Here is a 54,157-nt window from a genome sequence, read left to right on the forward strand (position 1 = left end):
GAACCACTGATCGTTGTCACCGCAATAGCTTTCGTCCACCATACCCATATGGTTGGCTTGAATAACACCGAAGTTCTTGAAGGTAGAGCTACGGGGAATGATATGGGCTTCATAGCCCTTGGGAAGCTGCATAGCAATTCCCAAGGGGATCAGCTTGAAGTCGCCAGCCTTCAGCGCAACATCCTCAGCAGCCCGAAGATCAATCCAGTCGGACTTACCGTCGATATATTCCAGGGGTTGGATTTTATCGCTAAGGTAGCGAACCTTAATTGTCAAAGTTTCCTGCATTTTCGTTTGCCTCCCAACCAATTTGATAGTTTTTAGTACGGATGATACTGTTCTTTACACATGGGTGCAGTACACAGACTTCCAGTTCGTGAGGGATGTACTGATCCAAAATGACACAAGACCAACATTGCCCTCTGCAATTCTCTGAATAATGAGACCGAATCTCAAAAAAGAACAGCCCACTTTGGATTTGATACGTATTAAGCATTTTGCGACAGGTACAACTGTGCAATTCGGAAGTGATTTTTTGAACCCAAGTATCACGATCTTCGGTTAATATGAGAATCTTGATCACAACCATCACCACCTATCCCAGATACTTTTTGAAAAGCTCTGCAAGGGTCAGGTTGTTTTGCCGTGCCAGATCAATCGTGCAAGCGCAAACATTGCGCTCGGTAGAAGCTCCGATTTCATTGCAAAGATAGTTGATGATGTCGGGGTAACGATGGCTATGGAAGCATTCGTTCTTATACTCTTCTGTACCGGGGCAATCGCTGCAATCCTTGCACCACTCCTTACGCTGAATACCGTCCCATGCCATCAGCTCTTCACCATTGATAATATAGAGGCAGTCAACAGCGCCCAGATTAGAACCATCAGCGTGACGCCACCAGCCCCAATTATCCTTCCAGTCATCGTCGTCGATAGCACAGATATTATCAAAATCCTCTTTGGACAACAGCCAAACCTGATATGCTTCACGATGGTACATAGACTGAGGTTGATAGCGATAAGTACAAACAGCAGATGTCAGGCCAAGACTTTTTACGGCATTGGCAAATTCGCCGCCTGCTAAAATTTCAACAGTTTCCATATTTCCTCCTATTCGTAACGAATGAAGTGTACGGTGTTAAACTCTTTGCCGGGGAACTCTTTGAGCCGGATAGAGGAGCACCAGCCGCCGACGTGAATCTTTTCAACTTCGTAAACATGACCTTCAGTCAAAAGCTCATGAGCCTGTTTGGAGTCACTGCTTAACCCGGCGTCCAGATCCACGGCTTTAACCTTACATCCACGTTCGCAGTGCAAAACATCGGATTGATTCTCGGCACATTTGCTACATAACCACTCCAACCGGTAATCCAGCGTAATACCATCCAGGAGCTTCCCGCATTTGGGACAGTGAAATTCGAGTTTTTCATTCATAGTGCTCACCTTCGTATAGGACAATTTTCTTTTGTCGCAAGGTTTTCTGTACGTCGATGACCCGCTGATTTGCAGAACCACGCCATTTCAACATCCGGTCAGACAACTCCATTTTGAAGGGGCCGTCAATCACAACATCACATGATGTCAGCAAGGCCATTTGTGCAAATTGGTGATCATCCTCGTCTTTATCCGGGAAAAGAGGGTTATAACAGTCCTCCCAGATAAATCCAGTCCATAGCCACACGGTTTTACCGATTGAATGTGTGTAGAAACAAAGATCAATGAGATCATGAATCCCGCCATAGTCCTGACAAAGTGGATCTCCGCCAAGTAGAGAAAGCCCTGAGATAACAGGGTTGGCAAGCATTTTGTGGATCTCTGCGATAGTCTCCTTTGTGAATGGTCTACCACAGTTAAAATTCTGCTCCTCTGGATTAAAGCAGCCGGGGCAGTGATTCGTACATCCGCTTACGAAGAGGGAGGTGCGGACTCCCTCTCCGTTTGCGATGTCATAGTTGCGGATCTTTGCGTAGTTCATTCGTCGCCGCCCAGGTGAACATAGCGTTCTTTGATCTCTTGCGTTCTGCCCTGATTCCAGTCATTCAGGCCGATGTAGCCGCAGGTACGCCGCGCAATGTTCATCTTACTCTTGTCGGTATTTCCGCAGTTGGGGCACTTCCAGATCAGCTTTCCGCGATCATCGTCCACAATCTCGATTTCCTTATCCCAGCCGCACACCTGGCAATAGTCAGATTTCGTGTTCAGCTCCGCATACATGATGTTGTCGTAGATATACTTCAACACCGTCAGTACGGCGGGAATATTGTCAGAGAGGTTTGCTACTTCGATGTAGCTGATCGCTCCGCCCGGAGAGAGCTTCTGAAACTGAGATTCAAATCTCAGCTTATCAAAAGCGTTGATATGCTCTGTGACGTGGACATGATAGGAGTTGGTAATGTAGCCCTTATCGGTGATGCCCTCGATCACACCAAAGCGCTTTTGCAGACACTTAGCAAATTTATAGGTGGTGCTCTCAATAGGAGTACCGTAGAGAGAATAGTCGATATCCTCAGCGGCTTTCCATGCAGCGCACTTGTCGTTCATGTACTGCATGACCTTGAGGGCAAAAGGTTCGCCGTCAGGATCGGTGTGGCTCTTACCAGTCATCGCCATGACACATTCGTACAGGCCGGCATAGCCCAAAGAGATGGTGGAGTAGCCGCCGTGAAGTAGCTTGTCGATGGTTTCACCCTTTTTCAGGCGAGCCAAAGCGCCGTACTGCCAGTGGATAGGAGAAGCATCGGACAGGGTACCGCTCAAACGCTCATGGCGGATTTGCAGCGCCTTATGACACAGCTCCAGCCGCTCGTCGAAAATTTCCCAGAAAGTATCGTACAGATCCTGGACATCGTTATGGTCGCCGGTTGCCTCCCAAACTTTCAGAGCGCTCAGAGCAACATCGGGGAGGTTGATGGTGACGACTCCCTGGTTGAAACGCCCGTAATACTTGGGCTTGTCGGGCTGATAATTGCCGGCATTGGCAACATTGTCCCAACCGTTACCGGAGCGGTCGGGCGTCAAGAAGCTACGGCATCCCATACAGGTATAGCAATCGCCGCTACCTTCGCTTTCACCCTTGGAGAGCTTGTACTCGCGCATCTTCTTTTCGGAGATGTAGTCGGGTACCAGCCGTTTGGCAGAGCATTTGGCACACAGCTGGGTCAAATACCAGTAGGGAGAATCCTCGGTGATGTTATCCTCTTCCAGCACATAGATCAGCTTGGGGAATGCCGGGGTCGTCCAAACGCCCTTCTCATTTTTGACGCCTTGATACCGCTGCCGCACGACTTCTTCGATGATCATAGCGAGGTCTTTCTTGGTCTGAGGATCGCTGACCTCGTTCAGATACATAAAGACGGTAATGAACGGAGCCTGACCGTTGGTGGTCATGAGGGTAATCACTTGATACTGGATAGTCTGAACGCCCTTCTTTACTTCTTCACGGACACGCTCTTCGACCAGATCAGAGATCACTTTCTCAGGGTCTGCAAAGTTGTCCGGGGAAGAAATTTTCAGGAACTCAGCCTCTACCTGCTTGCGAATCTTTTGCCGGCTCACCTCAACAAAGGGGGCAAGGTGGGACAGGGAGATAGACTGACCGCCATACTGATTGCTGGCTACCTGAGCAATGATCTGGGTAGCGACGTTGCAGGCAGTTGAGAAGGAGTGAGGCTTTTCAATCAAGGTACCAGAAATAACTGTGCCGTTCTGGAGCATATCTTCCAGATTGATCAGGCAGCAGTTCATCATGTGCTGCACAAAGTAGTCGCTGTCATGGAAGTGGATAATGCCCTCTTCGTGCGCCTGCTTAATGTCATCCGGCATAAGCAGACGGTCAGTAATATCGCGGCTTACCTCACCGGCGATGTAGTCTCTCTGGGTAGAGAGGATCGTGGGATTTTTGTTACTATTCTCCTGGATGACCGTTTCATTGACGTTATCCGCAATAGAGAGGATTTTGCCGTCCAGAGAAGAAGCGTTCCGCAGAAGCTCATGTTCATAGCGGTACTTGATATACGCTTTGGCGACTACGAACTCGCCCTCTTTCATCAGCTCAGCTTCCACGTCGTCCTGGATTTCCTCAACAGAAATCGCACGGTTGCGCCGCTGATAGCGGTTATACAAACGGGTGGAGATTTTCTTGGACACTTCGTTCTTATCTCCTACCGCACTGAGCTTTTCAACCTCCGTGAATGCCTTGAGAATGGCGTTGGCAATTTTGCCTTTGTCAAAGTCGGCTTCACGGCCATCGCGTTTAATGACAACCATATAAATTCCTCCTTACAAAAGATAGCTGTGGATAACTTGGTCAATTTCTTCCCACGTGTTTACCCGGAGCGCACCATTGGCTACATGATCAAAGCTACGATTATGGGGACGGTCAAAAAGAATTTTGGTGTATTCGCCGCCAACCAAGTTGTGTGGGGCGTCGTCAATCAAAACATCACCACGCACCATTTGCTTGTTGCAGGCAAAAATGATGTGCTCCCAGTCCAGGAAGGGGAACAACTCTAAAAGCCGTTCCACCTTCGTTTTGCAGGTGTGATAGCTGGATGCAGTTACCATGTAGAGCTGGTGCCCCTCGTCATAGAGCTTTTGAAGAATCTCAACAGAACCGGGGATCGGAGTGATACGCCGCCAAAGCTCGTCATCATGGAGCACGCCGAAGACCTGCTTTTTCGTCAGCGTGGGAAAAGCAAGGGAGATGTCCCAACCGTGAACATCTTCCGGCGTTACGGAGGTGCCATAACGCTCGTTCAGCATTGCGATCCAGCAGTCGCTTAGGTTTTCTACGGTATCGTCGGCATCAAACAGAATTGTCAGTTTCTTCATGGGGTTCTCCTTTGAGAGCGTTGTTCACAAAGTTATTTACGGCCTCTTTGAGATCTTCCAAACTGCCGCTGTTGACGATCGTAGCGTCGTATTGGTAATCGTCCAATGCAGTCTCCGAAGCGTGCTTCTGCTGCTCTTCGGTCAACGGAGACACAAAGTTGGGGCGAACTACCCGCAACAAGATGGCGTCCATGCCGTAGGTCTCATAGATCTCATACTCGTTGGGGAAGCGGGTGTCAGGGATAAGCACGTAATCCCACTCGTCGCAGAAGATGTCGAGGATGCTGACAATAAAATCTACCCAGTAATCAGGAGAGACAGCGCGGATTTTGTCAGTACCGACACGCTGGAGAAGCGTACGCCCCTTTTCATCCTTCTTGCCGTCCCAGCCAAAGAAGGTCTTACATACGTACTTGACCAGATCACCGTAGTGAGCAATCAAAACACGGTTGCCTTGGGCTTTCAAAGCCTCTTCCAAAAGTTTGGCGGTGGTGTCTTTGCCGTGCTGGGCTTTGCCCGAAATGCAAACGATTTTCATTCCGCAGCTCTCCTTCCTTTTCTGCCGCAAGACTTCTTCTCCCGGCAGAACCCGAAGTATTCGCACTTCGGCATAAAGTAGTGATCGACCAGATATGCCCACTCGTCGGAATACTCTCTCAGAGCATTACCAACATCAGCAAACAGGCCGCGATACTCGTGATAAGCTCTGTTGCATTCCCGCTGATGTGACATATCAATCAGGTTGCGGAGATTGTGCTTACACACGATCTTGGTACCCATGCCCAGAGGAAGCCCAAGCGCAGAATCCTCTCTGGGGATACCAAGCCCTTCCAACATCTTCAAGCCAGTCTGGATACAGCTCATAATCCAGTCGTAGACTTTGGCGGCGGCGGAGTTGCCCGCAATGCTGGGAGGCGTTACATAATCGAAGCCGCTTTCATAGTCGATGTATCTGGTACTGGCCTGCAATCTGGTGGGAGCACCGCCGATGTGGGTGTACCACTCGCGGATCACTCTGGCAGAATAGCCGTCCAGGATCATATAGACATCCGGGAACTCAAACGTTCTACCGTGCTCGCTCTCCAAGCAATCCAAGCCGCGCTTGTAGTTTTTTTCGGGGTCGCTGATATCTGCACCCCAGCAGACACCAGCTTCCTCACCGATCATGGAAATGGGGTTCTTATAGGTGAACCGCTGAATTGTAACTGTTCCCATGTTGATCCTCCTTGTTTAATTTACTTTGTTGCTATTAAGTATAAGTGCGAAAGACATGATCGCCGATCGTCTTATAATAGCTACCATAGGTCAAACATCCGGTAGAAAAGTACACCACATCGGTGTTCAAATCCAAAGCCGGATAGCCGGCAAGAGCAGCTTCTACTGCTTCCATCTGCTCAGGCTCATAGTGACTTCCCACTGCAAACTGGTAGGGTGCAAGGAGAATATCACTGATACTGCCGGAATACGCTTCGTGCATATAGCGGTTAAGCGCTACCTGTACCACGGCAACCTGACCATCAAAGCTCTGGTTTCCTGCCTCGCTGTAGGCCATACACGCCAGCAGCTCTTTTTCGGTGTCCGTGGGTGACAGTTCTGCATATGGGTTAGGGTCTGCCTCGGGTTCTGCCGGTTCTTCCTCAATAGGAATAGGCGTAGGTGTGGGCGACACTTGAAGCGGTGCAGAGTAAACACAAAGTTCCGTTTCGATGGGGACTTGTGGTGTTTCCTCCTCTTTGTTCGGGACGAACGACATTGCACTCAGAGATCCGCAGACTACCAAGAAACACAGCGTCGCCCTGAGAACTTTCTTGAACCATTTCGATTTCGTCTCGTACATTGAAAATGCCTCCTAAATTACATAGTCGTAGTTGTACAAATACAGATACCCACGCCGCTCGCCCCATCCATTCATAGGAACATAAATGGTGTCGTAGCGTTGAAGCGGTTTGCGATCGTAGAGTTCTGAGTAGATTGTCCACCGATTTGTTTTTCCCGTGCCAATCGACCGCACCTGCAAGGCGTAAGCCCAAATCTCTTTGGTTTTCTTGCTCCGCAAGGGGTAGACATCCAGAATAACCAGTTTTCGCTGATCTTCTTTTTTATTGGTGGTCAGGTCGATATAGCCCAGGTTTTCCAACTGGATCTGCATTTTGCTTTTCAGGTCGAAATCCTGAATGTGCATATCCCTGACCATCACTTCCAAATGCCGAAGTAATCCGGGCAAATCGGTGAAAGTATAGCTTTTAGCTGGCTGGCCGCTTTTAGACTTATCAGTTGCATACTGGGCGATTATAGGTTCCAATACAGCCGTTACCTTGTCCTTGGAGATCTTCTTCATCGTTCCGTTCTTGAAGAAAGAGAAGAAGTCCACCATACGCAACAACTCTTTGGAATTGCCATACTCGGCAAAGTAGTCGATCTTCACCAAAATATCCCGCTGCCGTGTATCCAAGTGTGTTTTCTCGTCCAACTGCATAAGCAAGTCCATGAAAGACTCAGGCTTGCCGGCCTTTGCCAGCTCATAGAGTTCGTTGGCAATATCGGCATTCATGTACTTTACAGAAGAAATACCCTTGGCGATAACCTTCTCTTCGGTATTCAGCAAATATTTATCCTTGGAAAGGCCAAAACGCGGCGGGACAATTCTGATACCGTAAAGCGTTGCCAGCTCGTTTCCGTTCTTCACATCTTCCTCGCCGTTGGCATTGTTAAGGTAGGCTGTGATGAACTCATACGGATGGTAGTACCGCAGATAAGCGCACAGATAGCCAATCATGCAGTACCCGACTGAATGGTTGTAACCAAACATATAGCTGGAAGCGTCCTGGATGATCTGTAAGAACTCCTTTGCTTCCTGCTCTGCAACTTCACGGGGTTGCGGTGACTTTTCACAATATCCCTCAAGAATTTGCGGGAGAGCTTTTTTCAACCGCTCTTCGTCTTTTCGTCCGATAGCGCGGCGGGTGTTATCTGCATCTGACCCGGAAAAGCCGCAAATTTGCTGTAGGAACTTGATAACGTCCTCTTGGTAAATAAGATAGCCGTTGTTATCTGCCAAAAGTTCGTCAATAATGGGGGAGGGATTCTTGTGAGGCTTGTGCTGCATAAGGTCGTCACGGTACGACGCGCCCGAAGGACGAAGCGCCGCTGTAACAAGGCTCATGTCGAAAATGCTGTGCGGCTCGTATTGTCTGAGCATCTGGAACGCAAACTCTCCTTCAAACTGGAAGATACCAATGGGAGATCTCAGCATATCCTTCCAGACAGCCTCATCATTCCAGTTGATTTCGTGAGACTTCGGGTAGGGCTTACCCAGCAGCTCATAAGCGTCTTTGATAATCTCGATGTTTTTCAACCCGAGAATGTCATACTTGACCAAGCTGACCTCATGCACGCACTCCATGTCAATCTGCAGGATTTCCTTACCGTCAGAGATAAACGTACCGTAGTTATCTCGGAGGGTAATAGGACTTGCCACAATACCGGCAGGGTGCATAGACTGAGAGATCGCCACGTCAAGAAGCCCGTCGTAGTAGTAGAATACTTCGGGATACTTTTCCCGAGCTGCCGCCTCGTCTGCCTCAAACTCCTTTTTGATATTGGCGCTTGCCTTACCAGCCCAGGGGTTCTTAGCAAAAATCCTTTCGTTTTCCTCTTTGAGTTTTGTGTACTCTTTGGAAAACTGCTTGATCAGCTCGGCGCGGGGGATATCCTTCATGCGGCTGGGCAAAAGAAGATTGCCAGCCTCATCAAAGAAATACGGGCTAAATCCGTCTCGCGCATCTCCAAAAACGATCTTTACGTTCTTATCTTTGAGCTGTGCCATCACTCTACGGAACTCTTTCTCGTCCCGTTGATGTTCACGATTCCAACGCAGTGCCAAAGCACGGCAGATCTCGTCAATACAGCCTTTGGATTTGATAGTGCCGATCGCCAGAATAAACGCGGTCTTTTCTTGACCAAAACGGTTGATGATGTAGTCGTAAACCAGATCGCGCTGGGAAGGGGACACGTCGATATCAATATCGCCAATCTCCTTACGATCTTCGTTACAGAAGCGACTGAACACTGTATGCCATGTCTCAGGATTGAGGTCTGTTGTGTTGGTGACATAAGCTACACGAGATCCACCACAGGAGCCACGATTGAAGCCGATAGGGATACCATGAGATTTACACCACGTCACCAATTCGCTCATGAAAAGCATGAAGCCGGACATCTCAATTTTGTCAAAGACCCGACATTCCTCAGCAATGGCTGCTTTGAACGGTTCGACCTGCTCTGGAGTGATAGCGCCCTCTTTGATCTTTGCTTGTAGGTTATCGTCAAGAACTTGATGAAGCACCTCTCGATCGCGTTCGCCATAGAGAATGGGGTACTTGAAAGAGATATCCAACTCAAACGGCTCTACAGAGTCGGCCATACGGTTGGTATTCTCAATGGCCTCCAAATACATTGCTTCCGGCAAGGCGTCCTGCGTTGCGAACATTGCCACCAGCTCATCATAGGACTTATAGGTAAGGTCAAACGTATCTTCGTCGGCAAACTCGATGTGTTTACTCAACTGCAAGATCGTTCGGCACTCAGCCTTGTATTTGTTGAGGCTATGAGTATCGGTACCTGCAATGAGCGGGATGCCGTATTTCTGAGACATTTCCGCCAGGTGGCGATTGTAGGCCACCTGCTCCGGGTGGTCGTGCGCTTGGATTTCCAGATAGTCGTAGTGTTTCAGCAGCCGCTCATACATAGGATGGGTAATGCTCATGCGATTCAGCGGGGAAGCAAGACAGGCGCTGATCTTAATAACGTTACTGGAAATACCAAGAAACTCATCAAACGTGATACGGGGTTTGTAGTAAAAGTGGTCGTCCTGGCTTGATCGGCTGATCAGCTCGTTCATCTCCTGAAGACCAGCATAGTTCTTGGCAATCAAGATGGTGTGGTAGTTATCGCGTACCTTGTTCTGCTCTCCGGTGCGTGGATCGGTAAGCAATAGCTTTTCAGTCAAATAGACTTCGCAGCCATGCAGGTACTTCAAGCCGGCCTTATCACAGGCCATCTTTTTGGCGACCCACTGATAGATGTTGCCATGCTCCGTAAAAGCAATAGCAGTCTGCCCCAGCTCGACAGCCTTAGCGATATAGTCTTCAAACTTCGTCGCACTGTCTAACAGCGACAATTCAGTATGGACATGGTATGCTGTATAGTTACCGCTCAATAAGATCACCTCCTATTGTGCCACGGCCCGTCAAAGGTATCGTCAACGCAAAAGTTTTTCAGACAGTCTTCACATACAAGGTGAGAACACGCCCTACGAACTCGGCCTGTCTTATACATAGTGCCGTTGGCAACCTTCGTCTCTTCTTCTGTAAACCAAACAGGGATAAGGCTACCGCCACAGTCACATACTCCGAAATCCACCATAGTTAGCCCTCTCTGTCGTTCACCGCTCCAAACGCTTCGTCTTCAGAGGCACGCTCTTCAGCAAGCAGCTGAGGAGGAAGAGGCAAAGGCTCTTTGTACTCCTTCTTATCCCAAGAGAAACGACGGTCATACTCGTCCATATCGCCGAAGAAACGGCGGGAAGCGGGATCGTAATAGAGGCCAACGTCGATATTCTGCCGGCCAAACATACGGTCTTTGACGATAGTTACGATCACATCGTACTTGAGCAACTGGCGACGCTTCTCAGAATATTTCGCAGCATTCTCACGCTCTGCGTCCGTCACTCGCCGCAGGCCAATAGTCCGATGTGCCAGGTTCACGATATTACTGGTGCCGGCGATATCATAGATACCTACATTGGTTCCGGCGTCCATCTTTCGAGGGTGGCAAACAAGGATCACAGCTACTTGATACTTCTTAGCAAACTCAATGAGCTTTTTAATCGTATCTGTCTGAGAGCGCAGCTCCTCTTCGCTGGTTTCAGTGTCAATACACATGAAGTTGTCGAGGATCAGGCAACGGGCACCGTACTTCCGAACGGTATCCGTCATAGAGGCGATGAGCTTATCCAGTGTGTTGTCGTAGTCATCACGATAGATATGCCAACGCCCTTTATAGGTCTTGTTGATCTCGGCAAGCGTCGTCGTGGAAATCTTCTTGTAAGGATTGCCCCGACGAGAGATAGCATCTGTGATATTGCGGGGGCCGGCGAAAATGTAGTTAAACCAGGACTTTTCTACACCGTTGGGAAGTTCGCCGCTGAAAAGCCACGTGCCGATGTCATTATCGAGAGAGTTACACGCGAGCTGAGTAAGGAGACTGCTCTTACCAGATCCGGGCTGACCACTCACAATAGTAAGCGTTCCGAAAAAGAGCCGCATCAGCTCATCATCAATGGCTTTCAGTCCGGTAGTCACACCGTCAACATCCTCATACTCGGTCGGCTCGACATCAGAAAGGTCAGCTACGGAAGGAACAGGGGAGTCCTTAGCGTCCAAGATCAGCTCCAACACTTTGTCTTTGCCGCAAACGTAAAGGATCTCATTCAGATCTTTTGTTACCCGTCCAGTATTTCCAATGGGGATTGCCGGGATGTCTACGACCTTTGTTCGCCAGCTACCCAACCGGGGAACGCATTCTTTCTGCATTTTCACGCCGGCGTCATCGTTGTCGGCGCAAATGATAATGCTCTCAAACTGATCGAGCCATTCCAGGTTTTCGTCGATCCAGTGGAGGTTTGAACTGCCCAGAGGGACGGAAACAGCATTTTTGAATCCTGCCTCAATCGCGCTAAGGCAATCCGGCTCGCCCTCACAGATCAGAAGGGGAGAATTAACGTTGATACGGTTCATGTTGAACAGCAACGGAGCCGTATCAGAGTTTTGCTGGCACCAGCACTTTGCTTGACCATGCTGGACTTTATGCGACGGTTTGTATTTCACCATCGTCAACACATCGTTCGTGTCGTAGTAATTGAATACCGCGTTTCCCTCGGAGTCCTGCCGCACATCGAGAGCATCCAGCGTCTCACGACTGATCTTGCGCTGCTCAAAATATGCGTACACTTTGGATTTATCAGTGCAGGGAACCTCATGGGGATATCTATAATGCCGTTTGGTTTTTACGCCCAGCTCTCCGAAAGAGTAGGGCATTTCGGCAAGCTCGAAAAGTTTCTTACAGGCTTCGGCATAAGTCGCGCCTTTATACATGAAAACGTCCAGAATGTCATAGCTACGGCCACAACTACCGAAACAACGAAAGTTGAATGCTTTCTTGTTGTAAATGAAGGAAGCGTGATCCTCCTGATGGAAGGGGCAGCAACACTTCATGTTTTTCTCATCGAAATCGGTAATCCCCAGTTCTTCGACGATAATCTGAGCGTTACGATCTCCGAGCTTTTCTTTGGCCTGCAAAATTGCTTCTCTATCAATCTGCACGGGTAAAATCACCTCAGTTCTTCGGTAAGCCCGCCCACTTCATGTGGACGGGTCTTATCCGAATGAAATCCGTCTTTCATTTGCCGTTCAAGATGCGGATAGCACTCTCGGCCTCCTCAACACCGAGTCCCCGACGCATTACCGTCTGAACCCAGTGATCTTTGTTCGGCTCGATATCTGTCCGGTCGTCCAGAATTACGAAGTCTCCGACCTCGCTATGTTCTTTTAACCAGCAGTCAATTTCCATACCTCTGTGACAGGATGGCAGCTCCGGCGTAAAGCCATAAAGACGAACCCCGTATTTCAACAGCTCTGCTTCCAGCTCCAGATAGTCTCCGTTGTATCTCGGGTCATCTCGGTCGTATCTCCAATCACTGGAAAGAACGACCTTAGCTCCTGTCATGTTAATGATGTGCTTCAGGTTCTTCATTTGCCTGTTGTCAACAAACGTATAGCCGCTTTGGGTTTTGCGGGCTGTACGATCACTGTTGAGCACACCGTCAACGTCGAGGAAAATTACCTTGATCTTTCCCATCACTCATATTCCTCCGTAACATATTGGCTGGAATGCTCGCAATGCTCGCGCACAGAACACAGGTAGTCACAAAAGAAACGGTCAGGTTTGGCAGGAAAGCTCCTTGCCTTATAGATGTCGTCAATGGAACGCAGGAACCAGTCTATGTCCTCCTGAGCAGTTACGATGTTGAATGGATCTCTGTCCAAGATACCTTCACGGAACTTATTGAACCAAAGTTCATGCGGCCACTCACCGTAGACCTCTTTGACCCGTACTGCATACAAGTTCAGTTGGCGGAGATATTTGCGGCGTTCCTCTCTGGATTTCCATTTGCCCCGGCTTTTGTGATCGCAAACAATCAGCCCAGACCTATTACGAAGCACCAGATCTATAATACCTACCACTGGTCTGCCGCCCAGTGTAGAGGTATACCGATCTTCGACCGCAAGCACTTTTTCTTCGTCTCCCAGTTGTCCACCGAAATTATCGAAGTATTCCATACCGCGCTCATAGTAGCTACCTTCCAGTCGGGGAAATGGAAACCGTTCTGTAACTGCTCTTGCGTATTCCTTCTCATAGAGGCCGGATAAATCCCACAGCTCGACCTGCTGACGAAAATATCGCTCTAAAAGCGAGTGCGCCAGTGAACCCCATTGAGCAAAAGCGTTGTCCACGCGATCCATGCACTGGAGGTAAGTAAGGTCAAACATACGCGGGCACTGATCAAAACTGCTAACGCGGGAGTATGACCAGTCCATAGCGTCCAGGAGAAAAGAATTATCCATCAGAAGGGCAGCTCTCCATCTTCCTCACCGACATTTGCGAAGTCGCTGTTCTGAGAAGGAGCGGTAGCATATCCGGTGGTGGGAGCAGAGGCGTTGTCAGAAGTCTCGCTGTCCTTCTTGGAATCGCCGAAATAGACGTTCTCGGCAATGATGTCTACGGCAGAACGCTTGTTGCCGTCCTTATCGGTGTAGTTGCGCTTCTGCAGCCGACCGACAACAACGATCATGCGCCCCTTGCCAAAATACTTGCCAACGAAATCCGCCGTAGAGCGCCACGCAGTCACATCGAAGAAGTCCGTCTCGCGCTCATTGTTCTGCTTGTTCACGATGTCGCGGTCGCAGGCGATAGAAAAGCTGCACACGGAGATGTCACTGTTTACCTTCTTGATCTCAGGATCGCGGGTAAGACGACCCATGATGATTACCTTATTAAGCATTGTGCTTTACCTCCAGTTTCTTGATCTGCTCAACGACTTTCTGAGCCGTTGCGATATCCTTGATAGCGTTGGGGTTCTTCACACCGGCAACACTTTCGATAGCCTTGTAGATGGTGTCTTTGGACACACCGGCTTCCAGCTTTCCGGCAACAACGCTCAGGATCTCCTGTTTCACATCGTCCAGATCGTCTTCCTTCTTCTTGCGGGCGGCGCTGGACAGCTCCTCACCCGTCCAAAGAGACAGACCCAGGCCGTGCAGAGCAGCACACTTGACCAAGCAGCGCTTGATAGACTTCTCTGCATCGGCAGAGGTGATCGTGTCGATGGGAATAGACTTGTTACGGAAATCCATAACAGCCAGAGACTCCGTTTCAGTCTGGTCGTTGATGGTGATAGATACCTCTACCCAGGCGGTCTTTCCGTCCGTATGGTAAATGCAGCCGTCAGCGGCCTTGTTGATGGTAAACTTGGCACTGGGGAAGAGGGATTTCACGATCATCCATGCCTTAGACCAAGGTAGGTAGATGATCCTATCCTTCTTCTTGAGGTGCTCCGTGATGTCGTACTCGTTCAGAATTTGAAAAACGCTTTTTTCCATGTTAGCCTCCGTTGATTTACTTTGTTGCTAAACCCTCGACAAGATAGGTAGCCTCCATATCAGCCAAATGTGTCATGACTGCCAGCGGGTAAGTTTCAAAAGCATTGCCCATACCGTAATCCCCGCCTTTGACTGCACAATCAAAGCTGCCCATATGCCAGCGGATTGCAACAATTTCGTCACGTGTGAGCTTGATGAAGCTCTGCAGGATGATGACAGATTTCTCGCCATGACCAAGTGGGAGACGATCTTCCGTTTTGTAGAACGGCTCCTTATGCCATGCGCCCGTAACATCATCCTTGACGTTCCGAGAGCTGACGGTGTAGTAGTTTACCTTCGTCAGATCGTGGAACAACGCAGTGACCGCCACCGTCTCCGGTGAGATCTCCAGTTCAGGATAGCGAGCCACAAACCCAGAGAGCTTGTCATACACATTGAGGCTATGCTCCAGCAGCCCGCCAGTATAGTTGCCGTGGAAGCGCGTGCTTGCCGGCGCAGTATAGAAGTCAGAACGTTCCAACCACGCCATCAGGTCTTCCATACCCGGACGATTGATAGTAGCGCAAATTTCAACGAACCGTTTTTTCAGATCGTCCAAATTTGCGATTTCTACATTCACTACATCCATATTGACCACTCCTTTATTATGTTGGTGCCCCGAGGAGGGGACAACGCCCCTCCTCGTAAGGCGCAGGATTACTCTTCGATGATTTTGAAGAACACGTCGGTTCTACGGTTCAGGTAGGCATCGGCAGAACCGGGATCTGCAACCATCTTCGTGTTGCCATTGCCGACCGTAATCAGACGGTTCGGATCAATACCACAAGCGATGAAATACTTGGCAACAGCCTTTGCACGTTCAGCAGACAGCGCCTGTCCAGAGTCGGAGTAGTTGCGGGCATTGATATTGCCCTCCACCTGGATAATCGCGCCATCCAGAGTATTGGCGATAGAAACGAACTCATCCATGATGGCGTATGCCTCTTCGGGGTTCTTGAACTGAGCGGTATCAGCCACAAACTCAACGGTCATGGATTTGGTCAGCAGCGCCTCATAATTGACGATTTCCTGCTTCTGCTCCTCGGTCAGCTCAACGGGCTTGCTGGTAGAGGTAGAGGTAGAAGAATACTTGCTTGCCAGAGGGAGCAGATACTGGTTATCAAAGAGTGTCATAGCCACCTTGCGATTGACCGTCTCACCCAAAGACTCCCAGATATCACACATATCGAAGTAGACAGAAGGAGCAGTGGAGTCCAGCACTTCCTTATTCTCGGCGTAGCCCATCATTTCGGCATCGCCGCACTGAGCCTTAATCTCCTCGTCGGGAACGCCGGCGAACATAGGCATGACAGAACGGATGTAGTCAAACTCAGTGGTATACATTGCGTTGGCTTGGAAGATACCATCAATAAAGGCGGTCACAACGTCGGGGTGTGCCTGGGCAAAGTCGGAACGGAATACGATACCGTCCATAATCAGGCTCTTAGAGGCTGCGGTAGAGAACATGATGTGCGCATCGCCGTTTTCGGTCGCATAGGACAGGTAAGGCTGCCAAGTCGCTGCCACGTCCAGCTGGCCGGCGAAGAACGCCTCGCCCGTCTCAGACGCATCGTCAAAGAGGATCATATTATCAATGATAGACTGCTTGTCAGCATCGGACAGGTCACTCTTATTAACAAACCATGCCACAAGTGTCTGGGCTTCGCTGAATCTGGGAACGCCGATCTTCTTGCCCAGCAGATCATTTACGGTGTTAATACCGGACTTAGCAATAATGCCGTCGCCACCAGCGGAGTAGTTGGTGAATACCGGCATTACCACATCCAATCCGGCCTCCTGGAACTTACCAGATAGGAACGCGGCACGGTTGGTGGTATAACCTGCAGCATTCAGCTCTCCGGTAATCAAAGCGTTGCTGCTGGCAGTTGCGTCATTGATGATATTGATGTTAACCTTAATGCCCAACTGGTCGAAAATTGAACCGGGTTGCGTGGTCAAGCCCTGGTTAGCGTCGATAATAGGTTTCCAGCCCACCCACTCATCCAGAGATAGGTTAATCACGGGATCAGAGGTGTCCGTCTTGCCGGCGGAGGGCTTTGTCGTGGACTTCTGGGACGTGCTGCCAGACTGGGTGCCCGAACTGATGGGTTTGTCGTCTGCGATGTTGTTCTTGTAGTAGTTGTAGCCGAAGCCGCCGATACCAGCGAGGAGCGCCAGCACGATGACGAAGATCACCACACGGCCAGCGGTAGTGAGTTTCATTCTCTTCATGGTAAGTTACTTCCTTTCCTCTTTCACTTTGGATTTAGGAGCGTCGAAGGTGACGCCAGACCGTGAAGCCTGAATAGCCGGCTTCCCGTTATACTTTGTGGCGAGAGACTGCAGGTAAGCATCCGACTGAGCTTTCGCCGCATTTTTCTCAGCCATTGACATTTTGGTGGTGGTACGGCTTGCGTGAACGACAATCGCACCATCAACCTCTTTGCGAAGATCCTCCGCTCCGTCCCGGACACTGCCCAAGAGCTTATCAGTGGCAGAGTCCCGGCGCAGTTCGTCCAGATCGTCCAAGAGATCCTTCATGTTGCCACGGAGTTTCATTTCCTCGACAGTCATACGGCTCTGCTTTTTCAGCTCGCGGAGCTTCTTGTCGTACGCTTCATAAACGGTCTGAGCCTCTTTTACCATAGGTTCAATCTCTCGCAGGTATCCCTCTTTCTGGGAGATTTCAAACAGGATTTCCTCACGCCTGGTTGAAAAAATGGCAGCATCGGCCATATTGCCAGATCTGACCAGAGACTCACACTTTGATTCAACGTCCTTCAGTTCTCCATATAGCTTGTTGAGGTTCTTCTGGACGGAGGATTGCTCGCCCACAAACCGATTCAGGGTGTCACCAGCCTTGTTGTAACGCTCCTGCACTTCCTCAATGGCTTGCTGGAAAACAGCCTTTGCACCCTCGGGTGTCTTGGCGATATCCTCCACGAAGATGTTGAGGAACCCTCCAACGAGGACTTTCAGCTTACCCCGGACACCGGGGAAGATGATCAGGGCGAGCACAAATACAACCGCTACCGCTCCAATCACAATGCCCATTACTGTGCTCCTTCCTTACCGGCAACGCCGTTCGCAAACTCCAAGAGTTGACTGATAGCTTCTTTTTCCTTCTGGATGGCGGCGCTGGAATCAGAGGTTTTTTGCTTGGAGTCCTCAATTCTGGCTTCCGCCTGCTCGATCAGAGACTTCAGATGTTCGATATCCGCCTCGGTCTCAGCGATCAGCGCATCGTTTTCCGCCCTGATACTATCCTCGGCAGCGTCCAAGGCGCGACCACGCTTCAGACCGTCCTCAATGAGATCATCCACATTGATCCCGTTGACGCTGAGAATGCCGGCGATGGACGCCTGTTTCTTGGCCTTAGTCATATCCTGGGGCAGAATGTCGATATACGCTTTGATCTTGAAGATCGAGTTCTCATCGTCGATATCGCCCTGCTGATAGACGGATGCGATCACATCATCATAGGACACCTGAGTAGCGTCAATTACCGGCGTCTCAGGCGCGTACATAGGCTCGGATACGGGTTGCATAGGGATTTCAGGCATACCTTCGTATTCGGTACGAACCAGTCCCATGCGTTCAAATAAACCTGCCATGGTTTGTTACAGCTCCTCTCGTTTCAAATTTGATTATTTTATCGCACATTTTGAACGCCTCGTCCTGGCTGTGCGTTACCATAATGATTGTGTTGCCTGTCTCAGCATGGACATCCAAAATCAAACGCTGCATTTTGCTACGGGTTTTGTCGTCCAAAGCGGATAATGGTTCATCCATAAGTAGGTATTTCGGCTTGACATACAGTGTTCTCGCCAACGCAAGGCGCTGTTGCATACCACCTGATAGCTGAGACGGCCATTTATCTGCATACTGCTCTAACCCAACCGCTGCAAGTACCTTGATAGCGTCATCGCGGCTACGGAGTTTTTTGTCCCGTTGGGCAATCAGCACATTCTCCGTGCAGGAAAGCCATCCGAAGTTGGAATAGCGCTGGTGCATCATGTACACAGGGTTCTTGTCGGCGTTCCGATAGGTAGTGCCATCAATGACAACCTCACCATGAACAGGGTGAAGAAGGCCAGAGATGGTTTTGAGGAGGGTCGTCTTACCGGCACCAGACTTCGCCAAAATACCGTAAATCAAACCGTCGTCAAACTCCTGGTCGATGTGCTCCAGAATTGCTTCGCCGTTGTACCCAATAGCCAGATCATTCAACTTGATCATCGCAGTACCTCCACTGGAATATCTTTCGGATCAGCAAGTTCCCCAGCTTGTCAAAAACGAAGCTGAACAACATGATTACGATGATTGCCCCGAACACCACGGCGGTACGACCTCTGGCGGAGCTTACATTGATGATGAAGCCCAAGCCGTACTTAGCGTTGGTTGCCTCTACCACGGCGCAGTATGTCCAGCCAATGCCATACATCATAAGGAACGTACTGAATATTGAAGGGAGCGATGCGGGGAGCAGGATTTCTTTGATTGTCTCCCAACTGGTCATTCCGATTGTCTTGCCCGTATCCATCAGATCTTGCGGTACGTCGTTAAAGCAAAGCAGGATCGACGGCAGCAAGTAGACAAACGTTGCAATAAATAGGAACGAAATTTTCATCTGCTCCCCAATCCCAAACCATAGGATCAGGAGCGGAGAAAATGCGGTTACGGGAACATACCGCAGGAAGGAAACAACCGGCATGATAGTTTCCTTGATAGGTTTCACGCCATAAATCAGAAGGGAGAGGGGAATTGCTACCAGCATAGAAAGAGCAGACGCACCAGTAATCCGCAGGAAAGAGTAGGCAAGTCCTTTTTGCAACTGGCCTGTCTCTGCCAACCCGACGATTGCTTCCCAGACAGTAGCAGGGGCGGGGATAAACAGCGGTTGGGTGAAGCACGAGGCCACATACCAGACGGCAATGAAACAGGCCAATAAAACCGCTCCCCGTATGCAGTTTTTCGCACGCCGTTTGACTGAAGTTTTCATTTCACGACCTCTTCTCATGGATCATCTTCGCCCAGCGACTTCATCATGAAGCATTCATCACAATAGCAGTCGCCAGTTGTTTGGATTTTGACATAATCGCCGACTATCGGTTCTCCGCAGGCATCGCAAAGGATAGTACGGGCATAAGCTCCGCCACAGTAAGGGCAACCGCTGAAATCCTCATAGGGCGGAGAATCTAACCCATGGCGTTCTTCCCATCGCTTCGGATCGTCAAAGGTTTTGCCACAGTCCAGACAGGTGTATTCACCATACATCAGCGCTTCACCTTCCAGACTGCCGTATTGCATCCAGACTTGCCAAGACGTCTGCCGACGATCACAACCTTGCCCTCGGCTTTCATCTCTGTCAGACGAGGCCGTGTGAAGTTCGGACTGTTGGTGGGGATTTTGCCCTCAGAGACCAGCTTCTCGCCAATCTCGTCAGCAGTCATACCGCCAGGATCACCGCTGGTCAGAACATCCAGAATCATAGCCTTACGATTAGGACGCCTCGGCTCGATCTGGTCATATGCTTCACGGCGGTTTCTCAACGCAATGCTCATATGAATCACCTCTTTCTATCCGACAAATGCCGGTTTCTGTTGCAGTGATAGTTGGACAAATCCAACCACCTTCCTGGACTCGACCTCTTCGAGTTTTACTGGACGGGTAAGATAAATCCGCTACCCCCCCCCACAGCACACTCGATATAACCTTTTTGGGTGGCCTGCTTAATTCTGACTTTCTCCATGGTCAACCTCCGGGCTTCTCAGAGCATACCATCCAGTCTTGGCTCCGCCCCCTCCCGCTTCGGCTTTCAAAGCACGTGCAACGGTTTCGCCATCATATACACGATTGGCGTCTCCATTGTAATCATTGATATATCCGAGCTGCTTCAGTTCATCATTCTTATCAGAATAATTTACTTTGTCGCTAACATCGGTAATATCAAAAGTAGACAGTGCTTTTTCAAATGCGCCGATGCCGGAGAAGAAAGATCCAACTGCCATATCATCAAAGAGGTAGGGCATGGCTTCGTATAACTCTTTCATGATGGCACAAAGCACATCGACCACAATGGAATTTCCCGCTTGTTTATAAAGCTGAGAACCGCTATGGTCTTTGCCACCGTATAAATTCTGATTCATGGCTGCTTGAGCTTTGTAGAAATCTTCGTCAGAGAAGCCCATCAGTCGCCATGCCTCCAACTGGGTCAGTTTCCGAACTCGGATACAACTTTCGTGTTTCTCATTGGTTTCCATCACTCTCTTGTCCCCCCCCCCGTCAATGGTGCGAATAGTGCCGCAGACATTATCTTTGAAAAAACGCACACCTTCATCGCATCGACGCTCACATACGATTTTCACATTGGCTTCCTCGCTTTCATTTATCTCTATCAATACATTGTCTTTTTGAACACCCGTCAAAGTGTTGGTACACATATTAGGGCGAACTTCCAAACGCTGTATTATCTTACCCCCCCCGCATATCTTCCACGAATTGCAGCGGGGATAATATATCGCTTACTCATTATGCTCCATAACTCCTGTCATTTGCTGATTTCCAAAGCCCTTATAGTCACGGGCCAGCAAAGTCAAGGCCGTCTCACAGTATCCTTCAAACTGGGTGCCTTTCTTACTCAGCTTCACACCGGCAAGTGAGCAAGTCCCAGCAGTGGTGGTCTGTGGAACCTCTTCCGCTGGTGCGGACGGTGTTACTGATTTGTCTGAACGGGGGGGGGTTATCATGGCAGCTACCTTGTCATCAGGCAGGTAGTATCGCTCGTCAACCTTATCCTCCAGCATATCTACCAGCGCTTTTTTCAAAGGGATAGGAGACGGGAACTTAAACTTCCCATTATCTAAATCCTTACGAATGATGACACAGTAAACACGCTCACGATTCTGGGGGATTCCGTAGTGTTTTGCATTCAGAACCTGCCAGTAGACGTTGTAACCGTAGTCTTCCAGCTCTTTGACAAAGAGGTTAAAAGTGGCATAGAAGCGAGAACCGGTAATATTTTTAACGTTCTCGTAGATAGCGAAGCGAGGCTTCTTTTCTCTTAGGAAACGCAGCCATTCGACCAGTAAGGAAGAGCGGGTCTTCTCGATTTCAGTTGATCCGCACTTAGGGCAATGGTCGCGTTGATCATAGTGAGCTTCCAGGGGATTATATACGTGGCCGCAATGCTTACAAGTCCATGCAGCCCCCCCCTGTTTGCCTGCTATGCTGAAATCCTGACACGGACTTCCACCGAACATGACATTGAAATCCGGCACAACCTTCTCATCGGCTTTGGTAATATCTCCGATGTTAAGGGTGGGATCAACACCATGAACGGCGCAATAGCTTTCTGCGGCGTAACGATCGAACTCGCAGAAAAGGGCAGTTTGGTAATCCAAATTAGTTCCTCCTTTGTTGGTTTTCTTTGTTGCTAAACGGAAGGTTGAGGGATTTACAATCTCCCTCGAACTGCTTTTATTCTATCATACTGTCTCCATAAAGTCAATAATTTTCTTTGTTGCTATTATGGGGTTTTTTGAATTTCTTCAAAGATAATCTGCTTTGGTAACATTCCTTTGCATACATAGACACTACTGAAAGGCGGGTTTAGAGACGGCTTTTGGTCGGCGTAGTTCTTAAAGTAAGATACACGCCGATTGAGATACATGATTTCAAAATCATGCTCACGGAACATCTTAAAGCGTTTCTGACTCTCGAAAAGTCCGACGACCCCTACCAACATAGCAAAGGGTATATTCAACTGGAATAGCCGCTCAAACACTTCGCCTTTGAGGGAATACGGAGGATTACTGATGATGTAGTCACACTTCGGTGGGTCAATAGCGAAAAAATCCTGACCGTTTGCAATATGTGTTGCGATAACGGTATAGCCGCGTTGCCGAAAGAGCTTTACAAACAGACTATCCTCAGTGTCAAACGGACACCAAATTGTCACGGGGGGGGTGGAAGATACTTGTACAACGGGGCAATCGCATACTCCGGTGTATAGAACTCGTCGTTGCCACTGCCGGCAACCTTATCCATCTTCATAGCTGCACCTCTTGATTTACTTTGTTGCAAATTAAATCCAACGAATGCAAGGTTCGCCGGTATAGCCATGTTCCCATACGAACCAAGCGAAGCACATGGTACTTGACCAGGGCTTACCATTTTCGTCAACTTCCAATCCGTTTCTCAAAGGATTGACACGTTTTGAAAATACATAGACGGCTTTCGGAGGGTGGGTGGCAAAGAAATCCTTACGTTGCCGTCCTTCGAGAAACTGGATCTTGGCGAACAGGATCACCTTGCCAGTGGATACCTCCAGAGCTTTCTCAGCGAACTCTTTCGCCAAAGAGAACGGAGGGTTCGTGATGACGTTGTTGAATTTTTCGGGATAGTTCTCAGTGAGGAAATCCACCCCGCCAACAATACCACATCCGAACCTATCATCTCTCTGAACCAGATCAGTAGAGATAATTTGACTGTTGGGATAATGTTCCCGAAGCACCTTACTGATATGCCCTTCACCAGCCGCAGGCTCCAAAATGGAGCCGTGCAGCTCTTCTCGGCTAAGGATGGCTTCTGTCGCCTCGAACGGAGTAGCATAGTAGTCGTTCTCCACACGAGAGCGGGTAGGGGACATACCGGCCAAACTGGTGCCGCTCAAATAAGTACGCTCTTCCATTTTCTCACCGCCTATTAAAAAATTGTCGTTCCGTAGGCAGGCATAGGATTGAGCTTGTGAAGGTTGTGATCGTGCATAGAGGCAATCTTCTTGTCGATTTCCTCAATTCCACTGGTGCCATACATGATGTAAGCATCCAGGTGAGCATAGGTAAATCCAAGATTATCCTCATCAGTTTTTCCACACAGCCCATCGGAAGGGATCTTGCTTATCAGGTTGATAGGCAGAAGAAGCTCGTACCCAATCTGGATGACTTCATGCACCATCAGATTAGCGAGCGGGCTAAAATCGCCGGCGCTATCGCCAAACTTGGTAGAATATCCCACATAGTCTTCAGAGCGGTTGCAGGTATTAGCAACACGTCCGCCGTGAGGCAACGACTGAGAAATAGCATAGAGGGTCGCCATACGGATACGGGGAGGGAGGTTTATCCTCGTCTGATCGCTGACGTTCATATTGAGCGCTACTTGATCACTTACCGCAGACACTGCTTTGGAGATATCGGTATAGGCGTATCTGATACCCAGAAATTCGATCAGCTGCTTGCTATCGTCCAGATCGGGCTGTTCTCCATTCGGCATCATAACACCCACTACACGCTCTTTGCCCAGTGCCTCTACGCAAAGAGCGGCGACAACGCTGGAATCTTTACCACCAGAAATACCGATCACCGCATCGCAGCCAGGGCCGTTACTTTCAAAGTAGGAACGAATCCACTGGACAATCTCATCCTTAGTACGCTTTGGGTTAGCTAACATTGTGGCACCTCTTTTCTCAAAAGTTTCCCTCATGAAGATTCTTGCGAACCTCATCCAGGGTATAAATTCTCAGGAGCTTGCCATCCTTGAAAACTGGCTGAAGCCAGTTCCCAACCTGCGACTCCTCCCAAGTCAAACCGTCCTGGCAGAAGAAGTTGTGGTACGTATAGTCATATACAACCTTACAGCAGCCGCGCTGAGACTTCTTGAAATGTCCGCTATCTGTCTTGGGGTTCTTAAAAATCATGATGGGCTTTCCGTCAGCATCTTCTGCATAGGTCGCTTTGACTGCGATACCAAATGTATCACGGGTGTACGGCGCATAAGTCTTTTCGCCGCCGTCCATCGTCTCCAGACACTGCATAGAGAAAGAACCGACGCCCAGAGAAACATTGTTGATAGCGAAGCCATGCTCCATCAGGATCTTATACACTGCCTCGCACCGCTGCGGGGTAATGCTGTCGCCATACAATGCCTTGACGTGTGGATCAAGAACTTTGTAACCCTTGCTGTTCACGGTACCACCAAAAATTTCCCACAGTTTGAACACCGTCTCGGTTACAATCTCCACAGGGTTGCCGCTGTCGCCGCGAATAGCAAGACATCCACGGTGCTCCATCACATCCTCTTTAATTACAGGGAGAATATTATTGACCAGGTTCCAATAGTCATAGCTGTCACTGACCATAGAGAAGTTTTGGTACGGATAGATTTCTTTCAGTAGACGCCGCACGTGCGTAATCTCGTCGCCGTCAACCGCATAGTTGGAGCACATAACACTGTGCTCAGTAGAAAGAGCACCATAAGCTACTGCGTCATTCTCCACCCGGCAGGCGTAGTTGTGTTCCAGCCAAAGAATAGCCGGCACTGTAGCGGTATTAAGGAAGCTCAGGCAGAACGCAGCAGAACTCTTGGTGGCGCTCTCCACGCTTTCCTGACCACGCATGGAAAAGTCGCCCAGTAGCTTGGCCCGTACCACATCATCGTCACAGGTAAGGGCAGCGTACTTATTGACGATCTGCCGGTAACGATATCCAACTTCCGCTGAAATCTGAGTATGCCACATGGTACATGACAGCATTGTTTCGATAGAGTTGACCAACCACACAAAGTTGGGATTGGTATTCGAGATCTCAATTTGCGGAACATGAATATTGGTACGGGTTCCTTCCGGCACGGCCCGGATTTCCAGAGGCAGATACCCCAACTTATGAAGCGCCGTCAAACGCTCCACACCAACGCCGTCCGTGCCGATGGTGTTATTCAGCACCCGCTTGTATTCGGCAAGCACCTCATCCAATGAGCGATCAAAGAAGTGAGTATTGAATGCCTCGATCAAATACTCCTGGATAAATGCCTGAAGACCGAACATTGTGACCTTCTCGGTATCAGCCAGCCGTGTCATGCGCGGGGTGTAATAAGACACCATCTTGGTCAGTGCTGCGGGGTACTGCTCTGCATGGGCAGTCTTGTAGAAGTCCAAACAGAGCAAAGGACTGTATGAAATCATTGTTTTACCCTCTTTTCATAATCATCTGCAAATGGAGATCTTCTCGTGATCAATACGGAGGATGCTATCAGTGGCGAATACACGAGAGATAAGACCATCTGTCAACACAGTGCCTTTCAGGATCGTATTCTCACAGTGGGTAACATAGAGCATAACTTTCTGCGCGCCGGCCTCTTTCAGAGCTTTGGCAGTATGGGTGAATGTCCCACCGCGAGAGCAGATATCGTCCACGATCAGAATATTTCTGCCGTTGACTTTCTCAGGCTCTGTCAGCTCCAGCCGCTCAATCTTTCCGGTGCGCCAGTCACGATGTTTAATGCAAAAAACATACTCCATAGGAAGAAGCTCAGAGTATCGTTTGGCGGCACCTTCATCCGGGTAACACAGCAGAGGATTCAGACCCTGACTGACCATCCACTGGATTGCATAGTCGATGTAGTGCTTCACATCCATAGTCTCAGCCCGGTTAATCAGCGCCATAGCCACATTAGAGTGGGGGTCGAGAACTTTGACAGACTCGAACCCGAGCGAATTGATAAACTCGGCGAACCACTTGAGCGTGAATACCTCGTCGCGGTTCTTCACCCTGTCCATACGGGCGTTGGGGATATACGGCATCTCCAGATAGAGGAGCGGGTTGCCGGCGCTCTTGAGGTGCTTCACCAAATACCAGAGCTGCATACACTCGGCATCATTGTCGTACATCCACCGGATGAAGTAAGCGGATTTACCCATGGCGAAAAACGTGAAGTCCAGCTTGGGAGCAATACGGATCGAAGATGTACCGTCGGGGAAACTGGTGAAGTCGATCCTTCTATCGTCAACAAAAATCATTTCAGACCTCCCAGTTCTCCACATTGATCTGACACGCTTTCATAGCAGCCAGAGCATTGTTGTGGCTCGCCGGGGTAACGCCGGCGCAGCAGGCAGCGTCAACGGTGATTTTCGTCTCAGGCAGAAACGCTTTGACGAGCAGTGCGTTAGAGATAACGCAGATGTCGGTGCAGAGTCCAACGAAAACGATCTCTTCAATGCGCTGCTTCCTTCTGGCAGAAAGCTCTACCAGGTAATCGCCCAACTCCACAGAGCCAAACGTACCTTTCTGGAATACGGATACGCTTTTCCCCGCGTCGATAGCCGCATGGCTAACAGCCGTGGCAATGATATCGTCGAGCCGCCAGCCGTGAGTCCCCTCAATGCAGTGCTCGACAGGAAGCAGCTGACCTTCTTGGGTTTTCAGGTAGTCGGCAGAACGATGGGTGTCCTTGGTAATGCAAATCAGGTCTCCGTCAAAGCCGGAAATCTTTTTAGCGACATCTCCAACAGCGGCCTGCGCCTCCGGGGTTCCGAGCGCACCATTGATGAAATCGTTTTGCATATCCACTACTACAAGAACCTTCATCTTAAACAACTCCTTAAAATGAGCACTCACACGGTAGATCATCGTCGTCCTTGATGAGCTTTCGTGCAGCGGCCCAAAATGTTTGAGGTTTGGCTTTTTCAGTGGGCGGCAACGCCTTTTCTTTGAGCTTGGCAAATTCCGCCTCAAAATCTGAAAGATAGCCTTGTTTGAGAATACTGTACCCGATTGTGTCTTCGGCCAGCTTCGCCTTTTCCCATATTTCAGGATAGAGACAATAAACAACAAACCAATGTTGTTTGCCAGCTTTCAAACACCCGGTACAATTCGCATGATTGAAAATGCTGTAGGTCTTCGGACGCTCGATCCCAACCTCCTCGATGTCATGGATAGTACGCACCTCCCATGTCAAAGGGTACTCTGTTTGGTACCCCATCGCAGCCATAATGCCAACTCTGCGCCGAATACGGTGCTGTTCATTGGCGTCAAAGCCATAGACTAATGAGATATCGTCCCTTACTTCGGGAGGATTTGCGGGATAGTGCTCGGACAGCCATTTATGGAAAGGTTCGGTCTTCAGTCTGTTAGTGCAAAAGGCGGTGGACTGAGCGCCAGCCTTAAACGCCCTGATTTCCATACACACGTCGAACTGATCCTTAACATCCCATCCGGGCATATTGGCGTAAGTAATGGGAACGCCCAGATAATCCGAAACCTCTTTTTTGAAACGCTTGATATCAGCGTCTTCGGTTCGAGGACACAAATCATGATTGAGCAAGATCGTGTCCTCTGCTCCGAACTTTCTAACTACTTCTACGGCGGCAATCGCAGAGGAATGACCGCCAGAAAAACAAACGATGTGCTTCATACCGACCACAACCATCTCGGCTGAGGTCAACCGTCTAATCCTCCCTTGCTACCGGCCAGATGGCTTTCACGCTGTAACAGACGGCTTTACTCTACACTTATCAATCTTGTAGAAACCCGGCTTACCGGGATTGGTATTAGCTCCTTTCAGATTTGTTGTTGTTAGTTTGAGAACTCTTGAAATATTTGCCGATCGTAGCGAGGGTAGCGCAGGCCAGCGGAATGAAATCCGGGGTAAAGCGCGTTGTGTTGAACATCAGGTTCATGCCGTCCGCAATGGCGCTACCGACGCATACTTTCAAAATCCAGCCACCCATCCAGGCAAAGCCGAATGTGATAACGGGGCTGAATACGAGCAGGCCGATGATACCAACCAGCGCAGTCAGCCAACCAAGACCTTCCATTTTGCTCATGACAAGTTCCTCCTTTCCTCTGTAATTACAGACACAAAATCGTATCTGCTAACCAAGTGCTGTTTTACGTTAGGAGGCAGGTGCTGCGCTATGCAAAGCACCCACCTCCCCGGTTCCAATGATTGTCGTCATCGCCACCCGATCCTACCGTATAAATCAGCACCAGAGCCAAAATCAGTAGGGTGATACCGTCCATTGGTTACTCTGTGGCCTCCGGCAGGGCAGGGACGCTGGCATAGCTGGCTCGTGCCAGCCACTCGTTGATGACCTTGTTGAAAGTATTGTCGTTGCCCATGTACTTCTTCAGCATGGCAGCAGTCAGGCCGGCTTCGGCACTGAATGTATCACCTGGCTGACACTTCACAACCGTCTTATCACCGTCATCCCAGAACACAATGGTAGCCGGGTTATGGAAAATCACATTGACGGGCATTGGCAGACGGCGAGACGCAGGCTGACTGGCTTGGAGCTTCATTGCCGCATTCCAACCGTTGGAGAAAGGATCTCCGTTGGGAACAAGATGGGCAACAAATCCGCCGTCCGGCATACGCAGGCCGCTTAGAAGCTCATCAACGAACCGTTCAGCATCGAGAGTTACCGGGGGGGGTGCCATAACAGAGATACGGGGAGCGATGTAGGGAGTGCGGATCAAATCGGGACTCATAATTATTTTCCTCCTATTCAGTGTGCATTGCGGTCACAGGTATTCAACACCATGACCTGGTTCCAGATATCATTACCAAGCAGACGCTTAATTTTGCTAACCGTCTTACTCGGATTATCTGACTTTTCAACCGCATACGGCCACATATGCCAGCGGATCAGCAGCGCCACAGTAAGGCGCTGGTTAGGACTGAGATCGCCGGTATAGCAGAAGCTGTCATAAGCTCCTACACGCTCATGATGATAGAAGTGGGCGATCTCAGTGGGGTTGCCTTTGATGTCATGAAATACTTTGGTCTTCTCTTTGCCAATATCGTGTAACAGTGTGGCGCGGAGCAGAGTAGCATCGGCACCTTTATAGTGGCTAATCAGATACTGCCATGCCGTCATAGAGTGCTGACCAACCGTGTACTCGTGGTGCGGGTTATCATGTTCCAGCTTGGAGAGACGAAGCATAAGGGTATCAATCTGGTCGTGGCGATCTTCGTCACCCACGATCCTGATTTCATCCCAACCCTCCGCCATCATGGGAACATCGAATTTGAAGTACATCTTTTGGATTACAGACTCCGGGACAGAACGTTCCCGATTATTGTTGCGCTCCAAACACACTTCATAGGGCGTCGCCATGAAAAGACATACTGTACGCAAATCATGTTTGTGGAGCGCTCGGACACGATCAAGGAACCCGATACGGCGCTTGTAGTTGATATTGGTTGCGTCGTACACCACATCCTTGCCATCCGCCAGATCCTGCAAAACCCTTTTGTGAAGGGTTTGGAAAACCAAGTCCTGTTGGGTTTGGTCGTTCTCGTCACCAAGAACTTCGACACGGATCGCATCGCTGGAGTGGACGACGGCGTTAGGGATGCTTTCGGCAGTGAATGACTTCCCGCTACCAGGGAGGCCAACCATCATGTAAAACATCGGCATCTCATTCACCTCCTTGGATTTCCTTTAAGAAGGATCGTTTGAGAATTTCAACGGTAGCCTTTTGCAGTACCTCATTGGCGTGCTGGTTGATCGAAACAGGCACCGTATCCATATAGCGCTTTTTGTCTTCGGTCATAGATTGAATTGCAGTGCTCATCAGTGCCCGTGCTTCTTCCAAAGAGTAGCAACCGCGCTTCACCTCTTTGAGATAATCACACTGGTTACTGATAAGACAGTCAGCGTAAGGCTCGCCGGCTTCGTAACGGGTCATAAACTCCCGCAGCCGCAGAGCATGGTGAAGCTGCTTCGGGTCATACCCAAATGCCTCAATCTTGTCCATTGTGGCAGGGTAGGGGTGCTCCATTGCCTTTTGCTTTTCCAGAGCCATACCCATAATGCAGTTCATCCCGGCGTAGTTGTTGTACCGAGCGATCTCTTCACGAGCATCCAGAACAGGCTGGAAAAGATCGGCATACTCCGGGTTGATGATGGAGTAAGGGGTGAACAGGATCTCAACGAAGTTGACATTCTGCTTCTTGATACAGTCGAACATAAGGCGGATGTCTTTGAAATCCACGTGCTCGTCGTTCTCCATAATGTGGGTAGTGCTGAGAGGTTTGGCGTTCAACACGAAATCGGAAAAGCTGGGCAACATGATTGCCTTGGTGTCAATATCGCTACCCTCATAGTCAAGGTTATAATTCTGAGAACCTTGCAGGAAGAGGCCAACCCAGCCTCCCCTGCAATGCTCCAAGACGGGCACCAGATGTTCCCGCATCCGCGCCATAATCTTCTGGCGCTTCTGCTCATTCTGGATCAAAGTCGTCATCGTCATATCGCTCCTTTTTGATACAATCCCGGATCATTCTCCGGTATAGGCTTGAGTCGAACTGCTCCATATCTGCCCAGCTTTGAAGTTGTTGATAAAGTCAAGAACGACTTTTTCATCCATTCTGTTCTCCAACATCCTGAGCTTCTTCCATATCAGGCGCGGCGGCGGTGTCTTTGATCAGCCCCTCCAGCGCCTTGAACGCAAAGTTTTTATGCTTATAGGCGGCGAACTTGGGACGGTTGACAATGCGGCACACAACACCTTCCCGAACATGGGTATGGCCGACAGGATCGGGGCCGTCATAATACTGCTCGGCTTTGGTTTTAATCCATTCGCCAGCATTAGTCAGTTCGCAAGAAGTTCCTGTGAAGATTTCCTCTTCGGGAATAAGCCCCCTATACATCAGAGGAACATATTTGACGCCCATCTGTTCGCAACGATAGCGCATAAAGTCGGGCGGATACTCCACCACATCGCCGTCTTCGTTGGTCATCGTCATGCGGTAAACGAAAAGATCGGACTTGGGATGTTCCTTGCCATCGGGAGCGCAGCCATAGCTGAATGTGGTGGTTTTACCGTACTGTTTGGTAAATTCCTTGTCGTTCAGCTTAGAGTTATTTCCGGGATTCATGATGGGCGTACCGTCATCAGTGAATCCAACGACCTCATAGTAGACTGTCTCTCCCTTGTGGAGCTTTCCTTCAAAGACCTTGGCGTGTTTCTCGCGGAAAGCGTTATTACCGTAGTAGCCTCCCTCATCGAAGGTGTCCAGAACCACGCGGCGGGTTCCGGTGACGTAGCCCCAGTCATAGATGGGCGTCCGCTTGATCTTGGAACGAATCGCATTCGGGGTCTTACGACTCTCATAGAGCCGCTTTTCCATACCGTTCCGATATTTATAGCCCTGCAACACAGGCAGATAGCCGGTACGCTGAGAAGTTCCGTGCATTTTCAGGGTAACTTCTACCAGATCCCCGGCATGGAATGCGGAGAGGTTGTAGGCCAACTGCTCCGTGTCAGCGTGTTCTTGGAAGAGCGGGGAGATAGGATCAGAACGCTTACGAACATGATTGCCACCCCCCCCACTACCGGAAGAGCGTTTGACGGCGGGTACGTACTTCTCGCAGATAGTGATGCCGTTCAACACAGAGATCGTGTCGCCCTCTTGGAGTTTCTTGATATCGGTAAAAGAAGCCAAACAGGAGAGAGGGAGGAACAGACCGTCGCTCTTCTCGCCCCGGAGCTTGAGAGCCTTAATATTCCGCTTCTCCGGGTCAAGGTATCCGCCAGCCGGAGCGCCGTTCTCATCCTTACGCCGCAGCAAGTCATTCTTCTGTGCGAACTCCAAACCGAGTTTGCCATCGGTAGGGAAGTACACGCCCAGCTGATCAGGGGCGGTGCCGAGATCCACAATCACCGTATTACCGAAGCATTCGCCACAGAGCAGCCGGTCGGCATTGGTATGCTTCCTCAGATTGTGAATCCTGGTAACATAGGCACAGTACATTATATTCACTCCTTGTTAATTTACTTTGTCGCTAATCAAGAATACATGGATTTCAGCTTATGAGAGGCAGTCACGATAGCCTCTGCCGCCTCGTGCATCTCATTAACAGTGGTATTGAACCCCATTGAAATACGCACAGTACAGGCCGCATCTTCATCAGACATTCCAATACCACGCAAAACGTGGGAGGATTTAGCACTGGCAGCGCTGCACGCAGAACCAGCAGAAAGGTAGATGTCCAGCTGATCCAACAGAAGAAGCAAAGATTCGCTGTTGACGCCAGGGATGGTCAGGCTGATGATGTTAGAAGAATAGTTCTCGCTATCACCGTTGATATAGAACTCCCCAGGCATTCTCAACCCCAAATCAGTCAAGAATGCGTCTCTGAGCAATCCCCACCGTAACTTCCAGTTCTGGAGACGCTCAGTAACGATTTCTGCTGCTTTGCCAATCCCTACAATTCCCGGAACGTTCTCAGTACCACCACGCATTCCGTTTTCCTGACCTCCACCAATAATCCACGGGGATTTGCGGATAGAATTGCTGATGTAGAGCACACCAACACCCAGAGGAGCACCGAACTTATGACCGGACATGGAGCAGAAGTCAATTCCGCAGTCCTTCACGTTCATATTTACATGGCCTGCCGCCTGTACAGCATCGGCATGGAATACGGCGTGATACTTTTTGCAAAGGGTTCCGATTTCTTTCATGGGATTGACAGTGCCCAGCTCATTATTTACCCACATGATAGAAACGGCGCGGATTGTATTATGGGTGCCATCCAGCAACTGTTCCAGATCATGTAGATCCACACTTCCATCCTTATAGGTCTTAACGTAGCGGGTAGTAAAAGGATAGATATGTGAAGGACAGAAAATCCTATGGGCTAACGGTTCCAAAACTGAATCATGCTCAATTTTGGTTGTCAAAACTAAGTCACCACCAAAATTTTGCAACCACGCATTGTTCGACTCTGTGCCACCAGAGGTAAAGAACACCTCTGAGGGATCGGCACCAATCATTTTGGCTACCTGGCGGCGGGCATTTTCAACAGCTTCACGAGCTTTGACCCCTTGGGTATGAATACTTCCGGGGTTGCCGACATGATCGGGCCGGAGCCAAGGGAGCATAGCTTCCAGAACCTCCGGGAAAACCGGAGCATTGGCAGCATTGTCGAGATATACCACGTATTTCACTCCTTTGATAAAGGAGGCTCAGAGCGTAGACAGCTACTTGCTACTCTATCGTTCTGAGCCTCCTTAATGGTTTACTTTGTTGCTTATGCGGAGATAATAGGACGAAGGGCATCGTCCACCTGCTGATACCGCTCCGCGTTGATGGCCTCCAACAGGCAGTCGTAAGGATCAGTCTGTCCGCTCATCACCATCTTGGCGATATTGACAGAGAATCCGCTGACCAGTGCCACACCCATATCGTTTTCCTTAACAGGGATAGTGCCGGTGCGACTGGCAACATTCCAGAAGACCAGCCGAGGCATCTTATATCCAGCAGCTTCATACCGCTGAGAGATTTCCTCAAACAGACGGGGAGAAGGACGCCCATTGCATACATATCCCCATCCATTACTACGAACAGGGCCGCTTACGGCACAGCCGTTGAACTCCATATCAGAGATGATGAGGATATTGGCAGGTAAATCGTCCTGCTTCATATGATTGTTGATCGCCGTGGTAAGAACCAGATCAAATACAGCCTCGATGTTAGTGCTACCACCAACATGGCAGCTATTACAGATGCCCAGCTTCTCTCGCAAATTCTTTCCTCGGCTCAGATCGACAAGCTGAGGATTCTCGGAAAATGTCATGAACTGATCCTTAAACTGCCCGGAAGAGCGCTCGGCAAAGTAGATTGCCATAGCATTCGCTACCTCCAAGGGGCGAGCCTTGCTCCCGGGGATAGTTACCCATGTCATGCTGGCGCTGTCATCCTGGACGACCATAGTATTGCCACAACCCTCTACGGTATCAGGCAGATGCTTCCACAGCTCCTCAATAGTGTCGTCAACACCAGAAATGCAACGATACTTATTGACGATATCATGAGGGAACAACGTCCCAGCGTTGATCTTAGCATCGCCCTTCTTTACCTGGTCAAGAAAAGTGCGCCGGCGATCCTCGTCGTGGCGGAGGAAAGCACTGTTATACTGCAGGTTAGCACGAGAGGGGACACGCTGATAGTCGATCCCCTCCCACTGCTTGGCGGTCATCTGCTGCTCCACAACGAGCAGGTAACGGGAAAGATTGGCGAGGGTGTGCTGATACTGGCGCTCAGTCATGCCGACAGCCTTCCGCAAAATCTGGGCATAATGCCGAGTTTGTTTGGAAGAAGTCTTGCAGCGGGGCATCCACTTTGCCAGGAGAGAAATGGGCTTGTCCTCTGCCGCATTTTGGGCGTCGTCATAAAGCTGCCCTTTGACCAGCCCAGTCACGCAGTCACGCACGGGCGTATCCAGCAGGCACCACAGATCGTCCCAGCGACCGTACTCAGGTACCAGTGCCACCACAGGGGCGACGTACTCGGGAAACTCCTTCGCCAGAGGCACCATACAGGCACGGAACAGCCGGCGTTCGCCCAGGCCACCACGGACATCACGAGCATAAAAGAGCCATTTCATTGCCATCAACTTGTCCTCGAAGAACGCCTTAGTGAAGCGCTGAGAGATGTCGTGCTCGCTGGCGCTACGGAGAGATGCCACAGCGAAATTGAGATCCAGGAGAGCCTTGCCGGTAGTGCGGAAGCCGACTGCACCGTTCTCGGTGACAGAGACATTGCACTCGTTATTCAGCGTGCTCTTGATCCCATCCATAAAGTTACTCATTATCTCTTACCTCCTATATTGAGATACCCAGGACACACTTTTTATTTACTGTTGCTGTTTATGCCCAGAGAAATGGAGCGGCAGGTAGGACTCGAACCTACGAATGGCAGCTTGGCTTCCTTGAACATTGCTGTTAGCGGAACTCCTCGTTTCGCATTGTAATAGGGCTGCTGTGTTGACCACTTCACCACTGCCGCATGAAGCTCGTCTTTCCGAGCCGTCACAACCCAGTTCAAGATATTTGGGTTGAATATCTGGCGTTTATCGTCAGCATAGACATAAACGATCCCAAAGCCCTATGCCTATCCGCCCATTAGCAGGGGCGGCTTCTGCTTGTGCCAGGGGTGGGACTCGAACCCACGACCACGGGATTAACAGTCCATAGAAAGTTGCTGTAAGCGTCTCAACAAGACACGCATTAGTACGCGCTCTGTCCGACTGAGCTACCCTGGCGTACGCCCCGCCGTAGCGGGGCTATTTTGCATGACCCCTCTTATGTGCATTTTCTACTCAAACCCAGCCGTATAATACGGCAAACAGTTATACCGATCGGTTCGGCTTCCCGCACTATTATGGCTGGCGGCGAACCAGGTTTTCACCGTACTGTAAATTATCGGGGTCGAGATAATGACATACGGCAAGGAACAACAGACAAGCAAACCCATATTCAACATTAGTCTGTTGCACCTCCTTTTTTTGTGGCTACACTAAGTAGCTTGTTGCAAGGAGTGGGACTCGAACCCACGACAATCAGTTCCCTTTTTACATAGCTGTTAGCGCAACTGGGGGAGGGGAACGTTACGCATTTTTTATACTGGTGCTCTACCAACTGAGCTATCCTTGCATGGCGGGAGGCTTTTTCATTGCTGTCTGCGTTGCTCTGTACGCATACGAATACGGAAACCTCCCAGAAACCGCTATATCCGTAAAATGGCTCTTTGCCACGTGTGCGGGACACATTCTCATTTCCAAAGCAGGTAATGTTGATGGTTGCTGTTAGTGCCCCATTTCGTTACTGTTCATTCATCGTCGCATTCATCACTATACTGTCATCCGAAGATGACTTAGGGCTTGTCTCGTATTCTATTCATGGCTTCCTCCACATACCCGGCGCTGGACGCCGCTGCCGCTGATCACTTTGAATCACAGAACGATAGCCAGGAACTTCTTCATGACACACACAACCCTTCTTATAGATTGATGACGGTTTTTTTAGGAGCTACGGAGTCGAACCGTAAGCAAAAGTTTTGCAGACTTTCAAGGTAAAATTGCTGTGCGTGTCCACCGTCGATTACACGTTATGAGCTGCCACCGGACGCTCCCATGTCGCCCGTCTTTCCGGGCCGTCAGCGGTCTTTCCCGCCGTCAGAGAGAGGAGGTGATAAAGAGTTCGCCGCTATTGCGGCTTGGCGGAGGGGATGGGACTCGAACCCACACACCCTTTCGGATTACTAACAGTTTAGCAAACTGCTTCCTTACCAGTTAGGATTACCCCTCCACGCTTTTCAACGAGACGCATTGAGTCAAAGTAAAAGTTTGATAGTTGTAAAATTGCTGTTAGCGCCTCATGCTCCGGTTGGTCAACCGAATGAATTACTCACTCACGCTCTCTGCGGGACTGGTATCCAGGAGCTTTGCGAAGTTGGCGATGATAGCGGTATTGTTCTTCCGCTGCTGGGACATGGCGGCGCGTGTCGCGGCCAGTTCCTTGGAATAGGTGTCGATCTCAGCCAGGTCGTTGTCGATCTGCTGGTTGATACCCTCCAGCTCATTCATTGTTCTGGTAACGATGTCTACCGCCTCGCTTGCCTGACGAGCCAGACGAGCAACCTCAGTCTGCTTTTCCTGCAGGAGATCGCGGGTGACAGGTACGGGGACGGCGTTTTTACGGAATTTCATTGCTTTCACTCCTCTTACAGAATAATTTTCTTTGTTGCTATCCAAGAACTAAATGGCCGAAGCCATTTAGTAGAATAGTTGCTTATAGAGCTTGTAGTCTCTGATCCGGGCTGTGTGCTTGACCTTGCTGGACAGATCCTCACAGAACACCTTAGACGCAAACTCCGGGTCTTCCAGATTGAACTGGGTACTCTCGCATTCCAGCAGATGAGCACGGTAGAATATACCGGACTGGTGTATTACGTTGTACCGTAGCGAGTAGGCACCGTCCATCAGGGTATTCAGACGATTTACCAGACCCTGCATCTTAGAGACGTTGATCTTGCTGTTCCGCTCCGTCCGAATTAGGTTATCTGAATAGACATAGGCACGGAAGATTACGCCTCTGGCCTGCTGGTAGTATCCCTCTGCATCCCTCAGACGCTTGAATATCTGCAAGATTTCAAACGGCATCTCGGTCTTCTCACCGTTTATCATCACGCCGTCATCAAGCACATCTTCCTTGGGGAAATTGATGATCTGCTCTTCGGTCAATCCAAACCAAGCCAGGTAAAGAATTACAGCGGGCAGGTCAAACAAGGTTTCATCGTAGCACTCGGACACTTTGATGGAATCCTGGATTGCCTGGTGGAGCATACCCAAGTTCTTGTAGTATTGCACTCCGCTGGTCTCGTTGATTTTCAGGTCGTCCACAGTGACGGAGGCCAAAATGCTTTCCTGTTCTGCCGGCAGCACGCCATTGGCAATCAGGTATCGCACATAGCTCATCACATGGCTTTTATAGTTGAAGAAAATGCTGGTGTGACGAACCCTCATGGAGTTGAACATGGACACATACTGTTCCTTAGTAAAGCCATTGTCCAGCGATTGGCCTGTCTGCTCTTCATAGGCCAGAACCTTTTTCCAGGCGATATCAAAGTTTTTCTTGACGCCTACCTTAGCATAGCCGCCGTCCGGGTCTTCAAAGAATTTGTTACGGATCATATTCCCCTCTCCAATCCGTTCAAATCATTTTCTATGTTGCTATCTTACCATACGTAGCTGAGATTGTCAATAGCAAACAAGAAAATTATTTGCGAAATTTTTCGGGGACATCCGCTTCGCCTCACTCTGTCGCCGGCACGTCCATCATATGCTTACACAGGAACTCACGATCCGTTACGGACAGGGAAGAGAGGATTGTCAACAGCCGATCCGGGCCGGTCACGATCTTTCTCCATTCCGTATAATGAGCTTGCCACACACCGAGCCAATATTGAGCAAGGCCGGTAGCGTCTTGGTTTTGCTTGAAAAACCCATCCAGCAAAGCGATAATCTCTTCACTGGACGCTTCGAGAGGACGCTTGATATCCTTGCCCTTCCCATGCGCAACCAGAACCAAGCGTGCGCCTTGAGCCAGCTGGACGTTGAGGTAGACATAGGCACCAGAGGACGCTGACATCTGTACGGGGAGGACACCAGTGTACGGGAGCTTAATGTCCGTCTCGCTGATACTCCGCATCCCCACGGCGCTTACATCTAAATCATATTTGCCGAAGTTTGCTGCCATACTGTTTACGATGTGCATTTTTACGCGCCTCCAAATAAGTATTAGGTTGACTAAACTGAAAACGTGTGATATGATATAATCAACTTCACGAATATGTTCGTGTCTGGCATTTACTATACCAGCTTGTTTTCGTGCTGTCAAGTGCTTTTCACGAAAAAATTCGTGACATTCAAATTCTCTGTTTGGAGGTTGTGTTATGGACTCTGTCATTTTTACAAGGATTAAAGAATTGTGTGCTGAAAATAACATCACAATCAACAAACTGGAATACGAACTTGGTATGAGCCAATATTCTATTGGAAGGTGGAAAAGCTCTACCTCTCCAACCATTGATAAAATCTCCAAGATCGCCGAGTATTTCCATGTCTCCATTGACTACCTGGTAGGCGCTTCTAATGTGCGCTCTACTGCCGATACCATGCTTGGCGACCCCGACTATATTACCCTCCAGCGAGCCAGAGAGCGCATGACTGAGCAGGATAGAAACCGCATGATGGGTATTCTGAAAATCGGATTTGACTACGCTTTTTCCGATGAGAATAATCCGCAGCAGAAGAAGTCCGTTTTATTGGACACGGAATAAGTTATAATATGCACCCATGATGTCTCCGCGTAGCGAAAGGAGGGCAAAATAGTGAGGAGTGTTTTTGTACAGCGTAAGGTCTTGGAGCTTTACCAGGACATGGATTCTGTATCCTATCCTATCCAACCTGAATTGCTCTTGCAGTGCATCCCCAAAAGCTGTCGCATTTTGTCGTATCAGGAAATGGCCGAAGTCACTGGATGCACTGTCCAAGACGTTGCCGTTCTATGCAAAAGCAATTCTGGAGCGACGCACTACGATCCAGATACAAACCGTTATCTTATTCTCTACAATGCTGAAATGAACGCTGGCCGTATCCGGTGGACTTTGGCGCATGAGATCGGCCATATCTATATAGGCCATCTGGAAGTCATAGAGGGAGCCGAAATCGCCTACAATGAGCAAAGGGGCTTCTATGACCAGTTCGAGAGCGAGGCAGACTACTTCGCCTGGAATTTACTTGCTCCGCTTCCTATCCTGCGTGAAATGGGTATCCGTTCCGCTTCTGAGATCAAGGCAACATACGGGCTGTCCAATCAAGCGGCAGCACTTCAATTCGACCGATACACAAAATGGTGCAGAGGCCATGTCAAAACGGCATGGGAAAACGGAATGCTTCGTATATTCCGCAGTAAGTACATGGCCTAAATGAACCGCCCTCCGAAGAGGGCGGTTTTATTATTAGCTGATCTTCTGCTCTCCCCAAGAGATTTTGAAGTTTCCGTCCTCGTCTGCCTCACGAGACATCAGCAGGCTCATCAGGTCATAATCCACGCCAAAGCGGTCATACACCTCATCCAGATCTACGTCCTGCCCCTTCATGAAAAGGTTCAGTTTCTCTTTGGCGAGCACCATTTGCATCTGGTTGGACTCAATGCTTCCAGAGTAAGTAACAAAGTAGATGTCTTTCCAGTCCGTAGAGGTAAAGCGAACAAACCGCATATAGAACTGGCTCATCCGCGCATTGTTGTAATGCAGCTCCGGGATGATAACTTTGTTGACGAACTCAAAGTTGACAGAGGAGGGGAGGCACTGCTGGGTACAAAGGAGAATGCCGTTTCCGCTTTCTTTCAGAGTATTTTTTAGCTTCCGACGTCCGGCCAGAGTGGTGGTAGAGCCGGTCACGACAAACAGCTTCCGATCCGGGAATCTTCTGCGGATTTCATTAGCGTATGCTTCCACTACGTTCTTATGGCGGACACCAATAACTACAATCTCATCCTTCCATTCGCCCACCATGTCACAAACCTTCCGAATTTTGACCGGCGTATTCGGGCTGTCGTATTCCTCTACAGTGTTGGGTGCAGCAGAGATACGGAGCAACAAAGTAATCTGCTGGATCAGCGCCATCATGTTATCCTTGCGACTATTCCCGGTAAGGGCGAAGTATCGCTGGCGCATGGAGAAAAACTCTTCCATGGCCTTTTGATAGACTTCACGCTCTGCAGGAGCAAATGAAACTGGGGTTTGATGAAGTCTACGTATCTCTTTGCCGGTGATCTCCGCGAAAGTCCGGGTGATGACCGAGTAAGAGAGGAGCTTGTTCAGGACATCCGCATTGTAAATGTCCTGGGTTTTCTTACCCACTCCGAAAACGGTGATCCGCTCAGGCAGATGGGATTCAGCGAACAGACTGTATCCAGCTTTATAAGCAGGGAAGGGCTGGCCGTAGTAAGGATTACTTGAACAGTTCAGATATTCCTCGCTGTCATCCTTCTCATAGCAATACAGATCTTCTGCCCAGGAGAGCATATTGTAAGAGTTGTTATAAAGCAGCTCAAGCTGAGGCGCACATTCCGAGATGTTGTTCCGGGTGACAGTGCCGGTCATTTCCAGCTTAAACCGTACTCTCCGAAAACAATCCAACACAGCCTTTGTGCGCTTGCTATCCGGGTTGGTCATCTCGTCGGACTCATCGAACACCAAGCACACATTCTGGTTCCGCATTTTGATATGGCGCTTGATCTGCTTACGGTACTTGGTAAGCATATTCAGGGTGATGATAACGAACTCCCCATCCTGTACTTTGTCGAGGTCGGCGAGGCACTTTATCATCCGGTAGTTGGTCATGCCATAGTTTTTGAACACCAGATCCCAGTTGTTCTTGATGGAGATAGCAGTGGACACCACCCACACGTTACGAGCGCCCTGACGCTCCATCCGATACCGGCCTGTGGAGATGCCGGCCAGCGTCTTGCCACCACCCTGTTCCCACTGCAACAGATGATAGCGCTTCTGAAGAACGAGGTTCAGGTCGTGCTTCTGGGTGTTATTGAGGTGAATCCACTCCTCGTTCTCATTATCATAAACGGTAAAGTCATCCAGGAACTGAGCGATCCCGGCGTCCTGTTCCATCTCGGTAAAAGGTTTCGTCTCTCGCTCATAGTCGCGCTGCTTACGACGAATAAGGCGGGCATACTGCTCAAGACCTGTATCATCCGCTTGTCCAGAGGCAAGGGCATAGAAGGGAACGAGCTGTTTCATGCCGTCGCTCATGCTGTTCTGCGCCTTTTTGCTGTACCCTTTGTAAATCAGCCCTCCATTCTGCTTGACCAGTCGTACCACATCCTGGCTGGGCTTCTTATGCTGAGACTTGATAACACGACGAAGATAGGCCAGTACCTTAGCTTCCGTGATACGGATTTTTGCCCATTCCTCATACTTCATATCCTTGGGCTGTTCCTGATGGCGGAACTTGTAGAGATATTCCTGACACTTGGCATATTTGTCTATCAGTTTGGGGTTGGACTTGATATGGAACATCAGCTTCCGCACTTCATACTCGAACGCATTATCGCTCCCACCCATCGACGCCAGCTTAACGCGGGCACTATTGCTCCGCATCCGCTCTCTGGCCGGGGCAACGATTTCCTTACGAACAATCTCAAGCAGTCCTGCCGCGTTATTCATGTCGGTCAGATTAAACCAGTTGGCGCTGTTCAGAGCATAAGGTTCTCCCTTGTCGGCGGCGTCCAGCTTCTTCTGCCAAAAGAGTATCTTGGTAGCGTAGCTATCCACACCAAGAGATTTGAACGCATCCTTCTGAATGGAGACCTGACCCAGGAAAGAGAAATCTTTTGCCAGTTCGGAAATTTTCGCGCCGTCCAAATATTCGTCGGCCAGGAAAGACGCCGGCACCACAATCGCCATAATGCCCAGAGGCTTCAGCAGCTTCGCCGCTTTCAGGCAGTAGTACATCTGAGAGATGATCTCGCCATCCTCCGTCTCCCATTTCAGATTGAACGGAGGGTTGCCCACTACATAGTCAAACCGCATATTCGGCTGATAGAAACGGATATCACGGTGTTCCAGATTAGCGGCAGGGTAAAGGTAGTGTGCTACTTTGTGGGACTTGATGTCCAACTCACAGCCGTAGAAGTTTGCCTCCAGCGGCATGAAGTTACAGAAGTTGGCGATGCCAGAGGTGAGGTCTGCTACCGTTTCGTCCATAGCAGGGGACAGCGCCTCCATGATAAACTGGCAAAGAGCGGGAGGCGTAAAGAACTGACCGTTCTCGATCTCCTTCTTAGCCTCCGCATACTCATGATAGTTGGCAAAGTCAGAGCGTTTTAGGCCATGCAATCCACCGTCTCCGGTATAGGCATTATAGATATCCTCGCGGGAGATCCCAGACTGTTCGGCCAAATCCTGGTCTACCAAATAGAGGATCTTGTCGTTCAGCTCCTGTCGGGCTTCCTGGGGAATCGGTTCGTTAAGGTATTGATACTTCATTCTTTCACCTGCTCTATCTTTCTTTTTCTGGAGAGAGGCTTTTGTGCGGAGTCCTCTCAGAACCGCGCCCCTCACTTCTATTACAGAAAGAAAAGGGGGATTGCTAACCGGTCAGGCTCTTTTTCTTACCTGATACCACTTTGTAACGCAGTCTCCAAAAAGCGGGCAGGCGCGAGAACAAGGATAATTGACGATCTTCTTTTCATCCAAAAGACAGGACATACTGTCTCTGGAGGCTCCAAGATCAATCTCACTTTGCCGGAGCAATTTATCCGTAAACCCATTGACATACCTGTTATCATCTCTCACTTTGGCTAACTGGAATAGGGTGTAGATACGCTCCGAAAGATCGGGGTCATGTGTGGCATATTGCTGAAGAAGCTGGCGCAGCTCATATCCGGGCTTGTCCGCGCCTGCAATATAATCGAACAGCGCCTCTCTCAAAATCATCTCCATCAGCTTTCCGGTGTAGTCTTCCTTCGGGCAAGCGCACTCAGCGCTCATGTATGCAGCGATAGCATCCAACGGCGGAGCATTTTCGCCCGCGAGTTTGCAATGCCCCTTGCAGCACATGATGATATTACAGGTTCTCTGTTCCATAACCTGCCTCCTCTTTGCTCAGATAGTTTCTTGTAGCCCTCGCTACATCCTCCAAAAAGCGGCCCCATTCCATATTGCATTCACTTGCCGGCCATTGGTGGAAGTCCCGAAGCATAGGCCAAACTGTGGCGGAAATTTCCACATCGTTCAGGAGTTTTACCAATGGTACAAAATTGGTAATCCTCAGCCATGCGTGGCAAATATACAGCACCCGTTCCTCCATGTTAGTGCGCGGATCAATCTTTCCGGTGAAGCGAGTTTCCGAAAAGTAGTCGTTGTGCTTGATATACAGGTCGTCACCTTTTAGGAATAGCTGGCACTGACATATTCCCTCAAAAGGGACAGAAGCAAATTTCCTAACACCTTTGATTTCTTCCGGCTTGGGGAGCTTGCCGCCTGCGCAAAGCACTTCATATTCCGATTTCGGAAAAAGAAACTGTTTGCAAAACGCAGCCGGATTAGATAGGGTCTTAGTGATTGGAGCAACCAGCGCCCCGGATTTCCAGAATTGATACTGGCACAAGTCGTACCACATTCCGTCGCCGATATCTCGGGAAAGCATCGCCAAACAGATGCCCGCCGACGTGTTAAACCTGAGAAGATAAACGGTAGAACCTTTGCGTTCCGCCGTTTTACAATCGTCGGCGGCAGCAAGCATCCGCTCAATGTACTCCACATGAGATTGGTCGGTATGTTCCGTAATTGTGGCGTCCGGGTAGCTCTCCTGGGCTTTCTCTTGGGTGGGATAGTAGAGCAGCAAAGTGTGGCTGTCTGCGGTTTGCACCTTAAACCGTTTCAAAATTATCACCTCCAAAATTTTCGTCTCCCGCCTTAATTACAGACGGGAGACGACGGATGCTAACCTCATCTCTCAATAGTAGCGAGAAGATTTTGGATATGAGCCATTTCTTTGCCCCGTTCCACCGTTTCACCCCAGAAGCAGTGACCGCAGTATTCCCAAATACCATTCGGCCACTCTCCACCGACCTTACGGAAAGTGGCATAGGTGCTCCGCCATTCGCCGGTCTTTTCATCCAGCTTGCTGGAGTACGGCTCGCCCATCTGGGAGCACCGGGTACTCATACAAACAGGTGGCAGACAATCCATTGCATTGTCCACTACGGCCTGAGTCACAAAGTCACCGGGCTTTGCGGTGGCATAGTCGAAGTCATCCTCATCTATGACTTCCTTTCCGTCCCAGACCTGCTTGGGCTTGGGAGCGATGGTGGACACGTCCAGCAGATGAGCGCCAGGGATATTCCGCTTGACCTCCCACACCTCATCCATGTCGCCAACCAAGTTATACAGCTCCTTATGGCTATGGACGACATTCAGCCGTGACCCAGGCAGGTTATTGGCCTGCTCCGGGAGAGGCACGCCATTGACAGTAGCATGGTAACTGGCAGTGATGTAGGAGATCACCTTGAGGAAGTCCGCCAGATTGCTCACACTGCTCATAGCCTCCATAAACTCAGGCCAAGTATGGTCGCAGGCTCCAAGGCCGAAGCGTTCCATTTCAGCCTTGTCGCCGTTATATTCCTCGGAAACGATATAGCTGTCATTCAGATCGTTCCAGAAAATCACTTTCCGTCTGGTCATAGTATCCTCCTCTGTTAAGGGCGGCACGGCAGCAGAAATGCCGGCTCGTCCCAGTTGACACTATCTTGCTCGTCACGCCCGCACCGCTTATATACCAGCAAGCACGGATACGGAGTCCGCATTGTGTCGCTGCTCCCCATATAGATGTTACGATACGGCCCAACAGCCTCCAAAATATCCAGATAGCGATAGGCATCGAAGTAACTCGTCATAGGAGCGCCGTTCTCGTCCTTAGTGGTAACGGTAATCTTCGGGAAAAGAGGCTTCCCCAAACTCTTCATACCTCTCCACTCACGGATGATCTTTTTGCAATCATCCACAGTGGGCGGCGAAACAACCAACGGAGCATTCGCGTCCTTGAGATAGTCCTGGACGTACTTATCATACGTTTCTGTCCGATCACCTACGGGGATTCCCTCGGGCTGTTCCGTAAACAGCACCACCATGGTTCCATCTGTTATGGCAAAATGCTTCTCGCTGGGATGAACACCAGCCAGAGCCTCCGACTGGATTTCGTCATATCGGGTCTGCTCCCGCCCTACAATCCGTTGCAGGGCGGAGAGCTGCTTCTTTGTCAGCTTCATGCCGGGTTCCTCCTCAAATACTGTTCCACAAACTCCTGGACAAAAGCGGCGCTGCGAAACTTGATATCCACACGACCATTTTTGAACAGCTTGATACTTTTGATCTTGTTCATGTGAGCGATCTCAAACTGGTTTTCCTGAGTATCGTATTTGAAAAGTTCCGGGAACCACTGTGCGCCACCCTTGAACTTTCCAACCTCGTAATGTACCAGCGCATCCAGAATGGTCTTCAAGGACTGGCTGGGCTTATACTCAGAGACAGGGTTGCTCATCCACTTGTTTTCATCACAATATACCCACGATCCAGTCAGACGGAGCACATCGTTCTTGATCTCGAACTCTTCCTCATACTGATCAGAACGCCAGTTTCTGTGATGAGACGTATCCCAGCACAACCGGAGAAATTCATTCATGGCTCGCTCCTGGAATGAGAATCCGCCCAGCTGCACAAAGATCTCATCCACGATCTGTTCATACCGGAGAGGGAGAGTACGTAAGGACTGTTCAAACTTATCCTTTTCGACCTTATAGGCGTCCAGCTCCTGCCGATAAGAGGCGATCTCGTCTTCGCTCATGCTTCTGTATCCACCCCAGGGCAAATTCGGCTCCTTCGGGCCGGTGGGAATGAGATGCTCCTCAATCTCGCGCTCGTCCAGCTCGACACTGTACTTGCGGCTGAAATAATTGACGACAGTTGAAATGAATGTGCGGTTTCTCTTCTTCATGGTGTCGTAAACACCGTCTACGTTGCAATCACCGCCCACATACCGGTCGATAAAGTCTTCGTCTGCGGTCAGGATTCCAGCCTGCTCTGCCTTGGCTGCGGCCATCGCCTCAGCAACCTTCTGGAGCGCCGGCCCAGCCTTATCAAAGGCTTCCTGCTGGCGGAGACAAAATGCCTTGTCATCCTCGGAAATTCTGTTGTCCGCCTTGATCTCGACGGCGGAGAACTTCTCCATCAAACTCATCTTTCTTCCTCACTTTCATTTTTGTTGTATCTACGAACAACGGTATCGGAGTATTTGTTGGCGTGCCTCACGGCCACGTGTTCCAAAATCAGCTTCACGGCCACAAGGACAAGCCCAAAGAGGATTTCCATATCAGCCACCTCACTTTATGGGGTGAGGCTTTTTATAGTGGAGCCTCCCAGACCACTACATTTTCAGAATGAAACTACTATTTGCTAACCTTCCGCCCGAAAGTTTTTGTTGAACTGTTCCTTATAGGCAGCAACGCCGTTCCAGTCATCATACACGACCTTTTCCGTCTGATCTCCCAGCTGGAAAATCAGGTTGGGTCTCGGCTCTCTACCATCCTCCGGTACCCGGCGCTCGCCGCACAGATACCACTTGGCAAAACGCTGGTTGGCGTGTACCTCGCGCAGATAGTAACGATGTGTCTCGACACCCCGGTAAACCTCTCGGCCTGTTCCGTCTTCGATGCCGACAAACATAACCTTGATGACTTTCTCAGGATTGCGTTCCAGATCGTTGTACCAGGAATTTTGAGAACACTTCATAAACCACTCGTCGCAGACCTCAGAGTGTTCCAGCTTTGCGTGCTGTTCGATATAGGCCAGCCCCAGCCGGTCGAACTCATCCTGTTTCATGAAGGACTCTGCCACGTGTCCGGCGTCATCCTGACATATCAGCTTTACACGGTCTGCCAGACACGCCTCGGCGTTCATTCCGACGGCATTGAATTTTTCGTAATCCTGTGGGGTTATGACAGCAACCGTAATCTTCATACTGCTACCTCCTTATACTCAAATCTTAACGGTTCCACTCGGGCTATCCAATCAGGGGTTCCGTTCATCGGCAAAAACATAGTGGGGAGAATAGAGGCTCCCAGCATTCTTGATGTAGTATCTCTTTCGGTTGAACGTGATGTACTGTCTTCCGCCATCATCTATGATCGGCCTTAACTTTTCTGTAATACCATCAGAAACAAGTAGCTTTGCATAGGGGAGAACTCTCTTGTTCCCAAATATCGGAATTGTGTAATCGCATATTTTCTTAATGACTAACATATCTCTGTCTCCTTAATATCGCTTGACCCGCACTTTCAAACCGTACCTCTTGGCAAGCTCGATCATGTGCTTGGTGCCACGACTTTCACCGTTCCAGAATGCGGCCAGAGCGTCGGCGTTCTGTGCCATCTGCTCATTGCGTAGGTATCCAGCTCGCTTGCCGTATAATTTCCACTGGGCGGGGTAATAGTCAATGGCGTATCCCTTTTCCATGGCATACTGTTCACCCAGCGTATCAGCACCCTTGGCCTGTCCACAAACAACGGTGATCTCATCCGTAATATTGCAAAGCAGTTTATCCATGGTCGCTTTCAAAAGCTGGTAGTCATCAAAGTCTCGCCCTCCGGCGATGATAACTCGAAACACATTGACCACCTCCTCACTATATTTACAGACCGTTAGTGTTCCTTGCTAACCAAAGCAATCAACTTTTCCAGCTGCTGTGCGACTGGATCAGTGATCGTCACCAGTGCATAATCCCGTTTGTAGTAAGGTTTACGGTGCTCTTTATCAGTGTACCAGCGGTATGTATGAATGTTGGATTCCGCGTACTCCCGTCGCGCCCAGGCTGTTATACGTTCCACCTCGGCAACAAACACTCCGCCGGATTGACTGTTACTCTTCCGATAGACTCGGAACATATATCCATACTCACCCTGACCTGCAATACTCGAATTGGCCTGCTCATCCAAAGGAGCGGGACGTTACCGCCCCAGCTCCACCAGCTCATAAACATACTTGGGGATTTTCATGCCACATCCTCCTTCTCAAAGTAGAACGGGACGCCGGCTTGGAAGGGATAAATCGTGAAATCGTGGTCGCTCCACACTCGCATTGCATGACGGCAAGGCTTATCCTTGGGAAGAACAATCCGCTTCTTGCCGCCAAACATGATTTCGATATGATCGTCGGCGTATCGGTTCTCAACTTCCAGCAGCTTGAAGATATAGGACTTTGCGGTTTCCTTGACTTCCATGACATACCGATAGGCTTGAAAGACATTGCCATCATGCTCGGATTTGTAACGTCCAGGCCGTAACATAAACACACCTCACTTTTGAATAACTAAGGGAGTATAGAGCCTCCCGTCTTGAATATATGAGCCATCGTTAATGAACTCGAATTTGGTAGCATGGACTCTATTGACCTCGGCCATAACCTGCTCCCAAGTGAGGCTCCCACGATCAATGTAGATTTTCCAAAGAGCGCCGCCACCGACAAATTCATACTCTTTGAAAATTACATGAGGGAGACAGCACATTTTCAAACAGGTATCCAGCCGGTCAACATCTCTCTGGTTCTGATATTTAACGACCATCAGCCGTCGCTTTTGGCTTATGCGTTTCATATACTCACCTCCACACTGTATTTACAAATCGTTCTGTAATTTTGCTAACCAAAAAAACGAGACGGGATAGATTTCTCCATCCCGTCTCGTTCTGTTCTTATCGTGCGCCAACGCCTGCCAGCAGAGAGGCCATCTTGTCCATCATGGCATGGCCATCCATGATTCGGCCCCAGTTGTTCTCCTGGTAGTTGGAGGTCATGCGGCGGGGAGCGGTATGTCCAACCATGTCGCTCATCGCGTTCAGTGCGCCCCAGGCAGTCCCCTTGAACTTGAGAATGTCCGGCGCAAAATAGCAGATCATGTACTCTTCACGGGCTTTCGTCGCGTTCCGCTTTTCACGCTCGCTCATATCCTCCGTGGCCGGGAACATCTCGTCCAGAATTTTGGCGATCTGCTCATCGGTGACGGTCTTGTTCACCATCTGGTCGGCGTACACAGCCAGCTTGTCCATGTACTTATTCGCCATGTCCAGACACATCCGCGCCTCCTGGAGCTTGGCCTGAATGTCGCCGGTATGCCGGACAGACCACGCACGCTTTGCGCCGTTCAGTGCGATGTTCAGAGTGTTGTTGCAAACCACCCGGATAGGCGTCATACACACGCGGATAGCGCCGCTGCCGTCGTGGGTGTTGGAGAAGCACAGATACGGCTCGGTCTTATCGCCGACGATCTCCGTATCGGGCAGTTTTGCCAGCAACCAAATCTTCCGGCCACCCATAAGGCTTCCCGCCGTCTCATAGTGAACCTGACCCTCTCCGCCAATCAGAGCGTCGGTGAACGCAAATGCCTCCGCATTCTGCACCACCTGATACCGGTCACTGACCACGCCCAGCACCGCACCGTCGCTGCTCCGCACATTAGCGAAGAAGTTATCCACCTTGCGCCCGCCGCAAACCTGAATGGGCTTGCGCTGCACAGTCCAATCCAGACCAGCCAGCCGAAGTGCATCGGCACTGGTCGGCGCTTCCTCAACCTGAGTACCCAGGCCATGCCAGGGTTTCTCGCGTCCAGCATAGAACATACTCTCAACATTCGCAGACATTTTTACGTACCTCCTAAATTTTGTTCTCGTTTGTTTTTTCTCCGGTCACTATACTTACAGAAAAGAACTGCGTTTTGCTAACCGTCTGTTTAATTATCCCAGATATCGTTGATATCAAAGGAAATGCGGACGTGCCCATCAACGGCAGAAATCACCGTGCCGTCGGCCTTGTTCATGATGGCCGTGAGAGCCGCTGTTTCTTCCTTGTTCAGAGCAGCGGCAGGGGAGAAGTCCAGCCAGAGAATGGCGTGCTTCTCTTTCATGTTCGGGTCATACCCGTCGATCATCCGCACGTCATCGCACATATTCATAAACTCCACCAGGTCGCTTTTGACGGCCTGGTAGAGCTTGATCTTGGAAAAGTTAGCACGTGTTCCGTTGAAGTTTTCGTTACGATCGTGCATCTCTGCGATCTCTTCAGGGGTGTAGTTTACGCGCATCCTTTCTTCCTCCTCAACTCCATGTACTCGGGGTAACTCACCCCCATCAACTCGGCGGCGGCATGAAGCGCCTGCTTCTTATCTCCCAACGGGCCAGCAGGCACCTTGGGAGTCTCGATCTTGTGGGGGTACCAGCGGGAACTGCCCTTCTGCTTGGACACATCATAAGTAATGCTCATATGTTCCTCCTTATAAAAATGGTTTCTTACCAAACAGCACGCCAGCCGGGAGACTTGACCAACTCATCCAGCTCAGCCTCTTTCTGGTCTGCCGATTCCTGTTCCCCTTCGTCCGGGAAGTCGGAAACATCCAGATCATACACATCGACATCCATATTGGCATTGGCATAAACTGAACTCACCAAACCGCCCTTGACACAGATAGCTACCTCCGGTGTAACCTCTTCGCAACAGTTAAGATACTCGCACAGGTCGTCTACCTCATCGGCCATTTGGTTGTTGCTATCGTGGATTTCCGAGTCGCTGGTACATTTGTTTTCATATGCAGCATTTTCCTGCAAAGCACGCAGCCCGTCGATGATCAAGGAAACCTGAGCATCAGTCAAATCAATTTTCATTTCAAATCTCTCCTCTCAGAACTGGTGTTGATATATTCCATCACAGCTTGGTACAGCTCAGGCGACGCAGTGAAAAGAAAAACATCGTACATAGGATTGTCCCGGTCAGGGGTAACTTTGTAAGGCTCAAAGCCTCTCTCACGCAGAAAACTACACATCCTGGCTCGCTTGCACACATAGGTTCTCAGGCCGCTCTCATTCAGGCCGCTCTCATTATTCACGAAATCAAGTCCTTTCAAAATGTCGTTTGGAATCGCTTCACTATAAATACAGAAACAAAAGGCTATTTGCTAACTTTTAATATAAAAAAGCCCGCCGCGTTCTGCGACGGGCGGTCATCAGGCCACGACAGATTTCAAACGGGCACGGGAATTAGAGGCAAGCTGATACCACGCCTCACCGTTTGAAAATCTGGCAGTACACACATATTCCTGGAATCCATATGCCTTGGCAAACTCGGCCAGCTTCCGGTTGATCTTCCGAACTTCCGACGCATACTTCCGATAGGCTACACTCCGACAGCAGTCAAAATAGTAATGGCAGTCATCGTTGGAATAATCCTGATCTTCGGTCAGATCGTGATTGATTTCCACATAGAATTGGACACCAGAATAGTATCCGCTTTGGAGCTTAACTTCATGGAACAGCAGGCCACGATTGAAGTCCAGCAGTTTGTCCTCGATCTCCTGGCGCTCGTCGTAGGCCGCGCACTCATCATAATACTGGTAGTCTTCCAGCTCGTTACACTCGCAGAACTCACATTCCGTATTGTCTGCGCTCAGGATCGCGCCGCATTCCAAGCAGCGCTTGGCGTCCTCATAGTAGTCCTTGGCGAACAAAGGGAAGTCCCTCATGGTACAGAAATTAGCAGCGCTCATTTTGTCATCCTCCTTAAAGTTGGTTGCTTGTGCTTGTACTATAATTACAGATAGCCTCCCAGTTTTGCTAACCGGGAGGCTACTTTTTTATTTGCCGTCATCAAATTCCCCGACGTCGATCTCGTTGGAGATGGAGAACACTTCATAGGCGGCTTCATTCAGGCGTCCGATAGATGCAGTTGCGTGCGGCTCGCGGTTTTTGATTGCGTCCGCCTCAGCCTCCAGCAAGTCCTGGACAAAAGCCAGAGCCTCGCCCACATCAGCATCCACCACAATGGTGGTGCTATGCTTGGCCTTGATCTCATCGAACTTCTCTTTGCTCATGTACATTAAAACTCGTCCTCCTTCACAAGGATTTCCCCAATGGATACCTCTGCGACATAGTTGAAGTCCAGCTTTTCCAGCAGCCGCTTCATGACCTCGTGGCGACTATTTGCGCTCACGATATATCCACGAACTGAACCGCTGAATTGACGAACGACAACAGAATATCGCGGGCGAAAGTATTCATCTTCAAATTCTGCACGGCTCAACCCCTCTACCACATCTTTCCCGCAGGCCGGACACGCGGTAAAGGAATGCCCCTCGATCTCTTCGTCGTGCAGTTTATCCGCCGAAAAATATGAACCGCAGGCTTCACAGGAAATAATATGTCCGTTGTTACACTCGGACGGGACACAATCGCAACAAACATGGTATTCATTGTCTATGCCCTCATTGACAACAACACCTTCAAAATTTTCTTCATCGAAAGAACATCCGCAGATTTTGCAGGTTTTCATATTCAGCACCTCCACTATATTTACAGACCGTTTTGAAAAATTGCTAACCATAAAAATAAAAAAGGAGAGGGACGACCCTCTCCCTGATTTAGAAACACTCAAACCCCGTGATGACCAGCAACACATTGAATAGCACACGATGATAGTCGCTGTTATAAGGATTTTCTGCCACAGCTTTAAGATGGTATAGAGCATCGGTCAGCTCGTTTTTCAACTGCCCGTCATCCGGCAGATCTGACAGCTCAACCAGCTTTTCCGCTATATCACAGCAGTCGTATTCCCACGGCCTATTGAATTGCTTGAGTTGATTCAGCTTATCCGTCCGTTCCATATATTATGCCTCACTTTCTACCAGGGCTTTCAATTCAGCCGGTGTATAGCTCTTGCTGTATGGTTTATTTCCGCCGCTGAGAACCAGACAGAATTTGCGGAACGTAACTCCGTTGATCTCTTCCAGCTCCTCCTCAAAGATACGATACCGGAAGTCCCCACGCTTAGGTGTCGCCTTGTAGTGACTCAGCATAGCGGCCTGCGCCTGCTCAACCGTAGGGAAGTCGCCAACATTGACCGTCTTACCGGTTTTCGTAGACCGGGAAACATTGAAAATTCTCTCGCTCATCTTGGCATCTCCTCAGTAAATCAGAATCTGCTTAGAGAACAGCAACCACAGCCCCAGCGGAGCCAGCAGTACAACCGCCGTGCCGTCTCGATCTTCTACGGTTACGCCGGTGGAGCACATCCACAGCACCAGAGCGCAGCAGACCAGAACTCCCAGCCCCATCAGCCGCTGCTCGATTATCTTCTTGCGGTAATACCGCCGTTCATTTCTTGTCATTTGTGCTTGTCTCATTTTTTTATCGCCTCCTATTATATTTACAGAATGATTTACTTTGTTGCTAACCAAAAAAGAAAAAAGACGGAGAGAAAAATCCCTCCGCCTTTTTTAGGCTACCACATCATTCTGAAGCTCGGCCATATGCTTTTTGGCCTCTTCCAGCAGGCGCTTTTCGTCCCATTCAGCGGTGAACTTTGCCAGCTCGTTCCAGTTGCGTTTCTGGTAGATGTTGTCGGTGATTTTTACCACGGCACCCAGGCCACGGCTGCACCACATACCCGGCGTGCTGCTCGGAGTCCACAGGGAAAGGGAAAGGCGCGGCATCATGCCGATAGTCTTCTGATAGAAACAGCCCAATCTCGGCTCCTCGCGCACCTCAGTCCATCCGATGTCAGCCTTCAGCACTTTGCCGTCCGGCAATTCGATGGAGCGCGTAGCCACCTTGTCATTCCATACGATGAAGCGCTCCAAATCAAGCCGGAACCCGTTGCTCAGTTTTGCGTTCCAGCGATTAACCTGCTCTCTCGTACATTGTGCCATTTTGTATTCCTCCTTTATTCATTCGGACACTTCAAACGTAACCATATTCTGGTTGCCGTCGCCAGCCTCAAACTCGCCGATCTTCTCATCCATCAGCGTAATACGGTTTACTGCCGTCAACAGGGCGTTACGGATAACCGCATCATCTTGGATACCATCCTTGCCGGTGGGCATA

At 49.7% G+C, this 54,157-nt stretch carries 69 protein-coding genes and 4 tRNA genes (2 of these 73 cut by a window edge); 2 read left to right on the top strand and 71 right to left on the bottom strand.

The window, feature by feature from the left end; translation table 11 throughout:
- The 45 genes from E0E29_RS08250 to E0E29_RS08460 form a co-directional block, all read right to left on the bottom strand.
- On the bottom strand, positions 1-288 hold the 5' portion of the coding sequence (locus tag E0E29_RS08250) for a dUTP diphosphatase (protein ID WP_278045150.1). Its footprint begins 156 nt before the window's first position; 288 of the gene's 444 nt are visible here — the first part of the coding sequence; it begins with the start codon at positions 286-288; its stop codon lies beyond the left edge, outside the window.
- Positions 289-595: 307 nt separating this feature from the next.
- Complete coding sequence (locus tag E0E29_RS08255; protein ID WP_130849471.1) at positions 596-1,102, bottom strand: hypothetical protein; 507 nt, start codon at positions 1,100-1,102, stop codon at positions 596-598.
- Positions 1,103-1,110: 8 nt separating this feature from the next.
- Entirely contained in the window at positions 1,111-1,434 is a 324-nt protein-coding gene (locus E0E29_RS08260; RefSeq protein WP_130849472.1) for a hypothetical protein, read from the bottom strand.
- Positions 1,427-1,975, bottom strand: coding sequence for an anaerobic ribonucleoside-triphosphate reductase activating protein (gene nrdG, locus E0E29_RS08265; RefSeq protein ID WP_130849473.1), 549 nt, complete (start codon positions 1,973-1,975; stop codon positions 1,427-1,429). The genes E0E29_RS08260 and nrdG overlap by 8 nt, the downstream gene beginning before the upstream one ends.
- Positions 1,972-4,266 carry an anaerobic ribonucleoside-triphosphate reductase gene (gene nrdD, locus E0E29_RS08270; protein WP_130849474.1) on the bottom strand — a complete coding sequence of 765 codons (2,295 nt, stop codon included), beginning with the start codon at positions 4,264-4,266 and terminating at the stop codon, positions 1,972-1,974. Before nrdD ends, nrdG begins: the two co-directional genes overlap by 4 nt.
- Before the next feature lie 12 nt (positions 4,267-4,278).
- On the bottom strand, positions 4,279-4,830 hold the full coding sequence (locus tag E0E29_RS08275; RefSeq protein ID WP_130849475.1) for a 5' nucleotidase, NT5C type: 552 nt from the start codon (positions 4,828-4,830) through the stop codon (positions 4,279-4,281).
- Positions 4,805-5,368, bottom strand: a complete 564-nt coding sequence (locus E0E29_RS08280; protein ID WP_130849476.1) for a deoxynucleotide monophosphate kinase family protein — start codon at positions 5,366-5,368, stop codon at positions 4,805-4,807. Before E0E29_RS08280 ends, E0E29_RS08275 begins: the two co-directional genes overlap by 26 nt.
- Positions 5,365-6,045 carry an FAD-dependent thymidylate synthase gene (locus E0E29_RS08285; RefSeq protein ID WP_130849477.1) on the bottom strand — a complete coding sequence of 227 codons (681 nt, stop codon included), beginning with the start codon at positions 6,043-6,045 and terminating at the stop codon, positions 5,365-5,367. Before E0E29_RS08285 ends, E0E29_RS08280 begins: the two co-directional genes overlap by 4 nt.
- A 34-nt stretch (positions 6,046-6,079) precedes the next feature.
- A complete protein-coding gene (locus E0E29_RS08290) occupies positions 6,080-6,667 on the bottom strand; it encodes a cell wall hydrolase (RefSeq protein WP_130849478.1) in 588 nt (195 codons plus the stop codon).
- 12 nt (positions 6,668-6,679) lie between these two features.
- Entirely contained in the window at positions 6,680-10,048 is a 3,369-nt protein-coding gene (locus E0E29_RS08295) for a PHP domain-containing protein (RefSeq protein ID WP_165449841.1), read from the bottom strand.
- 208 nt (positions 10,049-10,256) lie between these two features.
- Positions 10,257-12,212, bottom strand: a complete 1,956-nt coding sequence (locus E0E29_RS08300) for an AAA family ATPase (protein ID WP_130849480.1) — start codon at positions 12,210-12,212, stop codon at positions 10,257-10,259.
- Positions 12,213-12,288: 76 nt separating this feature from the next.
- Entirely contained in the window at positions 12,289-12,747 is a 459-nt protein-coding gene (locus E0E29_RS08305; RefSeq protein ID WP_130849481.1) for an HAD domain-containing protein, read from the bottom strand.
- On the bottom strand, positions 12,747-13,514 hold the full coding sequence (locus tag E0E29_RS08310; RefSeq protein WP_130849482.1) for a RecB family exonuclease: 768 nt from the start codon (positions 13,512-13,514) through the stop codon (positions 12,747-12,749). The genes E0E29_RS08305 and E0E29_RS08310 overlap by 1 nt, the downstream gene beginning before the upstream one ends.
- On the bottom strand, positions 13,514-13,951 hold the full coding sequence (locus tag E0E29_RS08315) for a single-stranded DNA-binding protein (RefSeq protein WP_130849483.1): 438 nt from the start codon (positions 13,949-13,951) through the stop codon (positions 13,514-13,516). Before E0E29_RS08315 ends, E0E29_RS08310 begins: the two co-directional genes overlap by 1 nt.
- Complete coding sequence (locus E0E29_RS08320) at positions 13,944-14,549, bottom strand: Sak single strand annealing protein (protein WP_130849484.1); 606 nt, start codon at positions 14,547-14,549, stop codon at positions 13,944-13,946. Before E0E29_RS08320 ends, E0E29_RS08315 begins: the two co-directional genes overlap by 8 nt.
- Positions 14,550-14,565: 16 nt before the next feature.
- Entirely contained in the window at positions 14,566-15,177 is a 612-nt protein-coding gene (locus tag E0E29_RS08325) for an HD domain-containing protein (RefSeq protein WP_130849485.1), read from the bottom strand.
- A gap of 68 nt (positions 15,178-15,245) precedes the next feature.
- The gene (locus E0E29_RS08330) at positions 15,246-16,820 is read right to left on the bottom strand and encodes a phosphate ABC transporter substrate-binding/OmpA family protein (protein ID WP_130849486.1); all 1,575 of its coding nucleotides are present in this window, start codon (positions 16,818-16,820) and stop codon (positions 15,246-15,248) included.
- Positions 16,821-16,826: 6 nt separating this feature from the next.
- Entirely contained in the window at positions 16,827-17,642 is an 816-nt protein-coding gene (locus tag E0E29_RS08335; RefSeq protein ID WP_130849487.1) for a hypothetical protein, read from the bottom strand.
- Positions 17,642-18,202 (bottom strand): hypothetical protein, encoded by a 561-nt coding sequence (locus tag E0E29_RS08340; RefSeq protein ID WP_130849488.1) that lies wholly within the window; start codon positions 18,200-18,202, stop codon positions 17,642-17,644. The genes E0E29_RS08335 and E0E29_RS08340 overlap by 1 nt, the downstream gene beginning before the upstream one ends.
- The gene (locus E0E29_RS08345) at positions 18,186-18,827 is read right to left on the bottom strand and encodes an ABC transporter ATP-binding protein (RefSeq protein ID WP_130849489.1); all 642 of its coding nucleotides are present in this window, start codon (positions 18,825-18,827) and stop codon (positions 18,186-18,188) included. The genes E0E29_RS08340 and E0E29_RS08345 overlap by 17 nt, the downstream gene beginning before the upstream one ends.
- On the bottom strand, positions 18,811-19,590 hold the full coding sequence (locus E0E29_RS08350) for an ABC transporter permease (RefSeq protein ID WP_165449842.1): 780 nt from the start codon (positions 19,588-19,590) through the stop codon (positions 18,811-18,813). Before E0E29_RS08350 ends, E0E29_RS08345 begins: the two co-directional genes overlap by 17 nt.
- A 14-nt stretch (positions 19,591-19,604) precedes the next feature.
- The gene (locus E0E29_RS08355; RefSeq protein WP_130849491.1) at positions 19,605-19,865 is read right to left on the bottom strand and encodes a hypothetical protein; all 261 of its coding nucleotides are present in this window, start codon (positions 19,863-19,865) and stop codon (positions 19,605-19,607) included.
- Positions 19,865-20,152: a DNA gyrase gene (locus E0E29_RS08360; protein WP_130849492.1), complete on the bottom strand. Its 288-nt coding sequence runs from the start codon at positions 20,150-20,152 to the stop codon at positions 19,865-19,867. The genes E0E29_RS08355 and E0E29_RS08360 overlap by 1 nt, the downstream gene beginning before the upstream one ends.
- 168 nt (positions 20,153-20,320) lie before the next feature.
- Positions 20,321-21,031, bottom strand: a complete 711-nt coding sequence (locus tag E0E29_RS08365) for a DNA cytosine methyltransferase (protein WP_130849493.1) — start codon at positions 21,029-21,031, stop codon at positions 20,321-20,323.
- A gap of 81 nt (positions 21,032-21,112) precedes the next feature.
- Positions 21,113-22,051 (bottom strand): DNA (cytosine-5-)-methyltransferase, encoded by a 939-nt coding sequence (dcm, locus tag E0E29_RS08370; protein ID WP_130849494.1) that lies wholly within the window; start codon positions 22,049-22,051, stop codon positions 21,113-21,115.
- A gap of 623 nt (positions 22,052-22,674) precedes the next feature.
- Positions 22,675-23,280 carry an NAD(P)-dependent oxidoreductase gene (locus tag E0E29_RS08380; RefSeq protein ID WP_207303592.1) on the bottom strand — a complete coding sequence of 202 codons (606 nt, stop codon included), beginning with the start codon at positions 23,278-23,280 and terminating at the stop codon, positions 22,675-22,677.
- A gap of 14 nt (positions 23,281-23,294) precedes the next feature.
- Positions 23,295-24,038: an NAD(+) synthase gene (gene nadE / locus E0E29_RS08385; RefSeq protein ID WP_130849495.1), complete on the bottom strand. Its 744-nt coding sequence runs from the start codon at positions 24,036-24,038 to the stop codon at positions 23,295-23,297.
- 16 nt (positions 24,039-24,054) lie between these two features.
- Entirely contained in the window at positions 24,055-25,548 is a 1,494-nt protein-coding gene (locus tag E0E29_RS08390; RefSeq protein WP_130849496.1) for a nicotinate phosphoribosyltransferase, read from the bottom strand.
- Positions 25,549-25,569: 21 nt separating this feature from the next.
- A complete protein-coding gene (locus E0E29_RS08395) occupies positions 25,570-26,382 on the bottom strand; it encodes a phosphoribosyltransferase family protein (RefSeq protein WP_165449843.1) in 813 nt (270 codons plus the stop codon).
- 1 nt (position 26,383) lies between these two features.
- Positions 26,384-26,950: a cysteine hydrolase family protein gene (locus E0E29_RS08400; RefSeq protein ID WP_130849498.1), complete on the bottom strand. Its 567-nt coding sequence runs from the start codon at positions 26,948-26,950 to the stop codon at positions 26,384-26,386.
- Positions 26,951-26,963: 13 nt separating this feature from the next.
- Positions 26,964-27,806 carry a hypothetical protein gene (locus tag E0E29_RS08405; protein WP_207303593.1) on the bottom strand — a complete coding sequence of 281 codons (843 nt, stop codon included), beginning with the start codon at positions 27,804-27,806 and terminating at the stop codon, positions 26,964-26,966.
- A 106-nt stretch (positions 27,807-27,912) separates the two neighbouring features.
- Positions 27,913-28,188 carry a hypothetical protein gene (locus tag E0E29_RS08410; RefSeq protein ID WP_130849499.1) on the bottom strand — a complete coding sequence of 92 codons (276 nt, stop codon included), beginning with the start codon at positions 28,186-28,188 and terminating at the stop codon, positions 27,913-27,915.
- A 199-nt stretch (positions 28,189-28,387) separates the two neighbouring features.
- Positions 28,388-28,852: a hypothetical protein gene (locus E0E29_RS08415; protein WP_130849500.1), complete on the bottom strand. Its 465-nt coding sequence runs from the start codon at positions 28,850-28,852 to the stop codon at positions 28,388-28,390.
- Positions 28,853-28,869: 17 nt separating this feature from the next.
- A complete protein-coding gene (locus E0E29_RS08420; RefSeq protein WP_130849501.1) occupies positions 28,870-29,784 on the bottom strand; it encodes an AAA family ATPase in 915 nt (304 codons plus the stop codon).
- Between the two features lies 1 nt (position 29,785).
- Positions 29,786-30,613 (bottom strand): hypothetical protein, encoded by an 828-nt coding sequence (locus tag E0E29_RS08425; RefSeq protein WP_130849502.1) that lies wholly within the window; start codon positions 30,611-30,613, stop codon positions 29,786-29,788.
- A 115-nt stretch (positions 30,614-30,728) separates the two neighbouring features.
- Complete coding sequence (locus E0E29_RS08430; RefSeq protein ID WP_130849503.1) at positions 30,729-32,123, bottom strand: 2'-5' RNA ligase; 1,395 nt, start codon at positions 32,121-32,123, stop codon at positions 30,729-30,731.
- Positions 32,124-32,158: 35 nt separating this feature from the next.
- Complete coding sequence (locus E0E29_RS08435) at positions 32,159-33,313, bottom strand: cysteine desulfurase family protein (protein WP_165449844.1); 1,155 nt, start codon at positions 33,311-33,313, stop codon at positions 32,159-32,161.
- A 92-nt stretch (positions 33,314-33,405) separates the two neighbouring features.
- A complete protein-coding gene (locus E0E29_RS08440; RefSeq protein WP_130849505.1) occupies positions 33,406-34,965 on the bottom strand; it encodes a DUF2828 family protein in 1,560 nt (519 codons plus the stop codon).
- A 73-nt stretch (positions 34,966-35,038) separates the two neighbouring features.
- Positions 35,039-35,162 (bottom strand) — tRNA-OTHER (locus tag E0E29_RS18075).
- Positions 35,163-35,301: 139 nt separating this feature from the next.
- Positions 35,302-35,418 (bottom strand) — tRNA-Asn (locus tag E0E29_RS18080).
- A 267-nt stretch (positions 35,419-35,685) separates the two neighbouring features.
- Positions 35,686-35,809 (bottom strand) — tRNA-OTHER (locus tag E0E29_RS18085).
- A 563-nt stretch (positions 35,810-36,372) separates the two neighbouring features.
- Positions 36,373-36,463 (bottom strand) — tRNA-Ser (locus E0E29_RS08445).
- 95 nt (positions 36,464-36,558) lie between these two features.
- Complete coding sequence (locus E0E29_RS08450; RefSeq protein ID WP_130849506.1) at positions 36,559-36,864, bottom strand: hypothetical protein; 306 nt, start codon at positions 36,862-36,864, stop codon at positions 36,559-36,561.
- Between the two features lie 66 nt (positions 36,865-36,930).
- Positions 36,931-37,848 (bottom strand): hypothetical protein, encoded by a 918-nt coding sequence (locus E0E29_RS08455; protein ID WP_130849507.1) that lies wholly within the window; start codon positions 37,846-37,848, stop codon positions 36,931-36,933.
- A gap of 121 nt (positions 37,849-37,969) precedes the next feature.
- Entirely contained in the window at positions 37,970-38,431 is a 462-nt protein-coding gene (locus E0E29_RS08460; RefSeq protein WP_130849508.1) for a hypothetical protein, read from the bottom strand.
- Positions 38,432-38,609: 178 nt separating this feature from the next.
- Here E0E29_RS08460 and E0E29_RS08465 point away from each other — a divergent pair, with 178 nt between their 5' ends.
- Together E0E29_RS08465 and E0E29_RS08470 are read left to right on the top strand one after the other, a co-directional pair.
- Positions 38,610-38,996, top strand: a complete 387-nt coding sequence (locus E0E29_RS08465; protein ID WP_130849509.1) for a helix-turn-helix domain-containing protein — start codon at positions 38,610-38,612, stop codon at positions 38,994-38,996.
- Positions 38,997-39,047: 51 nt separating this feature from the next.
- Positions 39,048-39,644, top strand: coding sequence for an ImmA/IrrE family metallo-endopeptidase (locus E0E29_RS08470; protein ID WP_130849510.1), 597 nt, complete (start codon positions 39,048-39,050; stop codon positions 39,642-39,644).
- Positions 39,645-39,677: 33 nt separating this feature from the next.
- Here the strand turns inward: E0E29_RS08470 and E0E29_RS08475 are convergent, their stop codons facing one another.
- From E0E29_RS08475 to E0E29_RS18090, 26 genes are all read right to left on the bottom strand, one after another.
- The gene (locus E0E29_RS08475) at positions 39,678-42,728 is read right to left on the bottom strand and encodes a DEAD/DEAH box helicase family protein (protein WP_130849511.1); all 3,051 of its coding nucleotides are present in this window, start codon (positions 42,726-42,728) and stop codon (positions 39,678-39,680) included.
- Positions 42,729-42,839: 111 nt separating this feature from the next.
- Positions 42,840-43,328, bottom strand: coding sequence for a hypothetical protein (locus tag E0E29_RS08480; protein ID WP_130849512.1), 489 nt, complete (start codon positions 43,326-43,328; stop codon positions 42,840-42,842).
- The gene (locus E0E29_RS08485; RefSeq protein ID WP_130849513.1) at positions 43,309-44,127 is read right to left on the bottom strand and encodes a hypothetical protein; all 819 of its coding nucleotides are present in this window, start codon (positions 44,125-44,127) and stop codon (positions 43,309-43,311) included. Before E0E29_RS08485 ends, E0E29_RS08480 begins: the two co-directional genes overlap by 20 nt.
- Before the next feature lie 65 nt (positions 44,128-44,192).
- Positions 44,193-44,927, bottom strand: a complete 735-nt coding sequence (locus E0E29_RS18695; protein ID WP_242622436.1) for a hypothetical protein — start codon at positions 44,925-44,927, stop codon at positions 44,193-44,195.
- A gap of 14 nt (positions 44,928-44,941) precedes the next feature.
- Complete coding sequence (locus E0E29_RS08495) at positions 44,942-45,511, bottom strand: hypothetical protein (RefSeq protein ID WP_130849514.1); 570 nt, start codon at positions 45,509-45,511, stop codon at positions 44,942-44,944.
- Positions 45,508-46,473, bottom strand: a complete 966-nt coding sequence (locus E0E29_RS08500) for a hypothetical protein (protein ID WP_130849515.1) — start codon at positions 46,471-46,473, stop codon at positions 45,508-45,510. The genes E0E29_RS08495 and E0E29_RS08500 overlap by 4 nt, the downstream gene beginning before the upstream one ends.
- Before the next feature lie 2 nt (positions 46,474-46,475).
- On the bottom strand, positions 46,476-46,610 hold the full coding sequence (locus tag E0E29_RS19020; protein WP_278045151.1) for a hypothetical protein: 135 nt from the start codon (positions 46,608-46,610) through the stop codon (positions 46,476-46,478).
- Positions 46,611-46,694: 84 nt separating this feature from the next.
- Complete coding sequence (locus E0E29_RS08505) at positions 46,695-47,258, bottom strand: hypothetical protein (protein ID WP_130849516.1); 564 nt, start codon at positions 47,256-47,258, stop codon at positions 46,695-46,697.
- 51 nt (positions 47,259-47,309) lie between these two features.
- Positions 47,310-47,540 carry a hypothetical protein gene (locus tag E0E29_RS08510; RefSeq protein ID WP_130849517.1) on the bottom strand — a complete coding sequence of 77 codons (231 nt, stop codon included), beginning with the start codon at positions 47,538-47,540 and terminating at the stop codon, positions 47,310-47,312.
- 12 nt (positions 47,541-47,552) lie between these two features.
- Positions 47,553-47,906, bottom strand: coding sequence for a DUF2493 domain-containing protein (locus E0E29_RS08515; protein ID WP_130849518.1), 354 nt, complete (start codon positions 47,904-47,906; stop codon positions 47,553-47,555).
- Positions 47,907-47,938: 32 nt separating this feature from the next.
- The gene (locus tag E0E29_RS08520) at positions 47,939-48,181 is read right to left on the bottom strand and encodes a hypothetical protein (RefSeq protein WP_130849519.1); all 243 of its coding nucleotides are present in this window, start codon (positions 48,179-48,181) and stop codon (positions 47,939-47,941) included.
- A gap of 107 nt (positions 48,182-48,288) precedes the next feature.
- Positions 48,289-48,582, bottom strand: a complete 294-nt coding sequence (locus E0E29_RS08525; RefSeq protein ID WP_130849520.1) for a hypothetical protein — start codon at positions 48,580-48,582, stop codon at positions 48,289-48,291.
- A 9-nt stretch (positions 48,583-48,591) separates the two neighbouring features.
- Positions 48,592-48,888: a hypothetical protein gene (locus E0E29_RS08530; protein ID WP_130849521.1), complete on the bottom strand. Its 297-nt coding sequence runs from the start codon at positions 48,886-48,888 to the stop codon at positions 48,592-48,594.
- Between the two features lie 97 nt (positions 48,889-48,985).
- Complete coding sequence (locus E0E29_RS08535; protein WP_130849522.1) at positions 48,986-49,930, bottom strand: DUF932 domain-containing protein; 945 nt, start codon at positions 49,928-49,930, stop codon at positions 48,986-48,988.
- A gap of 89 nt (positions 49,931-50,019) precedes the next feature.
- Entirely contained in the window at positions 50,020-50,370 is a 351-nt protein-coding gene (locus tag E0E29_RS08540; protein WP_130849523.1) for a hypothetical protein, read from the bottom strand.
- A complete protein-coding gene (locus tag E0E29_RS08545) occupies positions 50,361-50,549 on the bottom strand; it encodes a hypothetical protein (RefSeq protein WP_130849524.1) in 189 nt (62 codons plus the stop codon). The genes E0E29_RS08540 and E0E29_RS08545 overlap by 10 nt, the downstream gene beginning before the upstream one ends.
- Before the next feature lie 26 nt (positions 50,550-50,575).
- Entirely contained in the window at positions 50,576-50,947 is a 372-nt protein-coding gene (locus E0E29_RS08550; RefSeq protein ID WP_130849525.1) for a hypothetical protein, read from the bottom strand.
- Positions 50,944-51,168, bottom strand: coding sequence for a DUF5659 domain-containing protein (locus E0E29_RS19230; protein ID WP_423202440.1), 225 nt, complete (start codon positions 51,166-51,168; stop codon positions 50,944-50,946). The genes E0E29_RS08550 and E0E29_RS19230 overlap by 4 nt, the downstream gene beginning before the upstream one ends.
- Positions 51,169-51,285: 117 nt before the next feature.
- Positions 51,286-51,825: a hypothetical protein gene (locus tag E0E29_RS08555; RefSeq protein ID WP_130849526.1), complete on the bottom strand. Its 540-nt coding sequence runs from the start codon at positions 51,823-51,825 to the stop codon at positions 51,286-51,288.
- 87 nt (positions 51,826-51,912) lie between these two features.
- Positions 51,913-52,155 carry a hypothetical protein gene (locus E0E29_RS08560; protein ID WP_130849527.1) on the bottom strand — a complete coding sequence of 81 codons (243 nt, stop codon included), beginning with the start codon at positions 52,153-52,155 and terminating at the stop codon, positions 51,913-51,915.
- On the bottom strand, positions 52,155-52,607 hold the full coding sequence (locus E0E29_RS08565) for a hypothetical protein (RefSeq protein ID WP_130849528.1): 453 nt from the start codon (positions 52,605-52,607) through the stop codon (positions 52,155-52,157). Before E0E29_RS08565 ends, E0E29_RS08560 begins: the two co-directional genes overlap by 1 nt.
- Before the next feature lie 88 nt (positions 52,608-52,695).
- Positions 52,696-52,938, bottom strand: coding sequence for a hypothetical protein (locus E0E29_RS08570; RefSeq protein ID WP_130849529.1), 243 nt, complete (start codon positions 52,936-52,938; stop codon positions 52,696-52,698).
- A gap of 3 nt (positions 52,939-52,941) precedes the next feature.
- Positions 52,942-53,226, bottom strand: a complete 285-nt coding sequence (locus E0E29_RS08575; RefSeq protein ID WP_130849530.1) for a hypothetical protein — start codon at positions 53,224-53,226, stop codon at positions 52,942-52,944.
- Between the two features lie 12 nt (positions 53,227-53,238).
- Complete coding sequence (locus tag E0E29_RS08580) at positions 53,239-53,457, bottom strand: hypothetical protein (protein ID WP_130849531.1); 219 nt, start codon at positions 53,455-53,457, stop codon at positions 53,239-53,241.
- A gap of 93 nt (positions 53,458-53,550) precedes the next feature.
- Positions 53,551-53,982, bottom strand: coding sequence for a hypothetical protein (locus tag E0E29_RS08585; RefSeq protein ID WP_130849532.1), 432 nt, complete (start codon positions 53,980-53,982; stop codon positions 53,551-53,553).
- Between the two features lie 18 nt (positions 53,983-54,000).
- Positions 54,001-54,157: the 3' portion of a hypothetical protein gene (locus E0E29_RS18090; protein WP_165449845.1), read on the bottom strand. It continues 17 nt past the right edge of the window; the window shows 157 of its 174 coding nt (coding positions 18-174); its start codon lies off the right edge, out of view — the gene reads right to left on this strand; the stop codon is at positions 54,001-54,003.

Source organism: Intestinimonas timonensis, from assembly GCF_900626145.1.
GTDB lineage: Bacteria > Bacillota > Clostridia > Oscillospirales > Oscillospiraceae > Intestinimonas > Intestinimonas aquisgranensis.

What these genes read in the sequence shown, in the direction of transcription:
- E0E29_RS08340 (WP_130849488.1), bottom strand. Translation starts at nt 18,202, where the DNA reads ATGGCAGGTTTATTTGAACGCATGGGACTGGTTCGTACCGAATACGAA.
- E0E29_RS08355 (WP_130849491.1), bottom strand. Translation starts at nt 19,865, where the DNA reads ATGTATGGTGAATACACCTGTCTGGACTGTGGCAAAACCTTTGACGAT.
- E0E29_RS08585 (WP_130849532.1), bottom strand. Translation starts at nt 53,982, where the DNA reads ATGGCACAATGTACGAGAGAGCAGGTTAATCGCTGGAACGCAAAACTG.
- E0E29_RS08330 (WP_130849486.1), bottom strand. Translation starts at nt 16,820, where the DNA reads ATGAAGAGAATGAAACTCACTACCGCTGGCCGTGTGGTGATCTTCGTC.
- E0E29_RS08400 (WP_130849498.1), bottom strand. Translation starts at nt 26,950, where the DNA reads ATGAAGGTTCTTGTAGTAGTGGATATGCAAAACGATTTCATCAATGGT.
- E0E29_RS08345 (WP_130849489.1), bottom strand. Translation starts at nt 18,827, where the DNA reads ATGATCAAGTTGAATGATCTGGCTATTGGGTACAACGGCGAAGCAATT.
- E0E29_RS08420 (WP_130849501.1), bottom strand. Translation starts at nt 29,784, where the DNA reads ATGCCGATGTTTTACATGATGGTTGGCCTCCCTGGTAGCGGGAAGTCA.
- E0E29_RS08475 (WP_130849511.1), bottom strand. Translation starts at nt 42,728, where the DNA reads ATGAAGTATCAATACCTTAACGAACCGATTCCCCAGGAAGCCCGACAG.
- E0E29_RS08350 (WP_165449842.1), bottom strand. Translation starts at nt 19,590, where the DNA reads ATGAAAACTTCAGTCAAACGGCGTGCGAAAAACTGCATACGGGGAGCG.
- E0E29_RS08580 (WP_130849531.1), bottom strand. Translation starts at nt 53,457, where the DNA reads ATGAGACAAGCACAAATGACAAGAAATGAACGGCGGTATTACCGCAAG.
- E0E29_RS08425 (WP_130849502.1), bottom strand. Translation starts at nt 30,613, where the DNA reads ATGACGACTTTGATCCAGAATGAGCAGAAGCGCCAGAAGATTATGGCG.
- E0E29_RS08415 (WP_130849500.1), bottom strand. Translation starts at nt 28,852, where the DNA reads ATGAGTCCCGATTTGATCCGCACTCCCTACATCGCTCCCCGTATCTCT.
- E0E29_RS08505 (WP_130849516.1), bottom strand. Translation starts at nt 47,258, where the DNA reads ATGAAGATTACGGTTGCTGTCATAACCCCACAGGATTACGAAAAATTC.
- E0E29_RS08310 (WP_130849482.1), bottom strand. Translation starts at nt 13,514, where the DNA reads ATGGATAATTCTTTTCTCCTGGACGCTATGGACTGGTCATACTCCCGC.
- E0E29_RS08320 (WP_130849484.1), bottom strand. Translation starts at nt 14,549, where the DNA reads ATGGAAAAAAGCGTTTTTCAAATTCTGAACGAGTACGACATCACGGAG.
- E0E29_RS08460 (WP_130849508.1), bottom strand. Translation starts at nt 38,431, where the DNA reads ATGCACATCGTAAACAGTATGGCAGCAAACTTCGGCAAATATGATTTA.
- E0E29_RS08465 (WP_130849509.1), top strand. Translation starts at nt 38,610, where the DNA reads ATGGACTCTGTCATTTTTACAAGGATTAAAGAATTGTGTGCTGAAAAT.
- E0E29_RS18695 (WP_242622436.1), bottom strand. Translation starts at nt 44,927, where the DNA reads ATGACCAGACGGAAAGTGATTTTCTGGAACGATCTGAATGACAGCTAT.
- E0E29_RS08260 (WP_130849472.1), bottom strand. Translation starts at nt 1,434, where the DNA reads ATGAATGAAAAACTCGAATTTCACTGTCCCAAATGCGGGAAGCTCCTG.
- E0E29_RS08275 (WP_130849475.1), bottom strand. Translation starts at nt 4,830, where the DNA reads ATGAAGAAACTGACAATTCTGTTTGATGCCGACGATACCGTAGAAAAC.
- E0E29_RS08455 (WP_130849507.1), bottom strand. Translation starts at nt 37,848, where the DNA reads ATGATCCGTAACAAATTCTTTGAAGACCCGGACGGCGGCTATGCTAAG.
- E0E29_RS08305 (WP_130849481.1), bottom strand. Translation starts at nt 12,747, where the DNA reads ATGGGAAAGATCAAGGTAATTTTCCTCGACGTTGACGGTGTGCTCAAC.
- E0E29_RS08395 (WP_165449843.1), bottom strand. Translation starts at nt 26,382, where the DNA reads ATGATTTTTGTTGACGATAGAAGGATCGACTTCACCAGTTTCCCCGAC.
- E0E29_RS08495 (WP_130849514.1), bottom strand. Translation starts at nt 45,511, where the DNA reads ATGAAGCTGACAAAGAAGCAGCTCTCCGCCCTGCAACGGATTGTAGGG.
- E0E29_RS08480 (WP_130849512.1), bottom strand. Translation starts at nt 43,328, where the DNA reads ATGGAACAGAGAACCTGTAATATCATCATGTGCTGCAAGGGGCATTGC.
- E0E29_RS08380 (WP_207303592.1), bottom strand. Translation starts at nt 23,280, where the DNA reads ATGGAAGAGCGTACTTATTTGAGCGGCACCAGTTTGGCCGGTATGTCC.
- E0E29_RS08255 (WP_130849471.1), bottom strand. Translation starts at nt 1,102, where the DNA reads ATGGAAACTGTTGAAATTTTAGCAGGCGGCGAATTTGCCAATGCCGTA.
- E0E29_RS08530 (WP_130849521.1), bottom strand. Translation starts at nt 48,888, where the DNA reads ATGAAACGCATAAGCCAAAAGCGACGGCTGATGGTCGTTAAATATCAG.
- nadE (WP_130849495.1), bottom strand. Translation starts at nt 24,038, where the DNA reads ATGTTAGCTAACCCAAAGCGTACTAAGGATGAGATTGTCCAGTGGATT.
- E0E29_RS08410 (WP_130849499.1), bottom strand. Translation starts at nt 28,188, where the DNA reads ATGAGCAAAATGGAAGGTCTTGGTTGGCTGACTGCGCTGGTTGGTATC.
- E0E29_RS08360 (WP_130849492.1), bottom strand. Translation starts at nt 20,152, where the DNA reads ATGAGCATTGCGTTGAGAAACCGCCGTGAAGCATATGACCAGATCGAG.
- E0E29_RS08280 (WP_130849476.1), bottom strand. Translation starts at nt 5,368, where the DNA reads ATGAAAATCGTTTGCATTTCGGGCAAAGCCCAGCACGGCAAAGACACC.
- E0E29_RS08290 (WP_130849478.1), bottom strand. Translation starts at nt 6,667, where the DNA reads ATGTACGAGACGAAATCGAAATGGTTCAAGAAAGTTCTCAGGGCGACG.
- E0E29_RS08390 (WP_130849496.1), bottom strand. Translation starts at nt 25,548, where the DNA reads ATGATTTCATACAGTCCTTTGCTCTGTTTGGACTTCTACAAGACTGCC.
- E0E29_RS08525 (WP_130849520.1), bottom strand. Translation starts at nt 48,582, where the DNA reads ATGTTACGGCCTGGACGTTACAAATCCGAGCATGATGGCAATGTCTTT.
- E0E29_RS08335 (WP_130849487.1), bottom strand. Translation starts at nt 17,642, where the DNA reads ATGGGCATTGTGATTGGAGCGGTAGCGGTTGTATTTGTGCTCGCCCTG.
- E0E29_RS08520 (WP_130849519.1), bottom strand. Translation starts at nt 48,181, where the DNA reads ATGTTCCGAGTCTATCGGAAGAGTAACAGTCAATCCGGCGGAGTGTTT.
- E0E29_RS08565 (WP_130849528.1), bottom strand. Translation starts at nt 52,607, where the DNA reads ATGAAAACCTGCAAAATCTGCGGATGTTCTTTCGATGAAGAAAATTTT.
- E0E29_RS08315 (WP_130849483.1), bottom strand. Translation starts at nt 13,951, where the DNA reads ATGCTTAATAAGGTAATCATCATGGGTCGTCTTACCCGCGATCCTGAG.
- E0E29_RS08450 (WP_130849506.1), bottom strand. Translation starts at nt 36,864, where the DNA reads ATGAAATTCCGTAAAAACGCCGTCCCCGTACCTGTCACCCGCGATCTC.
- E0E29_RS08555 (WP_130849526.1), bottom strand. Translation starts at nt 51,825, where the DNA reads ATGAGCGCTGCTAATTTCTGTACCATGAGGGACTTCCCTTTGTTCGCC.
- E0E29_RS08560 (WP_130849527.1), bottom strand. Translation starts at nt 52,155, where the DNA reads ATGTACATGAGCAAAGAGAAGTTCGATGAGATCAAGGCCAAGCATAGC.
- E0E29_RS08510 (WP_130849517.1), bottom strand. Translation starts at nt 47,540, where the DNA reads ATGTTAGTCATTAAGAAAATATGCGATTACACAATTCCGATATTTGGG.
- E0E29_RS08575 (WP_130849530.1), bottom strand. Translation starts at nt 53,226, where the DNA reads ATGAGCGAGAGAATTTTCAATGTTTCCCGGTCTACGAAAACCGGTAAG.
- E0E29_RS08285 (WP_130849477.1), bottom strand. Translation starts at nt 6,045, where the DNA reads ATGGGAACAGTTACAATTCAGCGGTTCACCTATAAGAACCCCATTTCC.
- E0E29_RS08540 (WP_130849523.1), bottom strand. Translation starts at nt 50,370, where the DNA reads ATGCGCGTAAACTACACCCCTGAAGAGATCGCAGAGATGCACGATCGT.
- E0E29_RS08440 (WP_130849505.1), bottom strand. Translation starts at nt 34,965, where the DNA reads ATGAGTAACTTTATGGATGGGATCAAGAGCACGCTGAATAACGAGTGC.
- E0E29_RS08325 (WP_130849485.1), bottom strand. Translation starts at nt 15,177, where the DNA reads ATGGATGTAGTGAATGTAGAAATCGCAAATTTGGACGATCTGAAAAAA.
- E0E29_RS08365 (WP_130849493.1), bottom strand. Translation starts at nt 21,031, where the DNA reads ATGTGTACCAACACTTTGACGGGTGTTCAAAAAGACAATGTATTGATA.
- E0E29_RS08430 (WP_130849503.1), bottom strand. Translation starts at nt 32,123, where the DNA reads ATGTACTGTGCCTATGTTACCAGGATTCACAATCTGAGGAAGCATACC.
- E0E29_RS08550 (WP_130849525.1), bottom strand. Translation starts at nt 50,947, where the DNA reads ATGAAAATTGATTTGACTGATGCTCAGGTTTCCTTGATCATCGACGGG.
- nrdG (WP_130849473.1), bottom strand. Translation starts at nt 1,975, where the DNA reads ATGAACTACGCAAAGATCCGCAACTATGACATCGCAAACGGAGAGGGA.
- nrdD (WP_130849474.1), bottom strand. Translation starts at nt 4,266, where the DNA reads ATGGTTGTCATTAAACGCGATGGCCGTGAAGCCGACTTTGACAAAGGC.
- E0E29_RS08570 (WP_130849529.1), bottom strand. Translation starts at nt 52,938, where the DNA reads ATGGAACGGACGGATAAGCTGAATCAACTCAAGCAATTCAATAGGCCG.
- E0E29_RS08535 (WP_130849522.1), bottom strand. Translation starts at nt 49,930, where the DNA reads ATGTCTGCGAATGTTGAGAGTATGTTCTATGCTGGACGCGAGAAACCC.
- E0E29_RS08545 (WP_130849524.1), bottom strand. Translation starts at nt 50,549, where the DNA reads ATGAGCATTACTTATGATGTGTCCAAGCAGAAGGGCAGTTCCCGCTGG.
- E0E29_RS19020 (WP_278045151.1), bottom strand. Translation starts at nt 46,610, where the DNA reads ATGGAAATCCTCTTTGGGCTTGTCCTTGTGGCCGTGAAGCTGATTTTG.